General features: G+C 68.9%; 49 protein-coding genes (1 of these 49 running past the window's edge). 13 read left to right on the top strand and 36 right to left on the bottom strand.

Annotation, left to right across the window (positions count from 1 at the left end; all coding sequences use genetic code 11):
* Window positions 1–17: 17 nt before the first annotated feature.
* The 11 genes from AC3WMR_RS08755 to AC3WMR_RS08705 are packed head-to-tail and all read right to left on the bottom strand — an operon-like array spanning window position 18 to window position 11197.
* Window positions 18–1190 carry an acyl-CoA dehydrogenase family protein gene (locus AC3WMR_RS08755; protein ID WP_492263630.1) on the bottom strand — a complete coding sequence of 391 codons (1173 nt, stop codon included), beginning with the start codon at window positions 1188–1190 and terminating at the stop codon, window positions 18–20.
* 47 nt (window positions 1191–1237) lie between these two features.
* Entirely contained in the window at window positions 1238–2224 is a 987-nt protein-coding gene (locus AC3WMR_RS08750; protein WP_492263629.1) for a Bug family tripartite tricarboxylate transporter substrate binding protein, read from the bottom strand.
* Window positions 2225–2258: 34 nt separating this feature from the next.
* On the bottom strand, window positions 2259–3830 hold the full coding sequence (locus tag AC3WMR_RS08745; RefSeq protein WP_492263628.1) for a long-chain-fatty-acid--CoA ligase: 1572 nt from the start codon (window positions 3828–3830) through the stop codon (window positions 2259–2261).
* Entirely contained in the window at window positions 3827–4288 is a 462-nt protein-coding gene (locus AC3WMR_RS08740) for a MaoC/PaaZ C-terminal domain-containing protein (RefSeq protein WP_492263627.1), read from the bottom strand. The genes AC3WMR_RS08745 and AC3WMR_RS08740 overlap by 4 nt, the downstream gene beginning before the upstream one ends.
* Entirely contained in the window at window positions 4285–5400 is a 1116-nt protein-coding gene (locus AC3WMR_RS08735; RefSeq protein ID WP_492263626.1) for a mandelate racemase/muconate lactonizing enzyme family protein, read from the bottom strand. Before AC3WMR_RS08735 ends, AC3WMR_RS08740 begins: the two co-directional genes overlap by 4 nt.
* The gene (locus tag AC3WMR_RS08730) at window positions 5400–6374 is read right to left on the bottom strand and encodes a Bug family tripartite tricarboxylate transporter substrate binding protein (protein ID WP_492263625.1); all 975 of its coding nucleotides are present in this window, start codon (window positions 6372–6374) and stop codon (window positions 5400–5402) included. Before AC3WMR_RS08730 ends, AC3WMR_RS08735 begins: the two co-directional genes overlap by 1 nt.
* A gap of 22 nt (window positions 6375–6396) precedes the next feature.
* Complete coding sequence (locus AC3WMR_RS08725) at window positions 6397–7563, bottom strand: CaiB/BaiF CoA transferase family protein (RefSeq protein WP_492263624.1); 1167 nt, start codon at window positions 7561–7563, stop codon at window positions 6397–6399.
* Window positions 7560–8255, bottom strand: a complete 696-nt coding sequence (locus AC3WMR_RS08720) for a dienelactone hydrolase family protein (protein ID WP_492263623.1) — start codon at window positions 8253–8255, stop codon at window positions 7560–7562. The genes AC3WMR_RS08725 and AC3WMR_RS08720 overlap by 4 nt, the downstream gene beginning before the upstream one ends.
* A gap of 16 nt (window positions 8256–8271) precedes the next feature.
* Window positions 8272–9420 (bottom strand): acyl-CoA dehydrogenase family protein, encoded by a 1149-nt coding sequence (locus AC3WMR_RS08715; RefSeq protein WP_492263622.1) that lies wholly within the window; start codon window positions 9418–9420, stop codon window positions 8272–8274.
* Window positions 9420–10394, bottom strand: a complete 975-nt coding sequence (locus tag AC3WMR_RS08710) for a Bug family tripartite tricarboxylate transporter substrate binding protein (protein ID WP_492263621.1) — start codon at window positions 10392–10394, stop codon at window positions 9420–9422. The genes AC3WMR_RS08715 and AC3WMR_RS08710 overlap by 1 nt, the downstream gene beginning before the upstream one ends.
* On the bottom strand, window positions 10391–11197 hold the full coding sequence (locus AC3WMR_RS08705) for a citryl-CoA lyase (RefSeq protein WP_492263620.1): 807 nt from the start codon (window positions 11195–11197) through the stop codon (window positions 10391–10393). Before AC3WMR_RS08705 ends, AC3WMR_RS08710 begins: the two co-directional genes overlap by 4 nt.
* Window positions 11198–11384: 187 nt before the next feature.
* On the opposite strand from AC3WMR_RS08705, the gene AC3WMR_RS08700 reads away from it, so the two are divergent.
* The 5 genes from AC3WMR_RS08700 to AC3WMR_RS08680 all read left to right on the top strand — a co-directional run bounded on the left by AC3WMR_RS08700 (window position 11385) and on the right by AC3WMR_RS08680 (window position 18063).
* On the top strand, window positions 11385–11783 hold the full coding sequence (locus AC3WMR_RS08700; protein ID WP_492263619.1) for a hypothetical protein: 399 nt from the start codon (window positions 11385–11387) through the stop codon (window positions 11781–11783).
* 97 nt (window positions 11784–11880) lie between these two features.
* Complete coding sequence (locus AC3WMR_RS08695; protein ID WP_492263618.1) at window positions 11881–13173, top strand: TolC family protein; 1293 nt, start codon at window positions 11881–11883, stop codon at window positions 13171–13173.
* An 11-nt stretch (window positions 13174–13184) separates the two neighbouring features.
* Window positions 13185–14456: an efflux RND transporter periplasmic adaptor subunit gene (locus AC3WMR_RS08690; RefSeq protein WP_492263617.1), complete on the top strand. Its 1272-nt coding sequence runs from the start codon at window positions 13185–13187 to the stop codon at window positions 14454–14456.
* Window positions 14453–17683 carry an efflux RND transporter permease subunit gene (locus AC3WMR_RS08685; RefSeq protein ID WP_492263616.1) on the top strand — a complete coding sequence of 1077 codons (3231 nt, stop codon included), beginning with the start codon at window positions 14453–14455 and terminating at the stop codon, window positions 17681–17683. Before AC3WMR_RS08690 ends, AC3WMR_RS08685 begins: the two co-directional genes overlap by 4 nt.
* On the top strand, window positions 17680–18063 hold the full coding sequence (locus tag AC3WMR_RS08680; protein ID WP_492263615.1) for a copper-binding protein: 384 nt from the start codon (window positions 17680–17682) through the stop codon (window positions 18061–18063). Before AC3WMR_RS08685 ends, AC3WMR_RS08680 begins: the two co-directional genes overlap by 4 nt.
* A 98-nt stretch (window positions 18064–18161) precedes the next feature.
* Here the strand turns inward: AC3WMR_RS08680 and AC3WMR_RS08675 are convergent, their stop codons facing one another.
* Window positions 18162–26588: an autotransporter-associated beta strand repeat-containing protein gene (locus AC3WMR_RS08675; protein WP_492263614.1), complete on the bottom strand. Its 8427-nt coding sequence runs from the start codon at window positions 26586–26588 to the stop codon at window positions 18162–18164.
* A gap of 335 nt (window positions 26589–26923) precedes the next feature.
* On the opposite strand from AC3WMR_RS08675, the gene AC3WMR_RS08670 reads away from it, so the two are divergent.
* The 3 genes from AC3WMR_RS08670 (at window position 26924) to AC3WMR_RS08660 (ending at window position 30615) form a co-directional block, all read left to right on the top strand.
* A complete protein-coding gene (locus tag AC3WMR_RS08670; RefSeq protein ID WP_492263613.1) occupies window positions 26924–28150 on the top strand; it encodes an MFS transporter in 1227 nt (408 codons plus the stop codon).
* Window positions 28151–28161: 11 nt separating this feature from the next.
* A complete protein-coding gene (locus tag AC3WMR_RS08665; RefSeq protein ID WP_492263612.1) occupies window positions 28162–29316 on the top strand; it encodes an MFS transporter in 1155 nt (384 codons plus the stop codon).
* Between the two features lie 87 nt (window positions 29317–29403).
* Entirely contained in the window at window positions 29404–30615 is a 1212-nt protein-coding gene (locus AC3WMR_RS08660; protein ID WP_492263611.1) for a hypothetical protein, read from the top strand.
* 101 nt (window positions 30616–30716) lie between these two features.
* Here AC3WMR_RS08660 and AC3WMR_RS08655 read toward each other — a convergent pair whose 3' ends face one another.
* From AC3WMR_RS08655 to AC3WMR_RS08645, 3 genes are all read right to left on the bottom strand, one after another.
* Window positions 30717–31940, bottom strand: coding sequence for a hypothetical protein (locus AC3WMR_RS08655; protein ID WP_492263610.1), 1224 nt, complete (start codon window positions 31938–31940; stop codon window positions 30717–30719).
* A 67-nt stretch (window positions 31941–32007) separates the two neighbouring features.
* A complete protein-coding gene (locus tag AC3WMR_RS08650; RefSeq protein ID WP_492263609.1) occupies window positions 32008–32730 on the bottom strand; it encodes an alpha/beta fold hydrolase in 723 nt (240 codons plus the stop codon).
* Entirely contained in the window at window positions 32721–33905 is a 1185-nt protein-coding gene (locus AC3WMR_RS08645; RefSeq protein ID WP_492263608.1) for a cupin domain-containing protein, read from the bottom strand. The genes AC3WMR_RS08650 and AC3WMR_RS08645 overlap by 10 nt, the downstream gene beginning before the upstream one ends.
* Window positions 33906–34021: 116 nt before the next feature.
* Here AC3WMR_RS08645 and AC3WMR_RS08640 point away from each other — a divergent pair, with 116 nt between their 5' ends.
* Window positions 34022–35050 (top strand): LacI family DNA-binding transcriptional regulator, encoded by a 1029-nt coding sequence (locus AC3WMR_RS08640; protein ID WP_492263607.1) that lies wholly within the window; start codon window positions 34022–34024, stop codon window positions 35048–35050.
* An 18-nt stretch (window positions 35051–35068) separates the two neighbouring features.
* On the opposite strand, the gene AC3WMR_RS08635 is transcribed toward AC3WMR_RS08640, so the two are convergent.
* The 12 genes from AC3WMR_RS08635 to AC3WMR_RS08580 form a co-directional block, all read right to left on the bottom strand.
* Window positions 35069–36124: an ABC transporter ATP-binding protein gene (locus tag AC3WMR_RS08635; RefSeq protein WP_492263606.1), complete on the bottom strand. Its 1056-nt coding sequence runs from the start codon at window positions 36122–36124 to the stop codon at window positions 35069–35071.
* Between the two features lie 9 nt (window positions 36125–36133).
* Complete coding sequence (locus tag AC3WMR_RS08630) at window positions 36134–36988, bottom strand: carbohydrate ABC transporter permease (RefSeq protein ID WP_492263605.1); 855 nt, start codon at window positions 36986–36988, stop codon at window positions 36134–36136.
* Window positions 36985–37860, bottom strand: a complete 876-nt coding sequence (locus AC3WMR_RS08625; RefSeq protein WP_492263604.1) for a carbohydrate ABC transporter permease — start codon at window positions 37858–37860, stop codon at window positions 36985–36987. The genes AC3WMR_RS08630 and AC3WMR_RS08625 overlap by 4 nt, the downstream gene beginning before the upstream one ends.
* Window positions 37861–37864: 4 nt before the next feature.
* Window positions 37865–39190, bottom strand: a complete 1326-nt coding sequence (locus tag AC3WMR_RS08620; RefSeq protein ID WP_492263603.1) for an ABC transporter substrate-binding protein — start codon at window positions 39188–39190, stop codon at window positions 37865–37867.
* Window positions 39191–39304: 114 nt separating this feature from the next.
* Window positions 39305–40090: an HpcH/HpaI aldolase family protein gene (locus AC3WMR_RS08615; RefSeq protein ID WP_492263602.1), complete on the bottom strand. Its 786-nt coding sequence runs from the start codon at window positions 40088–40090 to the stop codon at window positions 39305–39307.
* A 34-nt stretch (window positions 40091–40124) separates the two neighbouring features.
* A complete protein-coding gene (locus AC3WMR_RS08610) occupies window positions 40125–41111 on the bottom strand; it encodes a Bug family tripartite tricarboxylate transporter substrate binding protein (protein WP_492263601.1) in 987 nt (328 codons plus the stop codon).
* A 44-nt stretch (window positions 41112–41155) separates the two neighbouring features.
* Complete coding sequence (locus AC3WMR_RS08605) at window positions 41156–42169, bottom strand: LacI family DNA-binding transcriptional regulator (protein ID WP_492263600.1); 1014 nt, start codon at window positions 42167–42169, stop codon at window positions 41156–41158.
* Complete coding sequence (locus AC3WMR_RS08600) at window positions 42166–42933, bottom strand: SDR family NAD(P)-dependent oxidoreductase (RefSeq protein WP_492263599.1); 768 nt, start codon at window positions 42931–42933, stop codon at window positions 42166–42168. The genes AC3WMR_RS08605 and AC3WMR_RS08600 overlap by 4 nt, the downstream gene beginning before the upstream one ends.
* Window positions 42930–44249: a histidinol dehydrogenase gene (hisD, locus tag AC3WMR_RS08595; protein ID WP_492263598.1), complete on the bottom strand. Its 1320-nt coding sequence runs from the start codon at window positions 44247–44249 to the stop codon at window positions 42930–42932. The genes AC3WMR_RS08600 and hisD overlap by 4 nt, the downstream gene beginning before the upstream one ends.
* 85 nt (window positions 44250–44334) lie before the next feature.
* A complete protein-coding gene (locus AC3WMR_RS08590) occupies window positions 44335–45510 on the bottom strand; it encodes an alpha-hydroxy acid oxidase (protein ID WP_492263597.1) in 1176 nt (391 codons plus the stop codon).
* 16 nt (window positions 45511–45526) lie between these two features.
* Complete coding sequence (locus AC3WMR_RS08585; RefSeq protein WP_492263596.1) at window positions 45527–46507, bottom strand: Bug family tripartite tricarboxylate transporter substrate binding protein; 981 nt, start codon at window positions 46505–46507, stop codon at window positions 45527–45529.
* Between the two features lie 65 nt (window positions 46508–46572).
* A complete protein-coding gene (locus tag AC3WMR_RS08580) occupies window positions 46573–47529 on the bottom strand; it encodes an NAD(P)-dependent oxidoreductase (protein ID WP_492263595.1) in 957 nt (318 codons plus the stop codon).
* A 118-nt stretch (window positions 47530–47647) separates the two neighbouring features.
* Here AC3WMR_RS08580 and AC3WMR_RS08575 point away from each other — a divergent pair, with 118 nt between their 5' ends.
* Window positions 47648–48544: a LysR family transcriptional regulator gene (locus AC3WMR_RS08575; protein ID WP_492263594.1), complete on the top strand. Its 897-nt coding sequence runs from the start codon at window positions 47648–47650 to the stop codon at window positions 48542–48544.
* Between the two features lie 5 nt (window positions 48545–48549).
* Here AC3WMR_RS08575 and AC3WMR_RS08570 read toward each other — a convergent pair whose 3' ends face one another.
* The 4 genes from AC3WMR_RS08570 to AC3WMR_RS08555 all read right to left on the bottom strand — a co-directional run bounded on the left by AC3WMR_RS08570 (window position 48550) and on the right by AC3WMR_RS08555 (window position 51003).
* Window positions 48550–48699 carry a hypothetical protein gene (locus AC3WMR_RS08570; protein WP_492263593.1) on the bottom strand — a complete coding sequence of 50 codons (150 nt, stop codon included), beginning with the start codon at window positions 48697–48699 and terminating at the stop codon, window positions 48550–48552.
* A 73-nt stretch (window positions 48700–48772) separates the two neighbouring features.
* Entirely contained in the window at window positions 48773–50053 is a 1281-nt protein-coding gene (locus AC3WMR_RS08565) for an arsenic transporter (RefSeq protein ID WP_492263592.1), read from the bottom strand.
* Between the two features lie 71 nt (window positions 50054–50124).
* Entirely contained in the window at window positions 50125–50631 is a 507-nt protein-coding gene (locus tag AC3WMR_RS08560; protein WP_025138640.1) for an arsenate reductase ArsC, read from the bottom strand.
* 15 nt (window positions 50632–50646) lie between these two features.
* Window positions 50647–51003: an ArsR/SmtB family transcription factor gene (locus tag AC3WMR_RS08555; protein WP_492263591.1), complete on the bottom strand. Its 357-nt coding sequence runs from the start codon at window positions 51001–51003 to the stop codon at window positions 50647–50649.
* A gap of 71 nt (window positions 51004–51074) precedes the next feature.
* Here AC3WMR_RS08555 and AC3WMR_RS08550 point away from each other — a divergent pair, with 71 nt between their 5' ends.
* The 3 genes from AC3WMR_RS08550 to arsH all read left to right on the top strand — a co-directional run bounded on the left by AC3WMR_RS08550 (window position 51075) and on the right by arsH (window position 53498).
* The gene (locus AC3WMR_RS08550; RefSeq protein ID WP_492263590.1) at window positions 51075–51401 is read left to right on the top strand and encodes an ArsR/SmtB family transcription factor; all 327 of its coding nucleotides are present in this window, start codon (window positions 51075–51077) and stop codon (window positions 51399–51401) included.
* 76 nt (window positions 51402–51477) lie between these two features.
* The gene (locus AC3WMR_RS08545) at window positions 51478–52764 is read left to right on the top strand and encodes an MFS transporter (protein WP_492263589.1); all 1287 of its coding nucleotides are present in this window, start codon (window positions 51478–51480) and stop codon (window positions 52762–52764) included.
* A complete protein-coding gene (gene arsH / locus AC3WMR_RS08540) occupies window positions 52761–53498 on the top strand; it encodes an arsenical resistance protein ArsH (protein WP_492263588.1) in 738 nt (245 codons plus the stop codon). Before AC3WMR_RS08545 ends, arsH begins: the two co-directional genes overlap by 4 nt.
* Window positions 53499–53504: 6 nt before the next feature.
* On the opposite strand, the gene AC3WMR_RS08535 is transcribed toward arsH, so the two are convergent.
* From AC3WMR_RS08535 to AC3WMR_RS08515, 5 genes are all read right to left on the bottom strand, one after another.
* A complete protein-coding gene (locus tag AC3WMR_RS08535; RefSeq protein WP_492263652.1) occupies window positions 53505–54461 on the bottom strand; it encodes a Bug family tripartite tricarboxylate transporter substrate binding protein in 957 nt (318 codons plus the stop codon).
* A gap of 171 nt (window positions 54462–54632) precedes the next feature.
* Window positions 54633–55058, bottom strand: a complete 426-nt coding sequence (locus tag AC3WMR_RS08530; RefSeq protein ID WP_492263587.1) for a nuclear transport factor 2 family protein — start codon at window positions 55056–55058, stop codon at window positions 54633–54635.
* A 5-nt stretch (window positions 55059–55063) separates the two neighbouring features.
* Window positions 55064–56293: an NAD(P)/FAD-dependent oxidoreductase gene (locus AC3WMR_RS08525; protein WP_492263586.1), complete on the bottom strand. Its 1230-nt coding sequence runs from the start codon at window positions 56291–56293 to the stop codon at window positions 55064–55066.
* A complete protein-coding gene (locus tag AC3WMR_RS08520) occupies window positions 56290–56610 on the bottom strand; it encodes a non-heme iron oxygenase ferredoxin subunit (protein ID WP_492263585.1) in 321 nt (106 codons plus the stop codon). Before AC3WMR_RS08520 ends, AC3WMR_RS08525 begins: the two co-directional genes overlap by 4 nt.
* Before the next feature lie 2 nt (window positions 56611–56612).
* On the bottom strand, window positions 56613–56913 hold the 3' end of the coding sequence (locus tag AC3WMR_RS08515) for an aromatic ring-hydroxylating dioxygenase subunit alpha (protein ID WP_492263584.1). The gene runs 968 nt beyond the window's last position; 301 of the gene's 1269 nt are visible here — the last part of the coding sequence; its start codon lies off the right edge, out of view — the gene reads right to left on this strand; it ends in the stop codon at window positions 56613–56615.

The following is a 56913-nucleotide window of genomic DNA, read 5'->3' as shown; positions in this document are numbered from 1 at the left end:
CGGGCGGGTCGGAGGGGTCAGGTATCGAAGCGGTCCACCCTTTCCCGCCCGGACAGCACGCCCGTCGCAATGATGGTGCGCTGCATTTCGGACGAGCCTTCGGTGATGGTCCGGCTGCGTGCGTCGCGAAACATCAGTTCCAGCGGCAGTTCGCGCGACAGGCCCACGCCGCCGTGGATCTGGATCGCCCGATCCACCACCCTGACCAGCATGTCGTCGGCAAAGAGCTTCACGGCGGACGCTTCGAGATGATAGTTCAAGCCCTGCTCGGCCTTCCAGGCCGCGTGATGGACCAGCGTGCGCGCGGCATGCAGTTCGACGGTGGAATCCGCGATCATCCATTGGATCGCCTGGCGCTGGGCCAGCGGCTGGCCAAAGGTGTGGCGGGTATTGGCGTAGGCGATGGCCAGATCCAGCGCACGCTGGGCGCGGCCGATGGCCTTGGGGCCATGGGACAGGCGGCCGGCGTCCAGGAATTCCCGGGCCAGTTGCCAGCCCTGGCCGACGCCGCCGACGACCTGGCTGGCCGGAACGCGCACGTTCTCGAACAGCAGTTCCCAGGGCTTGTCGGGCGACATCAGGTCGAATGACTGGCCCAGCCGCATGCCCGGCGTGCCCCGGTCGACCAGAAAACACGACACGCCCAGGTCTTTGCCATCGGCCCGCGTGCGGGCAAACAGCTGCACGAAATCGGCCTTGTCGGCGCCGGTGATGAAGATCTTGGCGCCGTTGATGACGAAATCGCCGCCGTCGGCCACGGCAGTGGTTTTCATGCCGGCGGGGTCCGAGCCGGCTTCGGCCTCGGTCAGCGCAAAGCAGGTGCGCATGTCGCCGCGAACGACCGGCATCAGGTACTGCGCCTGCTGATGGGCGTCGCCGTGGAACAGCACCGGGCCAAGGTAAGGCGTGAAAACGGTCGGCGCCCGGAAGGCGGGCACGTTGCAGCGGGCCAGTTCTTCGAACACCACGCACCGGCCCACGGCGCCGATGCCGCCGCCGCCCACGGATTCGGGCAGGTCGAAGGCCCAGAACCCCAGCGCCTTGGCCTGGTCCTGCAAGCCGCGGCGCACGTCATCGGGAATGTCGGGCTCGTTGGCGTAGCGGGCCTCCAGCGGCATCAGCGCTTCGGCGACGAAACGGCGGGTGGAATCGCGCAGCTGGCGCAATTCGGATGGCAGTTCGAAATCCATGGGGCCTCCCGGGGGGTTGGGCCTGGGTATCAATGAAAGTCGCGTCCCTAGTCCAGCTTGACGTTCAGGCCGTGAATGACGTGTTCGTATTCCTGGCGGTCGCGTTCCAGAAAGCGCGCAAACGCGTCCGGCCCCAGGTCCAGCGGCTCCAGCCCCACACTGGTGATGGTCTTTTCCTGGAACGCGGGCTGGGCGATCACCTGGCGCACGGCCGCCGCGATGTCGGCCACCACGGCCGGCGGCGTGCCCGCGGGCGCGACCAGGCCGAACCAAGACTGCGACACCATCTGGGGAAAGCCCAGCTCGGCGAACGTGGGCGTATCGGGAAACGCCGCGATCCGCTGCGGCGCGGCGACGGCCAACAGGCGCACCTTGCCGCCCTTGACCATGGGAATGGACGGCGGCACGCCCACCATGGCCAGGTTGATCTGCCCGCCCGCCAGCGCCGTCATCACGTCGGCCACGCCCTTGTAGGGCACATGGTTCAGTTCGATGCCCGCCTGGGCGGAAAACGCCGCGGCGTCCAGGTGGGCCTTGCTGCCCTGGCCATAGGATCCGTAGGTCACGTGGCCGGGCCGGGCCTTGGCCTGGGCCACCAGGTCGGCCACGCTTTGAACGGGAAAGTCCTTGGCGACCAGCAGGATTTCGCGGGTCTGCGCCACCCCCGCCACCGGCGTGAAGCTCTTGACCGGGTCGTAGGGCAGCTTGCGGTACAGGTACTGGTTGGACGACAGCGTCGGGTCGTTGGCCATCAGCAAGGTGTAGCCATCCGGCTGCGAGCGCGCCACGTATTCCGCTGCAATGATCGTGTTGGCGCCCGGCCGGTTCTCGATGATGACGGGCTGCGACCAGCGTACGCCCAATTCCTGCGCCAGGCCGCGGGCCAGTACGTCGGCCAGCCCGCCGGCCGTGAACGGCACCACGATGCGCACCATCTTCGTCGGAAACGCCTCGCCCGGCGCCGCCTGTGCCGCCTGCCCCGCGCTCAGCGCCAAAGCGGCCATGCCCGCCGCCCACATCCAGTAGCTGCCCATGTCTGTCTCCTCGTTGGTCTTTTCGGGATGGCCGTCAGGCCACCTGTCTGCCGGCGCGGTCCCAGTACGGAGCCCGCAAGGCTTTCTTGTCCACTTTGCTGGTGCTGACCATGCGCGGCAACGCGTCCACGAATTCGACGCTGCGCGGCTTCTTGTAGCTGGCGATGTGGTCGCGGCAATGCTGGATGAGGCCGGCTTCGTCGACGTCGGCGCCCGGCTGGCGCACCACGAAGGCCTTGACCGATTCGCCCCATTTCTCGTCGGGCACGCCGATGACGGCGGCCTCGCGCACGGCCGGATGCCGCATCAGCGTCTCTTCGACCTCGCGGGAATAGATGTTTTCGCCGCCCGAGATGATCATGTCTTTCTTGCGGTCGACGATGAACAGGTAGCCATCCGGATCGACATAGCCGACGTCGCCTGTCTTCATCCAGCCATCGACCAGCGCCGCGGCCGTTTCGCGGGGTTTGCGCCAATAACCCTGCATGATCGCGGCCGAACGCATCTGAATCTCGCCCACTTGGCCGTCGGCCAGCACGGCGCCGGCGTCATCGACGATGCGCAGGTCCACGCCCAGGATCGGCTGGCCGGCCGACGCCATGCGCGCCGCCTCGGCGGTTGAGCCGTCGGGCAGGTGCTGGTGCTTCTGCAGCACGGTGCCCGGGCCGTGTTCGGTCATGCCATAGGTCTGCATGAAGATCGGCCCAAAGGTCGCGCGCGCCAGCCGCGACAAGGCTACCGACATGGGCGCCGACGCATAGCAGACCACCCGCAGGCTGGACACGTCGACGGGCGACTCGGACTGCGCATCGACCAGCGCCTGGATCATGACGGGCGCGAAATGCGCCGCCGTCACCCGGTGGGCCGCGATGCTGGCGAGGATGTCGCGGGCGTCGAAGCGGCGATGCAGCACGATGGTCGCGCCGCCGATCAGGTAGCTGAGCAGTTCCGTGGTGCCGCCGATGTGATACAGCGGCATCACGATCAGCATGCGGTCGTCCTGCCCGCTGGCATGGGTCAGCGCCAGCATGCGGGCTTGCTCGACCTGCGCGCCGTTGGCCAGCATGACGCCCTTGGGCACGCCCGTGGTGCCGCTGGTGTAGATCAGCAGCAGGGTGTCGTCGGCCTCGGCCCGCCAGGGCGGCGGCTGCGTGCTGGCGGCGGCCAGGGCGGCTTCGTAGCGGTCGGCGCCTTGGCCAGCGTCACTCCCCTGCCCGGCCCCCAGGCACAGCACCTGGGCCTGCACCGGCAGCGCGGGGCGCAAGGCCGCCACGGTCTCGGCATACTCGGGCTCATAAACCAGCAGTGCGGGTTCGCAGTCGCGCAGAATGGCGGCCTGGTCGGCCACGCCCAGCCGGTAATTGATGCCCACGGCGATGAAGCCGCCCATGCCCGCCGCGGCATAAAGCTCCAGGTATTCGGGGCAGTTCTGCGCCAGGATGGCGATGCGGCTGCCGCGTTGCAGCCCTCGCGCGATCAGGGCATTGCACAGGCGCCGCACGCGTTCGGCGAATTCGCCATGGGTGATGCGGCGGCCCTGGAACAGAAAGGCCGGATGGTCGCGATAGCAGCGCGCGTTGCGCTCGATGATGTCGCCCAGAATCATGGTGTGTCTTCTCCGTTGGCCAGGCGCAGCAGCGTGCTGCCGTAGCCCTCTTGAACGATGCGCGACTGGGAATCCAGCAGCGCGAAATGCCGCTCGACGACGGCGCGCCCGCCACCGGACACCACCCGCGCGGCGCTGATGGACGTGCGCACCCGCACGGTGTCGCCGGCCACCAGGGGACGCCGGTAGCGCCAGTCGCGCAGGCCCAGGGCGCCGATCACCGGCTCGGCGAATTCCGGCAGGCGGGTCGACATGCCCATCGCCAGCAGGATGCCGTAGGGCCCGTGGAACATCGGGCCTTCGATGCCGTGTTCGCGGCAATAATCGGCATCGGCGTGAATCGGATGCCAGTCACCCGTCAACATGCACGACAGAGACAGGTCGGCCTGTGTCAGCGTGCGGGCGGTGCTGGTGTAGGTGGACCCCACGGTCAGTTCCAGGAATGGCACCGGATTCATCGCGTCACCTCGGCATCGGCCATCGCCGGCCAGTCGATGCGTTCGCACACGGACGGCCAATCGGGCATGGCGATCGCGCCTTGCACCACGACAGGCACGTCGGCCAGCATCTGTTCGCGCATCGCCAGGAACCAGGTCAATTCGGCCGGCACGGTCGCGGGCGGCAAGGCGGCGGCGAACTGCAGGCCCGCCCAGGTGCCCAGCGCGCTTTCGCCCATCAGTCCAGCCACCGCCGTGGCGTTCGCGGCCTGCGCCAGTTGCCGCATGTGCAGCGCGTCCGACAGGCCGAACCTCCCCGGCTTGAGGCTCAAGGCCCGGGCGCCCCGTTCCAGGAACAAATGCGCATCGCGCACCCCGGTCATGCCGAAGTCGACCAGCAGCGGCACATTCACCGATTGCTGCAAGGCCGTGAAGCCCTGGTCTGGTACGAAAGCGCAAGGGTCTTCGACCATCACCGCGCCGGCCCGGCTCAGGGCGGTGGCGTACCCCGCGGCGTCGGCCGCCGGATACGCGCCGTTGGCATCCACGTACAGGGCGACGCCATCGCCCACCGCCTGCCGCACGGCGTCCAGGCAGGCCAGGTCCAGCGCCATCCCCTGCCCGCCCTTGATTTTCAGCGTGCGAAAGCCGTGGCGCGCGACCATGTCGGCCGCCTCGCGCGCCATCGCGGCGGGCGGCTGCCGGGTCACCGCCCACGACACGGGCACCTGCGCCCGCCCCTGCATCCGGCGCCACAGCGGCATGCCGGTACGGGCACCCAGCCAGTCCCAGCAGGCGTTGTCGATCAGCGTCTTGGCCGGCTGGTTGCCAGGAATGGCGTCCAGCACGGTGCGCAGCTGGCGCGGATCGGACAGGTTGTGGCCGCGCACCAGCGGTTCGAACATCTCGGCCAGCACGCAGACCAGGCTGGCGGCCGTGGCGCCCACCCAGGTCGGTTTGACCGCCACTTCGGCCGCGCCCGCGCAGCCCGAGGCCGTTTCGATGCGCAGCACCACGAACGTGGCCGCCGTCTCGGTCAGGTCGCTCCAGTGCACCGCGCGTTCATAGGCCAGGCGGCGCACGAAGACGCGCCAGCCGGTGATGGGTTCGGCGTCGGGAAAATGGCGATTCATCAGTCCTGCTCCGCGCCAAAGGTATCGATCAAGGCCTTCCACCTGGGCGATTCCACCGCCACGAACGCCTTCACCTGCTCGGCGTCCAGGTAGTGCGGTTCGGTGCCCAGCTGGGTCAGCCGTGCCCGCATGTCGGGCTGCTGCACGATGCGGCCGATCTCGGCGCTCAACCGCGCCACCACGTCGGGCGGGGTGTCCTTGGGGGCGAACAGCCCGTACCAGGCCAGCGCTTCGAAATCGGGATAGCCCGCCTCGGCCACCGTCGGCACCGACGGCGCCAGCGGGGTCCGCGAGCGCGAGGTGACCGCCAGCGCCCGCAGCTTGCCCGCCTGCACCTGGGGCAGCACCCCGGGCAGCGTGAAGAACGTCATGGACACGTTGCCCGCCATGACCGCCGTCACGGCCTCCGGCCCGGCGTTGTAGGGCACGTGCTTGATCTTGATATGCGCCAGGCTGGCCAGCATGGCGCCCGCCAGATGGCCCGACGTGCCTCGGCCGGCGGACGAATAGGTCAGCTCATCGGGCTTTTGCCGGGCCAGGGCCACCAGGTCCGCCACGGACTTGGCCGGCACGTCAGGCCCCACCACCAGCAGGTTGGGCGCCACGGCCACCATGGCCACCGGCGGCACGTCGCGCATGGGGTCGTAGGTCAGGTTCTTGTACAGGTGCGGCCCGACTGAATGCGTCGGGCTGCCGCTGACCAGGAACACATAGCCATCCGCTCGCGACCGCGCCACCTGCGATGCGCCCAGGTGGCCGCCGGCGCCAGGCTTGTTTTCCACGACAAAGGCCTGGCCCAGCGATGTCGTCAGCTTCTCGGCCAGGGCCCGCGCCAGGATGTCGGCCGTGCCGCCCGCACCCGACGAGACCACCAGCCGCACCGGCTTGTCGGGCCACGCCGCCAAAGCGAGCGCGCAAGGAAACCCCAGCGCCAGCGCGGCCAGGCCGCGCGCGCATTGCATTCGAGTGAACATGAAAGCCTCTCTTGGTTGCGGGTCAGACCACCCCGGCCTGCTGCAGAATGTCCAGGTCCTGCGCCGACAAGCCCGCCTCGCGCAGGACCTCGGCGGTGTGTTCGCCCAGGTCCGGCGGTGGCCGGAAATCGCTGCGGTTGTCGCCGTCGTAGCGCACCGGCCGATGCGCCGCGCGCAAGGCGCCGTGGCGCGGATGAACCTGCTCGTAGAACACGCCCTGGTGCTGCACCTGCGGGTCGTCCGCCAGTTCGTCCAGCCGGCGCTCGGGCATGAACGGCACGTCGTGGCGTTCCAGCCGCGGTTCCCAGTAATCGCGGTCTTGCCCGGCAAACACCTCGGCCAGGGTCGCGGCCAGCGCCGGGTAACGTTCGACCCGTTCGGCGCGCGTGGGATACGCCGCCAGCAGATCGGGCCGTTCGATGGCGGCCGCGAGACCACGCCAGAATTTTTCGGGCGACGACAGGTGCAGGCCGATGCGGCGCTGGTCGCGGCAGGTCACCACGTACGATTGCGACATGGCTGCCCGGCCGTACAGCGAGGGTGCCTGCCCGGTTGCCATCATCGCGGCCAGCGGTTCACAGGCCATGGCGATCATGGCCTCGAGCATGCTGACTTCCACCTTGCGCCCGCGTCCGGTCTGCGCGCGTTCGACCAGCGCGCCCAGCACGCCCAGCGCGGCATACAGGCCGGCCACCGCGTCCGACACCGCCGGGCCGGCCACCTTGGGGTCCGCGCCGGCATGAAACATGGATAGCCAGCCCGACGCCGCCTGCCCCACGTTGTCGTAGGCCGGCCGCGACGCGTACGGCCCGCTGGCGCCGAAGCCCGTGATCGAACACACCACCAGGCGCGGGTTCAGCGCCTGCAGGCGCTCGGCACCCAGCCCCAGCTTGTCTTCGACGCCGGGACGCATGTTCAGGATGATGGCGTCGGCCTGCGCCACCAGCCGGTCCAGCACGGCCAGCCCTTCTGGCCGGGTGTAGTCCAGCGACAGGCTGCGCTTGTTGCGGTTGTGCGCCTGGAACTGCGTGCTGTACAGGCCGCCCTTGAACGCGCGAAACGGGTCGCCCGTGCCCGGCCGTTCGATCTTGATGACATCGGCGCCCAGCTCGCCCAGCAACATGCCGGCCAGCGGCGCCGTAATGAAATTGCCCAGGTCCAGGACCCGCAGGCCGCGCAGCACGCTCATGATGCGGCTCCCAGCGCCTGTTGCAGGAAACGCTGCGTGCGTTCGTGCGCAATGTCGGCGTCCATGCCCCCGCCACGCGTGTAGAAGCCATGATCGGCCTCGGGATAGCGGTGCAGCACGGCCAGCGGCGCGGGCGGCAGCGCGGCTTCGATCTGGTCCACGGCGGCGGGCGGCGCGTAGCGGTCGCGGCCGCCATAGTGCAGCATCAGCGGGCAGGCCAGCCGGTCGGCTTCGTCCAGATGCGCCTCCACCCCGACGCCGTAGAACGTCACGGCGGCATCGATGTCCAGCGTGGCCGCCGCCCGATACGCCAGCTTGCCGCCCAGGCACAGCCCCAGCACCGCCACCTTGCCCGCGAAGGCCGGCCTGGCGCGCACCTGCGCCACGGTGCGGCCGATATCGTCGATGCCGGTGTCTTCGTCGAACCGTTCCAGGTATTCGAAGGCCTTGGCCACGCCGGCCTTGTCGTGCGGCAGTTCCACGCCAGGTTCCAGGCGCCAGAACAGGTCGGGCGCCAGCGCCAGATAGCCCTCGGCGGCGTAGCGGTCCGCCAGCGCGCGGATCGTGTCGGTCACGCCGAAGATTTCCTGAAGAATGATCACCGCATGGCCGTTGGCGTGCGCCGGTTCGGCCACGTAGGCGGAAAACGTGCGGCCGTCGCCGGCTGCGATAGGTTCGTATCGGGAATGCATGGAATCCTCGTTGGCGTCAGGCCAGGTAATTGCCTTTCAGTATTTCGCGCGCGATCACATTGCGATGGATCTCGGTCGTGCCGTAGCCGATGGACATGCCGCGCGCATCGCGGAAGTAGCGTTCGAACGGATACTCTTCGGACAGGCCGAAGGCCCCGGCCAGCTGCATGGCCTGGTTGGTGACCCGTACCGCCATCTCATTGGCACAGGTCTTGGCGATGGACACCTGCGCGACCGAATGCTGGCCGCGGTCCAGGCTGGCGGCCGCCGCGTACACCAGCGCCCGCGCCGCCTCCAGGTCGATCGCCATGTCGGCCAGCTTCCATTGCAGGCCCTGGTTGTCGGCCAGCGGCCGGCCGAACTGCACCCGGTCTTTCAGGTGCTGCGCCGCCTGCGCCAGTGCGGCGTGCGCCAGGCCCAGGCAAATGGGCGGGTTGCCGATGATGCGGTCGGCGTCGAACACCTGCAGCAGATCCTTCATCCGGCCCGGCGGCAGCAACAGATTGCCGGCCGGCACCGGGCAGTCCTGAAACACCAGCTCGGCCATGCCCGTGCCGCGCAGGCCCAGCAGGTCCAGGTGCCGCCCCACCGAAAAACCCGGCGCGCCGCGCTCGACCAGCAAGGCCCCTACCCCTTTCATGCCGGGTTCGTCCGACAGGCGCACCAGCACCAGGAAGACGTCGGCCACCTGGGCGCCGCTGCACCACAGCTTGCTGCCATTGACCACATAGTGGTCGCCGCGCAAGACCGCGCGGGTCTGCACGTTGCCCACGTCCGACCCGGCATTCGCTTCCGACATGCTCCAGGCCGCGTAGCGTTCCGCCCGGGCAAAGGCCGGCAGGTAACGGCGCCGGATGTCGTCGGACCCGATGTGCAGGATGGCGCGCGGGGTGGCGCCGTCGGTGCATGAAAACAGCATCGCGGTGTTGGCGCAGGAACGCGCCAGTTGCTCGACGATCAGCACCGTTTCCAGCAAGCCCAGGCCGGCGCCGCCGTAGGTTTCGGGCAGGAACACACCCGTGTAGCCATGCTCGGCCAGCACCTTCAGGTTCTCGATCGGCGGCCGGTATTCCTTGTCGGCGCTGGCCGCGGCCGGCGCGAACCGCGCCTGCGCCAACGCACCTACCGTGTCGCGGATGAGCCGCTGCTCTTCAGTCAGTTCCACTATTCGCCCTTTGCGCCCGTCAGTTTGATGATCTGTTCGTACCTGGCCGACTCGTCGTCCATGAAGCGTGCGAACGCCGCGGGGTCGGACGGCGCCGCCTCGACGCCCAATTGATCCAGCTGTTCGCGCAGCGCCGGGTCCTGCATCGCCCGGCGCAGCTCGGCGCTCAGGCGTTGCACCCGCTCGGGCGGCGTGGCGGCCGGCGCCACCACCCCGTACCAGGTCATGAAGGCGAAATTCGGCAGGCCCGACTCGGCCACCGTGGGAATGTCGGGCGCAATCGGCGAACGCTTCGGCCCGGACACCGCCAGCGCCGTCAGCCGGCCATTGCGCACCTGCGGCAGGCCCGTGGACATGCCGGTGTACATCACGTCCACCTGGCCGCCCAGCAGATCGGCCAGCGCCGGCGCCACGCCCTTGTACGGCACATGCACCAGGTCGACGCCGGCCATCGCGCGGGTCAATTCCATCGCCAGGTAATGCGGCGTGCCATTGCCGATCGACGCATAGGTGATCTTGCCTGGCCGTGCCCGCGCGGCATCCAGCAACTGCTTGACGCTGGTCCAGCCCGTCTTGGGATTGGCCACCAGGATGAACGGCACCGACACCAGTTGGCCGACGGGCGCGAAGTCCTTGTGCGTGTCATAGGGCTGGCGCTGCGGGTAGAACAGCGGATTGAGCACATGCGAATCGGTGACCAGCCCGATGGTGTAGCCGTCGGGCTCGGCCCGCGCCACGGCGTCCGTGCCGATGATGGTGCTGGCCCCGGGCCGGTTCTCGACGATGACGGGCTGGCCCAGGCTTTCCGACAGCCGCTTGCCCACGGCCCGCGCCACGATGTCGGTGCCGCCGCCCGGCGGATAAGGCACGATGAAACGGATGGGCTTTTCCGGCCAGGCCGCGCTTGCCGCCTGGGCGCCCAGCAACATGCCGCAAGCGGCTGCCAACACGGCCGCATGTTTCCTGAGGGTCATGGCGCCTCCCGGTGGCCGTTGCCGGCAATGGGGTCGTCCTGGCGGCTGGCCTCGGCTTCGGTGCGCTGCCAGATCTCGCGCGCGATGGGGTTGCCCTGCTCTTCCGCCAGGTGCCCCACCAGCCCCACCGCCCGCCCGATCACCGCGATGCCGCGCGCGGCTTTCCAGGAAATGCCCAGTTCACAGCACAGCGCGCCGATGGCGCCCGTGGCATTGATGGGCAACGGCTTGCTCAGCCCCGCCTGGGCATGGGTGCCGATTGCCAGCATCAGTTCGACATAGCGGCCGGCATGGCCTTCCTGTTCGGCGATCGTGAACAGCCGCGCGGTGCGCGGATCTTGCGGCTTGTGCAGGTTGTGGCCCAGGCCGGGAATGGACTGCCCGCGGGCGCGAAAATCCGCCACGATCCGGCGGGCCAGCGTGTCCGCATCCTGGTCACCAGGCGCTTCCCAGGCGTCGTGCAGCATGCGCGCGGCGCCTTCGGCGGTGCCGGCGAACGTCGTGCCCATGCCGCACAGCCCTGCCGCCACCGCCGCCTGCAACGATTCCGGCGCGCCCAGGTAGACCAGCCGCGACACGATCGCCATGGGCGTCATGCCATGTTCGACCAGCGTCACCAGAATGGCGTTGAACACACGCGACTGGCGGCTGTCGGGCAGCCGGCCGGTCATTTCCAGGTACGCCATGTCCCCCAGGTTCAGGGTGCCGATGACGTCCTCGACCAGGTCGAACCCCTGGACGAAAATGCGGTCGGGCGTGCTGCGGCCCATGCCGCTGCGGATGGGCTTGCGGTCGTGATCCATGCTGTCTCCTGCACCGTTTTGCTGGCGCTTGTTCTATGGGCGGCATCGGCCACCTCTTGGAGACGAAAGATAGGCCTTGGCGTCAGGCGCTGTCCAATAGATGGACGCCATTGGCGGTATGCGGGAAACGCATAGTCCTTCGAAAAGGCCTCAACCTTCCCATGTGGGAACCGATATACTGGCGCGCATGGATTTCCTGCGTCGGCTTTTCGTCGTGTTGCTGTGCCTGATGCTGCCACTGACCGGGATGGCAGCCAGCGGGCTGGCGGGCGCCTACGCCATGCCGATGCCGGCCGCGATGGCGGACGGTCCCGACTGCGCCCCGATGGCCGACATGCCCGATTGCGCCACGATGGCCCAGGCCCCCTCCCAGGCTTCACTCCAGGCCCCGTCCCACTCCGACGGCCACGGCCATTCCGCCTGCAAGATGACCACCCAATGCCAATTGGGTAGCCTGTACCACCCCACCCCGGCGCCCGCCGCCTACCGCCACGTCGGACTCGCCAGCCCCGTGAGGTTCCACTACGCCCAGCCCCTGATCGTCCAGCGCCTGGATGATTTCTGGCGGCCTCCCCGCGTCAATTAACTCCATCGTTCCCAGACGCCCCATCACGGGGTGATGTCGTCCGCTTGTCGGACGCGTGCCTGCGCGTTGGCGCAGCGCTTCTCCATGGAGTCGAAAGATGCTTTCGATATTTTCCTCGCCGCATGCGCGGCGCGGCGGCCTGCGCCTGACCGGATGGTTGGCCAGCCTGATCCTCGGCCATGGGCTTGCCTACGGCCAAAGCTCCGGTGTCACGCTCGACGAGGCGGTGCGCCTTGCGACCGTTGAATCCCCGGCCATCGAGGCCGCCCAAGCCTCGGTCAATGCCAGTTCGCAAGCGGCCGTGAAGGCCGGGCAACTGCCCAACCCGATGCTGACCGCCGGCATCGACAACCTGCCGATCAACGGCCCCGACCGCTACACCGCCACCCAGGACATGCTCAGCATGCGCCGCGTCGGCGTCGAGCAGGAATGGGTATCGGGTGAAAAGCGACGCTTGCAGTCCGCCTTGGCCCAAGCCATGACCGACCACGAAAAGACGGCCTACCTGGCGCAGTGGGCCAGCGTGCGCCAGCAGACCGCCCAGGCCTGGCTGGACGCGGCCTACGCCAAGAAGACCCTGGCGCTGCAACGCGACTGGGTCGACCAGATACGCCGCGAGGCGACCGGGGCCAATGCCACGTTGCGCGGCGGCCGGTCCGGTGCCACCGACGCCGCCCGGGCGCAGGCCCTGCTCGCCCAGGCGCAGGACCAATTGCTGGCGGCCGAGCAGCAATGGCGCACGTCCTTGATCCGCCTGTCTCGCTGGACGGCAAGCCCGATCACGGACGTTTCCGGGGACCCGCCTGCGCCGCGATCCGCCGTGGAATCGTTCACCCTGGATCAATTGCGCCAGGTGCAACCCGCGTTGATCGATGCCGCCCATGCCATCAAGGTCGCCGACACCGATACCGCGCTGGCCGACCGCAACCGCGCACCCAACTGGACCTGGAACGTCTCGTACCTGCAAGGCAGTCGCGATTCACGCTACGTATCGCTGGGCGTCAGCATCCCCCTGACGTTCAACCACGCCAACGTGGAAGACCGGGACGTGGCCCAGAAGGCCGAACTGGGTAACCAGGCGCGCTATGCCTCGCTGGACGCCGAGCGGCGCGTGCTGGCACAAACCCGGGCGCTGGCCGAAAACCTGGCCAGCGGCAGGCAGCGTATCGACAACCTCAACCACACCCTGCTGCCGGCGGCGGACCGGGCCGCCCAGTTGGCCCTGGCCGCCTACCAGGGCGCCACCGGCACGTTGGCCGACGTCTACGTCACCCGGCGTGCCCGGCTGGACGCCCGTCTGCAGGTGCTGGCGCTGCAACGCGACGTATCCATGACCTGGGCGCAGCTCGACTACCAGGTCGTGCCGCCCGCCATGGCCATGCATCCCTGAAGGAAACCCCAATGAGAACCCCCCTTTTTACCCGTACGCTGCTGGCCCTGGCGCTGGGCGGCACCTTGCTGCTCATCGGCTACCTTGCCGGCAACCGGCATCCGGCCACCCCCGCGGTCTCGCAGGATGTGGCCGACAAGCACGGCGCGCCGACCGATCGCAAGGTGCTGTATTGGCACGACCCGATGGTGCCAGCCCAGCATTTCGACAAGCCAGGCAAGTCGCCCTTCATGGACATGGCCCTGCAACCGGTCTACGCCGACGACGCCCCAAGCGCGGGCATTGCGGTCAGCGGCGCCTTGCAGCAGAGCCTGGGCATACGCTATGCCCGCGTGCGCCGCGCCGACGTGGCGCAGGCGTTCGACGAGATCGGCGCCACGCAGTTCGATGAGTCCGCGACCGACGTGCTGCAATCGCGAACCCCTGGCTATATCGAACAGCTGTACGCCAACGCGCCCTTGCAGCGCATCGAACAAGGCGCGCCGGTGGCCTCGCTGTTCGTGCCCGACTGGCTGGGCCCGCAGGAAGAGTACCTGGCCGTGAAGCGGTCTGGCGACGGCCCCCTGCTGGCGGCGGCGCGGGCGCGACTGCGGGCGCTGTCCGTGCCCGCCGCCCTGGTGTCTGCGCTGGATCGTACCGGCCAGGTGCAGACGCACCTGACGCTGACCGCGCCGCGTTCGGGCGTGATGACGGAACTGAACGTGCGCAACGGCGCCATGGTCTCGCCGGGCCAGACGATTGCCCGATTCGCCGGCCTGTCGACCTTGTGGCTGATCATCGACATCCCCGAAGCGCAGGCGTCGCGGGTGCAAGCCGGCATGACGGTCGATGCAAGCCCGGCGGCCGACCCCGCCATCCACTACACCGGCCGCATCCAGGAAATCCTGCCCGGCATCCGGCCGGACAGCCGCAGTTTGCAGGCGCGGCTGCAGATCGCCAATCCGGACCTGCGGCTGACACCCGGCCTCTTGATGCGCGTGCGGCTGGAATCGCCCGCGCGGGTATCCCGTCTGCTGGTGCCGTCCGAGGCGCTCATCACGACCGGCAAGCGCACCGTGGTCATTGCCCGGGGTGACGATGGCGCGCTGCGCCCGGTCAACGTCACGACCGGCATCGAGCAGGACGGCGACACCGAAATCCTCAGCGGACTGGCCGACGGGCAGCAGGTCGTCGCGTCGGGCCAATTCCTGATCGATTCCGAGGCCAGCCTGAAAGCGGTGCTGCCCACGCTGGCAGGCGCCGCCACCCCGGCAGACCGCGCCGGCCAGGGAGACGCCCCATGATCGCCCGCCTCATTCATTGGTCCATCCGCAATCGCTTCCTGGTGCTGCTGGCAACGGTTTTCATTGCCGCCTGGGGCGTGTATTCCCTGAAGGAAACGCCGCTGGATGCCCTGCCCGACCTGTCGGACACGCAGGTCATCATCAAGGCGTCCTACCCCGGCAAGGCCGCCCAGGTCATCGAAGACCAGGTCACCTATCCTCTTACCACCACCTTGCTGGGAGTGCCCGGCGCCAAGACGATCCGCGCGTACTCGTCGTTCGGCGACGCCTTCGTCTACGTGCTGTTCGACGACAAGACCGACCCCTACTGGGCGCGTTCCCGAGTGCTGGAATACCTGAACCAGGTGCAAAGCCGGCTGCCTTCCGGTGCAACCGTCACGCTGGGCCCGGATGCAACGGGGGTGGGCTGGGTCTATTCGTACGCGCTGGTGGACCGCACGGGCAAGCAGGACCTGGGCCAGTTGCGCGCCTTGAACGACTGGTTCCTGAAGTTCGAACTGAAGTCCGTGCCTGACGTCTCGGAAGTCGCCTCGATCGGCGGCATGGTCCGGCAATACCAGGTGGTGCTCGACCCCGACCGCCTGCGCGCCTATGGCCTGACGCAGGCCGATATCGCTCAGGCGTTGCGGCGCTCGAACCAGGAATCGGGCGGCTCGGTGCTGGAGCTGGGCGAATCGGAATACATGGTTCGGGCCTCGGGCTACCTGCGGTCACTGGAGGACTTTCGCCAGGTGGTGCTGCGCGCCAACGAAGCCGGCACGCCGGTGCTGCTGGGCGACGTCGCCCGCATCCAGATCGGCCCCGAGGCACGGCGCGGCATCGCCGAACTCAACGGCGAAGGCGAAGTGGCCGGCGGCGTCATCGTGATGCGCTCGGGCAAGAACGCCCTGGCCACCATCGATGCCGTCAAGGCGCGCCTGGCCAGCCTGAAGCAATCGCTGCCGCCCGGGGTCGAGGTCGTGACCACCTATGATCGCTCGCAGCTGATCGATCGCGCCATCGACAACCTGCGGGACAAGCTGATCGAGGAATTCATCATCGTCGGCATCGTCTGCGCGGTCTTCCTGTTTCATCTGCGCAGTGCGCTGGTCGCCATCCTGTCACTGCCGCTGGGAGTGCTGACGGCCTTCATCGTGATGCGCTACCAGGGGGTGAATGCCAACCTGATGTCATTGGGCGGCATCGCCATCGCCATCGGCGCCATGATCGACGCGGCGATCGTGATGATCGAGAATGCCCACAAGCACCTGGAAGCCCATGAACTGGCGTACCCTGGCCAGCCGATCACCGCCGCCCGGCGCTGGGACCTGATCGCGCGTTCGGCGGCCGAAGTCGGGCCGGCGCTGTTCTTTTCGCTGCTGATCATCACGCTGTCGTTCATTCCGGTGTTCTCGCTGCAAGGGCAGGAAGGCAAGCTGTTCGCGCCGCTGGCCTTCACCAAGACCTACACCATCGCGGCGGCGGCCGGCCTGTCCGTCACCCTGGTTCCCGTGCTGATGGGCTACCTGGTGCGGGGCCGGATTCCGCATGAGTCCCGCAATCCGATCAACCGGGCGCTCACGCGGCTGTACCGGCCCTTGCTGGAGGCCACCCTGCGCCGCCCGTGGGCGGCCCTGGGCCTGGCGGCCGTGGCGCTGCTGCTGACCGCCTTGCCGCTCTCGCGGCTGGGCGGCGAATTCTTGCCCCGCATCGATGAAGGCGATCTGCTGTACATGCCCACCGCCTTGCCGGGCATCTCGGCCGCCAAGGCGGCGCAACTGCTGCAGCAGACCGACCGCCTGATCAAGACCGTGCCCGAGGTGGCGACCGTGTTCGGCAAATCCGGCCGCGCCGACACGGCCACCGATTCGGCGCCGTTCGAGATGTTCGAAACCACCATCCAGTTCAAGCCGCGCAGCCAATGGCGGCCCGGCATGACGCCGGACAAGCTGGTGGCCGAAATGGATCAGCGGGTCCGCATTCCGGGACTGTCCAACGTCTGGGTGCCGCCGATCCGCAATCGGCTGGACATGCTGTCCACCGGCATCAAGACGCCGGTCGGGGTGAAGATTGCCGGCACGGACCTGGCCGGCATCGACCGCATCGCGGCCCAGGTCGAGGCGGTGGTAAAGACCGTGCCCGGCGTGTCGTCCGCACTGGCCGAACGCATCAACGGCGGCCACTATGTCGACGTCGACGTCAATCGCCTGGCGGCAGCGCGCTATGGGATGTCGGTGGCCGACGTCCAGGACATCGTCTCGTCGGCCGTGGGCGGCGACAACATCGGCGAAGTCATCGCCGGGCGCGAGCGCTTTCCCATCAACCTGCGCTATCCGCGCGAGGTGCGCGATTCGGTGGAAAACCTGCGGCGCCTGCCCGTCGTCACCCCGCAGGGCGCGCGGATCACGCTGGGCGACCTGGCGGCCCTGTCGGTGGCCGACGGCCCGCCGATGATACGCAGCGAAAACGCCCGCCTGACCGGCTATGTGTATGTCGATATCCGCGATACCGACCTGCAATCGGCCGTCAGCGCCATGCGCCAGGCCGTGGCGCGGCAGGTGGCGCTGCCTGCCGGCTATTCCATCACCTGGTCCGGCCAGTTCGAGTACCTGGAACGCGCCTCGGCAACCCTGCGCACCGTCGTTCCCGTCACCCTGGCCATCATCTTCCTGTTGCTGTACCTGACCTTCAGGTCGGCCGAGGACGCCGCCTTGCTGATGACCACGGTGCCGTTTGCGCTGATCGGCGGCTTCTGGCTGATCTGGCTGATGGGGCATGCCGTCTCGGTGGCAACGGCCGTCGGCTTCATCGCGCTGGCAGGCGTGGCCGCGGAATTCGGCGTGGTGATGCTGCTGTATCTGAAGGGCGCGCTGCAACGTCGGCTGGATGCCGGCGAGCCGCTGACCCCGGCCTTGCTGGTCGAGGCCGTCCGCGAAGGCGCCGTGCTGCGCGTACGGCCCAAGGCGATGACGGTGGCCGTCGTGCTGGCCGGTCTGCTGCCCGTGATGCTGGGCCACGGCGCGGGTTCCGAGGTCATGCAGCGCATCGCCGCGCCCATGGTCGGCGGCATGGTCACCGCCCCGCTGCTCTCGATGTTCATCATTCCGGCCGCCTGGCTGTTGCTGCAACGGCGCCGCCTGGCGCGGGCAACGGCCTTGCCTGCCGACACCCCGGGCCGGCAGGACGCCGACCCGGTCATTCCCCCTGGCACGACCGTGCCACCCCTACCCTCTGGAGAACAACCATGAAGCAAACGACGAAGATTCTTGTGGCCGCCCTCGGTGCATTGAGCACCCTGGGCCTGGCCGGCGGCGCCTTGGCGGCGGACGGCATGGCCGGCATGGCGGGCATGGACATGAAAGCCATGCCGATGCAGGACGGCGCGTCATCCCCCCACGGCGCCGACCAGGCGTTGAGCGATGCCGTGGTCAAGCAGGTCGATGCCTCGACCGGCATGGTCACGCTGCAGCACGGGGCCCTGGCCAACATCGGCATGCCCGCCATGACCATGGCCTACAAGACGGCTACGCCCGCCTTGCTGGATGCGGCCAAAGCCGGCGCGCATGTCAAAGTGCGGGTGGAGAACCTCCAAGGCAACCCGACCATCGTGACGCTGCTGCCGCAGTAGCGCGCCAGGCGCAGGCCGGGGAATGGAGCGACACGCCACGGCGCGTCGCGCCTCCGTAGATCCCTGGCCTGCCCCGCCCTACCTGCGCCGGTCCGCCATCACCAGCGGATCCGCACGCCCACGTTGCCCTGCACCAGGTCGCGCCGCTCGCCGCCCAGGTTGAAGCCGTAGCCCGCGGACGCATACACGCTGACGCGTTCGCTGGCCTTGACCGACATGCCGACCCCCAGCCGGGCCTGCGTGCCGCCCATGGCCGATTGCGTCGTGGTGTCTTCGCCGAAGCGCACGCGGTCGTTGCCGCCCAAGGTATGCAACAGGTCGGCCCGCACATAGGGCTTCCAGGTGGCCCCGCCAGCCTGATACTCGCCTTGCAGCCGCGCCCCTACCCGCCCGATCAGCGCATTCCTGGGCGCGAAACCGACGTCCGATGCCGAATCGCGAACCGTGTCGATGCGCGTGTTCTGGTAGATCACCTGGGCCTGCGGCTCAAGGGTCAGGGTGGGATTCAACGTGATCGGCAGCCCCGCCTCGACCGACGCCGTAACGGCCCGGCCGTTGGTGGATGACGTGTCGCCCGCGCCGGAATTGGGCTTGACCTTCAGGTGGCTGCCCATGATGACGGTATCGGTGTACCAGCCGCCGGGGCCGACGTGCGTCCAGTAGCCGCCCAGGCTGTAGGAATCGATGGCCAGCTTGCCGGCGCGGTAGTCGTCCTGGCCCATCGCGAAGCCGCGCACGTTGCCATCGGCGCGCGCATAGCCCAGGAACACGCCGAAACGGTCCTGGTGGCCGCTGTCCGTGCGGCGGGCATAAAGATCCTGTCCCACCTGCAGGCCGAACAGATTGCCGCTGAACGACTGGCGCACCGTGCCGTCGCGCCGTTCGGAAAAATGGTCGCCCCAGGTGCGCGCCCAGCCCGCCGGCAGGCGCCCTTCGCCCGTCAGCAGGTCCTGGTTGCCCTGACGGTCGTGGAAGGTACCGATCTGCTGCACCGCCAGTTCGCGCGCCAGCGAAGGCACCTCGGTGTAGATCGGCACGCCCGGCCGGTAGGTCGGCACGCTGGGCGGGTCGATGCCCCGGGTGCCGGGATTGGGGTTGGAACCGGCCAGCTCGGAACGCAGGTACCAGTTCTGCTCATTGCCGGCTGCGAGGCCGCCGCGGAACAGCTGGTAGGAATACGCGCCGGCGTAGACGCCCGCCCCGGTGGCGAAGGCGCCGGGCGCCGTGGTCGCGCCGTTCAGCGCCTGCACCACCTGGATGCCGTCGCCGGTGGTCTTGGCGCCCAGGCCGCCCCGGTTGGTGATGCGCAGCGTGGTGCTGCCGGTGGCCGCGCCGCCGCTGATGACCAATTTGTCGGTCGGGGAATTGTCGGCCCCCAGAACAGTGCTCAGCGCCACCACGCCCGCTTGCCCCTGGTAGTTGCCGGTGACGATCAGCCGGTTGCCCGGCGCGGCACCCGCCAGGTCGACCACGCCGCTGTTGATGAGATTGCCGCGGATGGCGAAGCTGCCCGCGCCACCGCCCAGCCCGGGAAAGGCATCGGCCACCGACAGCGTGCCGGCGTTGGTGACATTGCCCGTGACGCTGCCGTAGCCGCCGAAGCGGGCGCCGCTCTGCACCGCCACCGCACCGCCGCTGTTGATGGCCGCGCCCGGGTTCGCTGCGTCGCCCACGGCCAGCCCACCGGCCGCCACCGTGGTGCCGCCGGAATAGCCGTTGATGGCATTGAACACGGTGGTGCCGCTGCCCTGCTGGATCACCTGGCCGCTGCCGTTGATCGGGTCGGCCTGCACGTAGCGGTCCGACCGGTTGAAGGCCAGCACGCCGTCATTGCTGACCAGGCCCATGATGTTGCCGCGGGTGCCGCCATCGCCGACCTGCAGCGTGCCGGCCTTGATGACGGTGACGCCGTCCTTGACGACGCTGGCGCTGCCATAGCTGTTGTCGCCCGTCAGAATGGCGGTGCCGTCGCCCAGCTTGGTCAGCGACCCGGCGCCGCCGATGTCGCTGGCCACGACCAGCGTGGTGCCGGCCATGGGTTCCAAGCTGCCGCCCATGGCGCCCAGGGTGATCGGGCGCGATTGCGTCTGGCTCTGCGTGGTGCGCAGCGTGCCGCCGTTCATGGCCAGCGCGCCGCCGGCCGCGCCCAGCGCCGCGTCGTTGGCGATTTGCACGGTGCCGTCGTTGATCTCGGTGCCGCCGGTATAGGTGTTGGCGGCGTCCAGGACCAAGGTGCCCAGGTCGCTCTTGACCAGCCGCGACGCCCCGGTCAGCACCGAATCGATCGTGGTGATGTACGCCGTGCCCAGGCTGCTGCCATCGCCCACCCGGATCGTCGTGCCGCCGCCGCTGTCGGGCACCAGTTCGATCGCCCCGCCCGTCAGCCGGTAGCCATTGCTGGCGAACTGCATGCCGCCGCTGCGCACCTGGCCCAGGCTGTTGTCGACCGTGACGGTGCCGGGCGCCGCCATGAAGATGGCGAAGGTGGCGTCGGCATACGGCGCATTGGGCACGCCCAGCGAATTGGTCCAGTTGTCGTTGCCGGCGGCGTTCTGCCAGAAGCCGTTGCCGCCATCGACCGTGCCGTTGTTCTTGCCCGCGGCCAGCGCGCCATCCCAGAAATTCAAGGTGAGGCCGGCGGTATTGACCAGGTTCACCTGCTTGGCCACGGCGGTCTGCACCGAGAACGACGGCGACGGAATGGTGCCGATGGTCAGGCCGCTGCCCGTCAACGTGCCGTCGTAGCTGATGACGCGGTAGACGCCCGGGTCGAAGCTGCCGCCCGGCGCGGTGGCCACGTTGAGCGTGCCATTGAGCGCCAGATTGCCCTTGACGATGGTCAGGTCATTGAGCGGCCCGCCCACCGTGCCGGCCTGGCCGAAGTTGTAGGCCAGCGTGGCGGCGTTGTCCAGGGTGAGATCGCCAGTGATCGTCAAGGTGCCCGGTGCGCCGGTCAGGTCGCCGGGCGACAGCGTGCCGGCCACGAAGGTGTTGCCGCCGATGATGCCGGTGCCGCCCAGGGTACTGCCGGCGGTCGCGAAGGCGTCGCCGGTGGCCGCGCTCTGGTCGCCGTTCACGAACAGCGAACCCGCCATCGCCACCGTCATGCCGGCGTAGCTGTTCTTGCCCGTCAGCACCGTCTGGCCGCTGCCGTTCTGCACGACGGCGCCGCTGCCCGAAATCACGCCGTCCAGCATCACCTGGTCGCTGCGAACCACCACCAGGATCCCGTTGTTGACGACGTCGCCCCGGATTCCGCCACTGGTGCCGCCACTGCCCAGTTGCAGCGTGCCCGATGTGATGGTGGTGCCGCCGGTGTAGGTGTTGTTGGCGGTCAGGATGGTGGTGCCGGTGCCCCTCTGATTGACGCCTCCCCCCCCGCTGATGAGGCCGCCGAAAAGATAGCCGTCGCTGCGATTGAACGCCAGCGTGCCGTTGTTGGACACATTGCCGACGATGCTGCCTGCGGGCAAGCCCGCGCCCAGCTGCAAGGTGCCTGCCGTGATCGTGGTGCCGCCGGTATAGGTGTTGGCACCGATCAGCACCGTCGTGCCGCTGCCGATCTGGCTGACGCTGCCCCCGCCGCTGACCTGCCCGCCGAAGGTATAGGTGTCGCTGCGATTGAACACCAGCGCGCCGTTGTTGGCCACGTCGCCGACGATGCCGCCCGTGGCGCCGCCCGCGCCCAGCTGCAGGGTGCCTGCCGTAATCGAGGTGCCGCCGGTGTAGGCATTGTTGGCGGTCAGCACCGTCGTGCCACTGCCGTTCTGGCTGACCGTGCCGCCACCGCTGACAAGACCGCCGAAGGTGTAGGTATCGCTGCGGTTGAACACCAGCGCGCCATTGTTGGCCACGTCGCCGACCAGGCTGCCGGTGGCGCCGCCCGCGCCCAGTTGCAGCGTGCCCGCCGAGATCGTGGTGCCGCCGGTATAGGTGTTCGTGCCGGTCAGCACCGTGCTGCCGGAGCCCTGCTGCACGACGCTGCCGGACCCGCTGACGACGCCCGCGTAGGTGTACGCATTGCTGCGATTGAACGCCAGCGTGCCGTTGTTGGCCACGTCACCCAGCAGGCTGCCGGTGGCCGAGCCGCCCGCGCCAGAACCCAGCTGCAACGTGCCGGCCGTGATGGTGGTGCCGCCGGTATAGCCGTTGTCCGCGGCCAGCGTCAGGGTGCCGGTGCCCAGCTTGCCCAGCGCGCCGCTGCCCATGACCGCGCTGGTCAGCGTCAACGCGTTGGCGCCGGTGACCTCGAAGCGGCCCCCGCCGGCGCCCAGCGTGGTGGCGCGCCCCGTGGCGAAGCTGCCGGCGGCGCGCAGCGTGCCGCCATCCAGCGACAACGCACCGCTGGCCGCGCCCAGGTTGTTGTCCTGCGTGACCTGCAATGCGCCGCCATTGATGGCGGTGCCGCCGGTGTAGGTGTTGGCGCCGGCCAGCACCAGCGTGCCCAGGTCGGTCTTGACCAGCTTGGCCGCGCCGTCCAGCACCGCCGTGATCGCGGCCGCGTAGGTGGCGCCGTCGGCCGACCCGGCGCCCACTCGGATGATCGCCTCGTTGGGGCCGCCGCCGGCCACGGGCGCCCCGACCAGCGTCAGCGCGTCGCTGCCGGTGTTGCCTTGCAGCACATAGCCGTCGGTGGCGAACTGCATGCCTTGCACATTGATCGGGTTGGTGGTGCTGTCCACCAGCACCGTGCCGCTCTGGCCGGTGAAGATCGCGAACGCGCCCTGGCTCCAGGGGGCATTGACGGCGCCGCCCGCGTCGGTCCAGTTGTCGTTGATGCCGTTGGGGGCCACCCAGGTGCCCGAGCCCCCATTGACCTGACCGTTGTTCTTGGGCCCCGCGTCGCCGTCCCAGTAGTTCAGCGTCAGGCCGTTGGTGTTGACCAGGTTGACCTGCCTGTCCACCGACGTCTGCACGAAATAATCGGCCGGGTTGGATCCCGCGGGCAGTGTCCCCACCGTCAGGCCCCCAGGGTTGGACAGCGTGCCGCCGTAGTTGATGATGCGGTAGATGCCCGGGTCGAAGCGGCCCCCGGGCGACAGCGACACGTTGAGTTTGCCGCCCAGGCTGACGTTGCCGCCCACATTGGTCAGGTCGTTGAACGGGCCGCCTGCCACGTTGGCCTGGCCGAATGCGTAATTGAGCGAGGTGCCGCTGCCCAGCGTCAGGTTGCCGCGGATGGTCAGCGTGCCGGGCGCCGTGCTGTTGTCGCCCGGGGACAGGATGCTGTTGCCCGTCAACGTCACATCGCCGCCGATGATGCCCTTGCCCCCCAGCGTCGCCGCGTTGTTGACGGTGGTGGCGCCCAGGGCCGTAGTCTGGTCGCCGTTGATGAACAGGCCGCCGGCGTTGACCGTGGTGGCGCCGGCATAGCTGTTGCTGGCGCTGAGCACGGTGGTGCCCGCGCCCTGCTGCGTCACCGTGCCGGCGCCGCTGATCGCGCCGCCAAAGGCATAGTCATTGCCCCGGTTGAACACCAGGCCGCCGTTGTTGAGGACGTTGCCGACCAGGCTGCCGGTAGTCCCGCCCGCGCCCAGCTGCAAGGTCCCCGCCGAGATCGTGGTGCCGCCCGTATAGGTATTGTCGGCAGTCAGCGTGGTCGTGCCCGAGCCGATCTGCGTCACCCCGCCCGTGCCGCTGATCGTGCCGCCGAAGGTGTAGGCATTGTTGCGATTGAACGCCAGCGTACCGCTATTGGCCACGTTGCCCAGGATGCTGCCCGTGGCCGACCCGCCCACGCCCGTGCCCAGCTGCAACGTGCCGCTGGAAACGGTGGTGCCCCCGGCATAGGTCGCATCGCCGGCCAGGGCCAGCGTCCCGGTGCCCAGCAGCGTCAGCGCGCCCGCGCCGGTCACCAGGCTGGTCAGCGTCAGCGTGGACCCGCCCGCCATGTCGAAGCGTCCGCCCGCCGCGCGCAGGTCGGTCGCTCGGTTCGACGCAAAGCTGCCCGCGGCGCGCAGCGTGCCCCCGTCCAGCGTCAGGCCCGTGCCCGCCGCGCCCAGGTTGCTGTCCTGGCTGACCTGCAGCACGCCGCCATTGATGGCGGTGCCGCCGGTATAGGTATTGACGCCCGACAGCACCAGCGTGCCCAGGTCGGTCTTGACCAGCTTGGCCGCGCCGGCCAACGTGGCCGCGAGCGTGGCCGTGTAGCCGGCGCCCTCGGCCACGCCATTGCCCACGCGGATCACGGCCTCGTTGGGCCCGCCGCCCGTGACTGCAACGCCCACCAGCGTCAACGCGTCGGCCGCCAGGTTGTTGACCAGCGTGTAGCCGTCGGCGGCAAACTGCATCCCCTGTGTGAGGATGGCGCCGCGGGTCGAGCTGTCGACCCGGACGGTATCGCCCTGCCCCATGAATACGGCAAAGGCGCTCTGGCTCCACGGCGCGTTCAGGGTGCCGTTCATGCCCGTCCAGTTGTCATTGGCCAGCGGCCCGTCGGCCATCCAGATGCCCGGTCCGCCATCGACGGAATTGTTGTTCTTGTTCAGCGGATTGGCGCCGTCCCAGTAGTTCAACGTCAGGCCATTGGTGTTGACCAGGTTGACCTGCTTGTCCACCGAGGTCTGGATGAAATAGTTGCCCGGCGTGGGCACCGTGCCCAGCGCCAGCGTGCCCCTGCGCGTACCGGCGTAGTTGATGACCCGATAGACACCCGGGTCGAACGAACCGCCCGCCGAGGTCTGCACATTGAGCGTGCCGCCCAGGGCCAGGTTGCCGCCCACGTTGGTCAAGTCGTTGAAGGGGCCGCCCACGACGCCGGCCTGGCCGAACGAATACGCCAGCGCCGAGCCGCTTTGCAGCGTCAGGTCGCCGCCGATTGTAAGCGTGCCCGGCGCGGCGCCGACGTTGCCCGGCGCCAAGGTGCCGCCGGTCTGCACGGTGACGTTGCCCCCCAGCGCGCCCGTGCCGCCCAACGTGGCGCCGCTGCCCACGGTGGCCGCGCCGGTGCCCGTCTGCGTGCCGTTGACGTACAGCGCGCCCGCCGTCACCGCCGTGGGGCCGGCGTAGCTGTTGTTCGCGGTCAGGATCGTGCTGCCCGAACCGCTTTGGCGAATGCCGCCGCTGCCCGTGATCAGGTTGCCGAAGGTGAACAGGTCGCTGCGATTAAAGGCCAGCGTGCCGTTGTTGGTGATGGCGGTGCCGCTCGGCAGGTTGCCCGACGCGCCGCCATTGCCCAGCTGCAGCGTGCCGGCCGCGATCGTGGTGGCGCCCGCCCAGCTGTTGGCATTGCTGGTCAGCACGACGGTGCCCGCGCCATCCTTGGTCAAGCTGCCCGCGCCGGTGATGGCTTGGGTCAGCGTGCCGGTCACCCCGGCGTTGGCGGCGAGCGTGCCGTTGTTGGCGGTGATGGTGACGCTGCGGCTGCCGGACACGCTGAAGCTGTTGGTGAACGCCAGTCCGCCGCCGTCCAGCGTAATGCCGCCGCCCGTGCCGCCCAGCGCATTGTCCGCGCCCACGGCCACCGTGCCGCCCTGAATTCTCGTGCCGCCCTGGTAGGTGTTGGCGCCCGTCAGCGTCAGGACGCCCGCCGCGATCTTGCGGATGGCGCCGGTGCCGCTGATCGTGCCGGCATAGGTGCCGTTGTCCGGCTGATTGAACAGGACCAGGCCATTGTTGGCCACGCTGGGCGGCAGGCTCTGCGCACGCGCTTCCAGCGTGCCCGCCGCGTCGACGAGCACCGAGCCGTTGAAGCTGGTGTTGTCGCCCGTCAGGGCCAGCGTGCCGCCCTGCACCTCCACTGCCAGCGGCGTGCCGCCGCCATTGCCGCCGACCGTGCCCGACAGTGTCCATTTGCCGTCGCCCGTCTTGGTCAGCGACTGGAAATTGCGGATGGCGCCGGGCAAGGTATCGCTGGACCCGGCCTCGCCGGCCAGAAGCAGGCTGTTGGTGCCGCCGCCGCCATTGAAGCCCCCCGTGATGACCGACCCCGGATACAGCGTCAGCGAATCATTGCCGCTGGCGAACGTCAGGCTGCCATTGACCACGGCCCCGCTGCGATTGATGAAGTTGACATTGCCGCTGCCGCTGTTGCCGATCACATTGCTGCTGGTGCCGTTGCCCGCCTGGATCGTGCCGTAGTTGTCGACGGTATTGGCCGCGCCCAGCGTGCGGTCTTCGAACCAGATGGCGGCCGCATTGCCGCCGGAGATCACGCCGCGGTTGATGATGGCGTTACCAGCGCCCATGACGTTGATGGCTTCGGCATTTGCCTGCGTGCCCAGCGCCTGGATCTTGCCGCCCTGGGCAATGTTCAGCGTGCCGTTCGAGCCGAATTCGACCGTGTTGTTGCCGGTGCTCCACAGGCCCGCGCCCGACGTGGCGTTATTGGAAATGACGGTGCCGGCGTTCACGGTGATCTGGGCGTTGTCCCCCAGGCTGACGGCGTTGGTGTTGGTCACTTCCAGCCGCGCATTGGGCTGCAGCGTCACCGCCGCGCCGCTGGCGGTGGTGGGGCCTTGCCCGATCGGCGTCGTGGCGGGATTGGGCGCGTTGGCATTGCAGGTGGTGGAGGAACCGCTGGTCACGCAAGCGGCCTGCACGCCCGTTGCGGGCCACCCCCCACACAAGGCCGCGCCGACAAGCACGGTAAGGGGACGAGGGACGAGCTTGAACGACTTGGCTCTTTGCATCGCATGCTCCACGCCGATCGACGATATTAATTTTTCGGATTAATACTTTTGGCCTGACCTTGCGCGGCGATTATTTATGATTTTTTCCTCGTTTTCGGCTTTGGCCGATTTCTTCCGATATTCGAATTAATGCCCCCACCAGGCTTTGAACGAATACTGTGATATTCAAAACAATGACGCGAAGATGAGCGACAATCTGCCATCGTCACCCCCTTGCGATGGCCACTGTCTTGACTGCCCCTTCGTCTGCCTCGCGTCCGTTGGACTGGCTCAATTTCTTCGTTGCCGATGTGCGCGACGGCCTGGGGCCCTATCTGGCCATCTACCTGCTGGCCGTGCACCATTGGCGGCCCGACAGCATCGGCCTGGTGATGACCTTGTCCGGCCTGGCGGCGCTGGCCGCGCAGACCCCGGCCGGCGCGCTGGTCGACCGCACGCCGAACAAGCGCGCCTTGCTGATGGCCGCCGCCATCCTGGTGACGCTGGCCTGCATGGCCGTGCTGGTCAACGCCAGCTTTGCCTGGGTCACGTTCACGCAGTCGCTGGCCGGCGTAGCGTCATCGGTCTTTGCGCCGCTGATCGCCGCCATCACGCTGGGGCTCAGCGCCCGCGGCGCCTTCACCGCGCGCATCGCGCGCAACGAGTCCTATAACCACGCCGGCAACGCCGTGGCCGCGATTCTGGCGGGCGTGCTGGCGTATTTCTGGGGCCCGGTGGCCGTGTTCTATCTGATGGCCGCGATGGCCCTGGCCAGCGTTGCCGCCGCCTTGCGCATTCCCGCAGACATCGACCTGGACCGGGCGCGCGGCTTGGCGCACGACGACCCGGCGGCCGCGCCGCAACCCGTCCCGCTGCGCCAACTGCTTGATAACCGCCCGCTGGTGCTGCTGGCCGTCAGCTGCGCGCTGTTCCACCTGGCCAATGCCGCCATGCTGCCGCTGGTCAGCCAGAAACTGGCGCTGGCCAATCCGGCGCTGGCCACGCCCCTGACGTCTGCCTGCATCGTGGCGGCGCAGTTCGTGATGATTCCCGCCGCCATGGCCGTGGGCCGTTATGCCGACCGCGTGGGCCGCAAGCCGCTCTTGCTGATCGGGTTCGCGATCCTGCCGTTGCGCGGGCTGCTCTACACCTTGTCGGACGACATGGCGTGGCTGGTCGCCGTGCAGCTGCTCGATGGCATCGGCGCCGGCATCTTCGGCGCCGTGTTGCCGCTGATGGTGCTGGACCTGACGCACGGCACCGGCCGCTTCAACGCCAGCCTGGGCGCCGTCACGACGGTGTTCGGCATCGGCGCCTCGCTCAGCAACGGCCTGGCGGGACTGATCGTGCAGCACGCGGGCTACCGCGCGGCGTTTCTGGCGTTGGCGGGTATTGCCGGCCTGGCCTGCGCCGCCTTGCTGGCGCTACGCGAAACACGGCTGGTCGAGCCCACCCCCACGACGCCGGCCTCAGCCTGATTTCCCCAACCATGCCGCGCCACCTGCCGGTCCTGATCCTGCTGGCCGTGACCCAGATCATCGGCTGGGGCGTGGTGGGCGTACTGCCCGTGATTGCCGCGCCCGTGGCGGCCGACCTGGGCGCCTCGGCGGCTTCGGTCTTCCTGGGCACCTCGGTCATGTATGTGGCCATGGGCCTGGCCGCGCCCTGGGCGGGCCGCGCCTTCCGCGTCCATGGCACGCGCCAGGCCATGGCGGCCGGCGCCGGGCTGATCGGGCTGGGCCTGGTCGTGCTGGCGCTGTCGCGCAACCTGTGGGTGTACTGGGGCGCCTGGGCGCTGATCGGCCTGGCCGGCGCCCTCTTCCTGACAACGGCCGCCTACGCCTACATCGCGGAATACGCCGAAGACCAGGCCCGCAGCCTGATGGGCACCCTGATGCTGGCAACGGGCCTGGCCGGCAGCGTGTTCCTGCCAGTCACCGCCCTGCTCGACCACGGGATCGGCTGGCGCGCGGCCATGTACGCCTATGCCGCCGTGATGCTGCTTGGCGTGTGCCCGCTGGTGGGCTTCGGCCTGCCCGCGCCCCTGGCCGCGCCGCCCAAGGCCGCGCGCACATCCGGCGGCAGGCACGGCAAGGTCTTTGCGCTGATCGTGGCCGCCATCGCCCTGAACAGCTTCGTCACCTTCGGCATCCAGGCCGTGGGCGTGCAGCTGATGCAGGCCCTGGGCATGGACCTGGTCTATGCCGTGGGCATCGCGTCGCTGCTGGGCGTGTTCAAGGTGGGCGGCCGGGTGGTCGACCTGCTGGGCGGACGGCGCTGGGACGGCCTGTCGACCGGCATCGTGGCGGGCGCGATGATTCCGCTGGGCCTGGCCGCGATGTGGCTGGGCGGCGCCGGCTGGGTGCCGGTGGCAGGCTACCTGCTGCTGTTCGGCGTGGGCAGCGGCGCCTTTGCCGTGGCCCGCGCCACCCTGCCGCTGGTGTTCTTCCAGAAAGCCGACTACACCGCGGCCATGGCGAAGATCGCCCTGCCGATGAACCTGATCAACGCCCTGGCGCCACCGGCCATCGCCGCGCTGATGACCCGCGCCGGCGCCCCGGCCACCTTCGCCACGCTGGGCGGGCTGAGCCTGGCGGCCCTGGCCGTGCTGCTGCAACTGTGCCGGATGCGGGACTTGCCTTGACCCGCGCACGGGGTCCCCGCGCGCCCCATCGGCCACGACACGGGGCGGCTATGATGCTGCGCTGACGCAAGACCAGGGAGAACAGTTTTGTCCGATTGGAAGACGGTGCTGCACGACACCGATTGGGGCCGCCTGTTTCACGCCTATGGCGTGGCCGACGACACACCCGGCCACCTGCGCAACCTGGCCAGCCCGCAAGTCGCCGAGCGCCAGGCGGCGCTGACGCATCTGCACAGCGCGATCCTGCACCAGGGCACGATCTATTCCGCCACGCCCGCCGCGGTCGGTGTCATCACGACGCTGCTGCGAGAGGCCACTGCGCGCGCCGCCCTCGACGCGGACACGCTTGCCGCGCTGGTCGCCTTCCTGGGCCAGGTCGGCAGCAGCCTGAACGAGATCGAACCGCCGCAGGCCGACCCCTGCCCCAGCGACGCGGAACTCGACACGCTGATTCTGCATCTGCGCGACGATGAAGACGGCGAAGACGAGGAAGGCTGGCGCTCGCCGTTGATCTCGACCTTGATGTGCCATGCCTTCCTGGCGCTGCGTGCCATGACAGGAGACGTGCTGGATGCGCTGGCGGCCTATCTGTCGGACGACAACGATGAGATCCGCCGGGAAACCGTCAACGCCGCCGCGCAATGGGGCGTGATGGCCCCCGACAGCGCTGCGGCCCACGCCGTCGCTGCCCGCATCCAGGCGCGCCTGGATGCGGGCAGCGGGCGCGATGCACGGGATGACCGCGCCGGCCTCGTCCTGGCCTTGGGCCAGCTGGGCCACGACGTATCCCGCTGGCTGGACGATGCCGACGACGCCATCCGCGCCTGCGCCGCCTTGTTCGTGCCCGATGCGCGCGCCACGGCGATCCTGGTCACGGCCCTGACCCGCCCGGAAGAGGTCGACGCCTGGTTCACGCAACGGCCGCCGTACTTTCCCACGCACACGCGCCTGACCTTGCTGGGCGCGCTGATCGAACGCCAGGTGCCCCTTGCGCAACTGCTGCCCGCGGCGCTGGCCCTGATCGCCCGGACACAGGGCGGCCTGCTCGCCATCAGCGAATGGGGCCGCATCCTGACCTTGGCCTTTCCCGACCAGGCAGCAGCCTTTCGGCCGGGCCAGCGCCCGCCGTTGCCGGCGCAGTTGTCGCCCGCGCAGCATGCCGTCTTGCTGGCCCTGCATGCGAACCCGGATCTCTGGAATCCTCGCGACGGCAATGCCGGACTGGCCCGGATGACGGTCGGCCTGCCGGATACGCGCGACGCGCTGGCAACATATTTGGCTGCCACGCCGATGCGCTAGAGTTGGCCACGTATTTGACCACCACGCCGATGCGCTAGGGTTGGCCGTCACGGCTTGCACCCGGCGCCATCCGGCGTATGCATGCACGGCCACGGCCCCGCCTAATCCGCCAGCAGCTTCACCGTCTGCGAGTTGTAATTGGCGTACGCACCGCCGCACATCGTATGCGCCTTGGCTGCCTGCGGCACGCCAGTGGTGCGCAACGCCAGATCGCCGCCACGCGTGCGGATCTCCCGGTAGCGCTCGGCGGCGATCGAACCGTCTGGCAGCACATACAAGCGCACCTGCGGCAACGACGGCTTACCGGCGTCCGCCTTGCTGGCCGCGCCGAACGGCGGCACCGCCACCTTCGCCTCGTGCCAGGCCGGGGCGTCCTCGCGCGTCTGCCACCGCACCGTCAGCGGCGCGTCCAGGTCCGCCACGGCGGGGCTGCTCCCGCGGGGCGGATCGCAACGCATGCCGGCCAGGCTGCGGGCCGGCCCCTGAAGATCCAGCGTCTGGCCATTGATTTCCACGCGCATCAGCGTCTCTCGCGTGTAGTTTTCCAGGCTGAAGAGCGTCAGCCCCGGGATGGCGGCCGCGCCCATCGTGTCTTCGGTCGTGCCGGCAAATCGCGCCAGGCCGGGCGCCACCTCGACGTGGTCGGCATAGTGAAAATACTGGTGCACCAGCAGCGCCGCCTCGCCATAGGCGAACGCGGCAACCAGCCTGGAGAGGTCCGGATACGGCAGGCGCTGCAACGGCAGATCGACCCCGGTGGGGGTGCCGTCGAAGTTGAAATACGCGTAGCGGGTGGCGCCGGCTTTCAGGCGATCACCGTCATAGGGAAACGTGCCGGCGGCTACGACATCCGGGCTGGGATAGCGCCGCAAGCTGGTAAAACCGGTCTGGGCGGCTGAAACCGGTTCCAGCCATTGCGAGCCGCCCGATGACGACGAGGCCTGGCGAAAATCCAGCCCCAACGGCTGGCCGGCAAGATTGACGTGCGTCTCGGCGATGGCCGGATTGCCTTGCCGGAAGCGATCCGCCCGCCCTTGCCGGATGGAATCGTCAACGGGCACGATCAACACGGCCAACAGCGTCGGCAGGAACATCAAGGCATGGACGCGCGCCGGCACATTGCCCCGATCCCGCACCAGGTACACGACCCAGGTCACGACCAGCACGATGGCCGCCGGCCCGCCGAACATCACCGCGTAGCTCAACAGGGCTACCACGCCCCAGCCCAGGTTGTCGGCAGTGACGGCCACGATGCCCAGGAAGGCCAGAAAGCCCGCCAATGCAAAGGAAACGATGATGCCAAAGAGGTAGTTTCTGGTCTTCAATCGGGACGCCCGTCGGATGATCCAACCCTGATGATACCGATCCCGCATCCCGAGCGGGCCGGCCCGCCTACGGCACGGCCGTCTGCAACCAGGCGCGCAACACGCCATGCAGGCCCAGCGGCGCTTCCAGCGGCACGAAATGGCCGACGTGCGGCAGGTTGACCCAACGCCCCTGCCGCAACCGGTCGTGCATCTCGCGCTGGCGGTCTTCGGGGTTGATGGCGTCTGCGGCCCCGCTGACCACCAACGCCGGCCCCCGCCACGCCGCCAGGCGCGCCAGGCCGTCGACACGCGTGGCGGCAACGGCGGCCTGACGTCGCAGCACCGCCAGGCCCTGGCGGTCGGCCATGGCAGCGATCATGTCCTGCAACGCGCCGTCGGCCAGCCGCTGCGGCGCCACATACGCCGGCCAGAGATGCCGCCGGATGGCGCCGCCCGGTCCCAGTTCGTCCGCCAGGTCCGCGACGCGCTGACGCGCCTGGGCGCCCGTCGGCGTGTCGGCGCGCGCGTTGGTGGCGATCAGCGCCAGCCCGGCCAGCCTTTCGGGCGCCTGCGCCGCCATTTCCTGGGCCACGAAGCCGCCCAGGGAAAAGCCTGCCGGCACCAGGCGACCCGGATGCCGTTGCAGCAGATCGGCCGCCGCGGCGGCGGCCGATTCGTGGGCCCGGTAATCCGCCACCTGAACACACCCGGCCAACGGCGGCGCCAGCGCCCGCAGCGGCGCCCACAAGGCCTCGTCGCACAGCGTGCCGCCGATCAGCAGCAAGGTGGGCGCCATGGTCAGAAGCACGCCTCGCCGACGCCGACGGCGCTGTCGGGCAGCAGGCTGCGGCGCGCCAGATAGCCGTCGGGATCCAGCGCCACATCGCTCGCGGCGGCCTCGGCCCGCGTGTCCGCCGGCCATTCGATGCGCTTGCGCTGGTCGCCCGCGCACACCGAGATCACCGTGGCGGGTTGCCCCCCCACGCAGCGCAACTCGCGCCAGGCTCCGCCCGGGACCGAGTAGACAGCCTGCTCGCGCAGCGGCACCGCCACTTCCTGGCCTGGGCCATTGAGCACCAGCTCGACTTCGCCTTGCATCACGATCAGCACCTGTTTTTCGCGCAGCCGCAGACGACCCGTGGTGCCTGGGCCAGCGACGCCGCCTTGCGCCCCGCCGGCGTCCGCAACCCCGGCCGGCGCCAGGCGCAGCCAATCCACCGAAAAACCGTGCGGGTTGGCGATGGGCGCGGCCTGAGTCCGGTCTTCGCTCATGCCGTAGCCGATCACCGGGGCCAATTCGCAGCCCCTGGCGCCGAGCAAGGCACGGGGCGACCAGCCACGGTCCTGCGCGGCGACGGCACGCTGGCGCATCTGCGCCGGCGTATAGCGCGGCAATGCCGCCAGGTCCGCCGCACTCAAGGGCTCGATCAGCTCGGCGGCGGGCGGCTGGCCCGGCGCACCCTGCAGCAAGGTGTTGTCGCGGCCCAGGAACAGGCCGTGGCCGGCCGCCGAGGCCAGTACATCGGGATGCCAGATGATGCCGCCGGTGTCGTCGCCGCCCAGGGCGGTAAAGATCCAGCCGTGGTCGTCGCCGACATTGGAAAAGCCGCGAAAGATCCAGGTCGGAATGCTGAGCACGTCGCCGGGGCCGCCCTCCAGTTCGCCGGCGCCCTGGCCCGAGCCCCAGCGAAAGCGCCAGCGGCCCGAATGAATGAAGAACACCTCGGCGCTGAAGTGCAGGTGCAGGTTGTTGGTCACGCCCGCCGGCATCGCGGCGGCGCCGATATTGAATCCGTGGGGCTCACGCAGGTTCACCACCTGCTCATCGGACTGCGTCACGCCCGGCCCGATCATGGAGTAGTTCTCCTTCAGGTCCGATCCGGGCAGCTTGCAATCGATGAAGGCCAGCCGGCAGGCCACCATGTCCTCGCGGGCGATGGCGCGGGCCTGGGCGGCGGCGTAGTCCAGGACGACGTCGTTCATTGCTTGACTCCTGTAGCGGCGCGCTCGGGCGCCAGAAAGGGAAAATGCGGGAAACCAAAAGGCGTTTGGACGCGGGCGCATTCGAATGCATAATCAGACGGAAAAAACCGCCCTCCATGACCATGCCCCCGACCTCCCGCCTCCGCACCGCCCGCGCCACCTCGTACGACGTGGCCCAGGCGGCCGGCGTTGCCCAGTCCACCGTGTCGCGCTGCTTCCAGCCGGGCAGCCATATATCGGACGACACCCGCGAACACGTGCTGGCCGTCGCAGCCAGCCTGGGCTATGCGCCCAATGCGCTGGCGCGTTCGCTCATCACGCGCCGCTCGCACGCGGTGGGGGTATTGATCACCCGCTACACGCTGCGCAGCGCACCCGCCCTGCTCTATTCGCTGGGCGATGCCCTGGCACGCGCGGGCCAGCACATGATCCTGCTGGCCGTGGACGACGATGCCTCCGTCAAGCCGGTGCTGCTGGGCCTGCGCGGCTATCCGCTCGATGGCCTGATCGCCTGCGCCACGCTGGACAACGACGATGTGCAAGGCTTCACGGCCCACGGCGTGCCGGTGCTGTTCTTTAACCGCAGCCCCGGCCAGAGCGGTGCGGACGAGGTGTCCACCGACCACGCGGCAGGCGCCCGGGCCCTGGCCGACGGCCTTTTGGCCGCCGGCCGGCGGCGTTTCCTGTGCCTGGGCGGTCCAGCCACGGCGCCGGTGGGGCGGCTGCGCATCGATGGCTTCCAGGCGGGCCTGCGCGCGGCGGGTCTGCCCCAGGCCACGGTGCTGGACGGCGGCTTTTCCTACGACCAGGCCCACGCGGCCTTCCTGGCCGCTGCGGCCCGGGACGTGCGGCCAGACGCCGTGTTCTGCGCCAATGACCAGATGGCCATGGGCGTCATCGATGCCTGCCGCCATGTGCTGGGCTGGCGCATTCCCGACGACGTGATGGTGGCCGGCTTTGACGACGTGCCGGAAGGGGCGCGCGCGCCGTACGGCCTGACAACGGTGCGCCAGCCCATCGATGCCATGGCGCGCGAGGCCGTGGAAGGCCTGCGCCAGCGCCGCGCCCAGCCCGAGCGGCGTGCACGCCGTCAGCATCTGCCCGGCGAAATCATCATGCGGTCGTCGGCCACCTGGCCGGTGTGATCGAGCGGCAATCATGATTCAGGCCGCCAAGCGCGCTTCGGTCGCCGCGTCGAACAGGTGGCAGTGCTCACGCGGCAGACGCAGCCCGACGCGGTCGCCGATGGCGTAGCGCAGATGGCGGTCGCCGCGCACGCACAGCCGCGAGCCGCCGACATCCAGCGTGACCAGCACCGCGTCGCCCGTCAGTTCGAACATATAGACCACGCCGTCCAGGTCGCCCTCGCCCGCCCCGGCCAGCGCCACGTCTTCGGGGCGCACGCCCAGCACCAGGGCGGTGTCGCGCGGCCCCGCAAAGCCCGCGAGCCGCGCGCCTTCGACCTCCAGCCCGCTTTGCCCCATGCGCGCCGGCAGCAGATTCATCGACGGCGATCCCACGAAGCCCGCCACGAACAGATTGGCCGGCCGGTTGTAAACGTCGGCCGGCGTGCCGACCTGCTGGATCAGGCCGCCGCGCATGACCACCACGCGGTCGGCCAGCGTCATGGCCTCGATCTGGTCGTGCGTGACGTAGATCGTGGTCACGCGCAGCTCGCATTGCAGACGGCGGATTTCGGCGCGCATGCTGACGCGCAGCTTGGCGTCCAGGTTGGACAGCGGTTCGTCCATCAGGAAAACCTGCGGGCGGCGTACGATGGCGCGCGCCAGGGCCACGCGCTGGCGCTGGCCGCCGGACAGGTCGCGCGGACGGCGATCCAGCAGATGAGCCAGCTCGACCTTCTCGGCCACGGCGCGGGCGCGCTCGCGCCGCTCGGCCGGCGCCACGCCGCGCACCTTGAGCGGATAGGCGATGTTCTCGCCCACCGTCATGTGCGGGTACAGGCCATAGTTCTGGAACACCATCGCCACGTCCCGATCTTTGGGCAAGGCATCGGTGACGTCCTGCCCGCCGATCCAGATCTCGCCCGCACTGGGCGCTTCCAGCCCGGCCACCATGCGCATGGTGGTGGTCTTGCCGCAACCCGACGGGCCGAGGAAGACGACGAATTCGCCGTCGGCGATCTCCAGCGACTGGCGGGCCACGCCCACCACCCCGCCCCAGCGTTTCTCGATATCGATCAGTCTTACGGATGCCATTTCTTTTCCTCAGCGAATCGCGCCTGCGACCAGGCCCTTGACAAAATAGCGCTGCACGAAGCGCGAGATCAGCAACATGGGCGCGATGATGAACAGGCCCATGCTGGCCATGATTTCCCAGGCGTCGCCCTGTTCGGTGCGCGCGCTCATCAGCGCCACCGGCAGCGTCACCGCCTGATCCCGCGTGAGCACCAGCGCGTAGAAGAATTCGTTCCACGACACCACGAACGAGAAGATGGCCGCGGTGGCGATGCCCGGCAGTGCCACCGGCACCACCACTTCCCACAGCGCCCGCAGCCGCGAGGCGCCGTCGATCTGGGCGGCCTCTTCCATGTCGGGCGGCAAGGCGTCGAAGAAGGCCTTGATCATCCAGGTGGCATAGGGCACCACGAACGACAGGTTGGCCACCATCAGCGCCCAGCGCGTATCCAGCAGGCCCAGGTTGCGAAACACCACAAACAGCGGAATCACGATGATGACGGGCGGCAGGAATTGCGTGGCCAGCAACAGCAGTGGCCCCAGTTGCCCGCCGGGAAAGCGAAAGCGTGAAAACGCGTAGGCCGCCAGCGTCGCCACGGGAATGGCCATCAGCAAGGTGCCCGCGGTGACGAACACGCTGTTGAGCAGGCGCTCGCCCAGCAGGTAGGGCGAACCAAACGCCGCCACGATGCTGTCCACCGTGGGTCGGAACCACAGCGCCAGGCTGTATACGTCGAACCTGGGCTTGAACGCCGTGGCGACGATCCAGGCGACGGGCGCGAACCAGGCCAGCGTCACCAGGCAAATGACCAGGCGGCGCGCCAGGCTCCGGGAGCGTCGGCGGCGCGGGGCAGCGGCAGGATTGAGAATGGCGGTCTGGGTCATGATGGGCGTCCCATGGCAAAGCGGGAATAGATCAGCGCCAGGCCCATCATCACGACGGCCAGCAGCCAGGCCATGGCCGAGGCGTAGCCGATGTCGTAGAAGCGAAAGGCGGTGCTGTAGATGGCGTGGGGCAGCGTGTCGGTGGCGGCGCCGGGGCCGCCGGCCGTCATCGTCACGACCTGGTCCAGCGCCTTGAGCGAGAAGATGGTCTTGAGCAGAATGGCGATGGTCAGAACCGGACGCAGTTGCGGCAGCACGATCTCGAAGAAGATGCGGCCCCGTCCCGCGCCGTCGACCTGGGCGGCATCCAGCGTGTCCTGCGGCAACGCGGCCAGGGCGCCGATGAAGGTCAACATGAAATAAGGCGCCCAATGCCAGACGTCCACCAGGATCAGCGCCGCCATGGCCAGCACCGGATCAGCCAGCACGGGCGCCCCGCTCCAGCCGGGCACCAGCGCCTTGAGCAGCGCATCGACTACCCCGAATTCCGGATTCAGCATGAAGCGCCAGGAAATCCCGATCAGGGCCGGCGACATGGCAAAAGGAATCACCAGCAGCGTACGCGCATTGACCTGCAAGCGGCCATCGCCGGCCAGCAGCACGGCCAACCCCAGCGCCACGGCCATCGTCAGCACCACCGACGGCACGGTGAACACCAGCGTGACCCAGGCACTGTCCAGAAAGACCGGATCGTGCCAGAGCAGGTCGGCGTAGTTCAGCCAGCCCACATAGCCTTCGGGCGAAGCCGAACGCCCCAGGTTCCAATCGTGCAGCGAATACCAGAGCGACTGGCACAGCGGATACAGCAGGGTTGCCGCACAGATGGCCAGCGCCGGCGCCAGCAGTGCGTATTTCAGGGTACGGTCTTTCATGGCCTTACCCTCGTGCGCGCGCGCCGGCACGGCGGTTCATGCGGGCCACCTGCGCGGCCGCGTCGTCCAGCGCCGCCTGCACCGGCTTGCCGCTGGAGATGATTTCGGACACCGCCGCCTCCAGCGCCGTGGCGATCTGCGGCCAGTTCGCCAGTTGCGGCACGGTGCGCGCGCCTTGCAGGCTGGCGAGCGCGGCGCGGTGCAGGCCGTGATTGACCTGGTTGACCTCGTCGTCCAGATAGGTCGCCGTGTGGGTGGCGACGATATCCGCGCTCTGCGGGTCGCGCTTGTCGCAGACGACGGCCTTTTCCAGCGCCGGGCTGGATACCCATTTCAGGAACTCCCAGGCCGCATCCTGCTGGCGCGACTGCTTGGCGATGCCGAACGGCATGACGATGGCCAGGGTCGGCGATTGCGCCGATCCCACCCGCAGCATGGGCGCAAAGCCCACCTGTTCGGGCTTCAGGCGCGACCGTTCCCCGGTCAGCACGGAATAGGTCCACCACCACACCATCATGGTGGCGCCGTTGCCTTGCGCCATGGCGTTGACCATGTCGTATTCGTTGAACTGGCTGGAACCCGGGTTGGCGATGCGGTGCTTGAGCAGCACGTCCACATAGGCCTGCGTGGCCTGCACGCCCGCCGGCAGCTGGAAGGCCGGCTTGCCGTCGGCATCCAGCACGTCGGCGCCGTGGCCCCACAGGCAATTCAGCCAGATCCACAGGTTCTGGAAACCGCTGCCCTTGACATAGCCCATCACCACGCCCGGCACGCCGCTGGCGGCCTGCACGGCGGCGGCCGCCGTCAGCATCTGGTCCCACGTCTGCGGCGGCGCGACGCCGGCCTGTTCATACAGGTCGCGGCGATAGAACAGCAACTGGGGATGGGCCCGCACCGGCAGGCCATACGTGGCGCCGCCATATTGGCAGGCCTTGCGGTAGACCTCGGGATACCGCGCCAGATCCACCGTGCCGTCGCCCAGCCGCCCGTCCAGCGGGCTCAGGTAACCGGACAGCGAGGCCAGCCAGCTGTCCTGATAGGCCATCAGGTCATAGGCGTTGCCACCGCCTACGGCCTCGGTCGTCAGCTTTTCCAGCAGCTGGCCATAAGGCACGTACTGGTAGGCGACCTTGATACCCGTGGCCGCCTCGAATTCGCCCAGGCGCTTTTCCTGCGCCCGGAACTGGGACGACGGCGGCAGCATGATCGCCAGCCGCGTGCCGGCATAAGGTTTGCCCGGCTTCAGGTCGGGCGCGCCCTGGGCCCAGGACGGCATGGCGCGCCACCCGGAGCAGGCGGCCGCGGCCGCCAGGAAGTGTCTTCTTTTCATGCTTGTCTCCTCTTGCGGCGTGCCGGATGGTGGCCGTCGCTATCTGTGCATTCGAATGCATGAACCGGCGATGATAACCGGGCCTCCCTCGCGGGGGCCCGGTGTGGCAACGCTTCAATAACGCAGCCGCGTATCCCGTCCCGCGGCGGCGGCCTGGGCCAGCGCACGCGTGATGATGCTGGTGGACACGTTGGCGAAATAGCGCGCGCCCCAGGCGCCGTATTTCTCCTCGTCGGCCGGCGTCAGCCCCACGATGCCGGCGCACTTGCCGGCGGCGACGATGGCTTTGAGGCCTTGCTCGATGGCCTGCTGTACCGGCGCGGCATTCCAGTCGCTGCCATGGCCCATGGCGTGCGCCAGGTCGTTGGGGCCGATGAACACCACGTCCACGCCCTCCACGGCGGCGATCTCGCCGGCGGCGGCGACCGCCTGGGGCGTCTCGATCATGGCGATCAGCGCCACGCCGTCATTGCTGCGCTGCGTGTGCCCTGCCCCGCCAAACGCGCCGTAGCCGGCCGCCCGGGTGCTGAAGGCGCTGCCGCGCCGCCCCAACGGCGGGTAGCGCACCAGGTCGGCCAGGCGCCGCGCCTGGGTGGCGCTTTCCACCATCGGCACCTGCACGGCGCTGGCGCCCATGTCCAGGATGCGCGGCAGGTCATGCTCGAAGCAGCGCACCACCGGAGCGATACCGGCCGCGCGGGCGGCGCGCAGCATGTGCTCGGTCGTGTCGAAATCGGCGCTGCCGTGCTCGTTGTCCAGAATGATGAAATCAAAGCCGGCGTAGGCGCACATCTCGACCACGGCCGGGCTGGGCAGACCGTTGAACAGGCCGCGCACCGGGCCGTCGCCGCGCAGCATGGCGGGCAAGTTGCCATTGAGGGGATAGCAGGGTTCGTTCATGGAGTGTCTTCTCTGTGGGTTCTCGGGGTGGATGTCAGTCGGCCTGGATGCCGGCGTCCTTGATGACCTTGCCCCATTTGTCGATTTCGCTGCGTTGGAACTGCGCGAACGCCGCGGGACCGCGGCCGTCGGGCGCCACGCCCAGCATCAGCAGCTTGGTCCGCACGTCGGGGCTTTGCAGGGCCGCGTCGATCTCGCGGGCCAGCCGTTCGACGATCGGCGCCGGGGTGCCGGCCGGGGCAAAAATGCCTTGCCAGGACTGCATCTCGAAGCCCGGCAGCCCCAGTTCGGCCAGCGGCCTGGCGCCCGGCAGGTCGGCCAGCGGCGCCGCGGCGGTCACGCCCAGCACCTTCACGCGTTTGGAATCGATCATGGGTCGGGCCGCCGCCACCGTTTCGAACACCATGTCGATCTGGCCGCCAATCAAGTCCACCATCGACTGCGAGCCGCCCTTGTAGATGATCTGGCGCAAGCGGGTGCCCGAGATAGACTGGAACAGCTGGCCCGACAGGTGCTGCGAGGTGCCGGCGCCCGCGGTGCCGTAGGTCAGACCATCCGGCTGAGCGCGGGCCGCGTCGATGACCTGCTGCACCGAATTGAAGGGGCTGTCGGCGCGCACGACCAGCGCATTGCTGACCATGCCAACCAGCGCCACCGGCGCGAAGTCCTTGACCGGGTCGTAGCCCAGCGACTTGATGAAGAACGGATTGACCGCGTGCGTGGTGATGGTGCCGCCGACCACGGTGTAGCCGTCCGGTTCGGCCCGGGCCACCCATTGCGTGCCGACCACGCCGGACACGCCCGGCCTGTTCTCGACGATGACCGTCTGGCCCAGGCGCGAGCTCAGTTGCTCGGCCATCAGGCGGGCCACGCCATCGGACACGCCGCCGGGCGAGAACGGCACGATGTAGCGGATGGGCTTGGCCGGCCAGGCCGCCCCGCCCTGGGCGTGGGCCGGCAGCGCCGCGCAGGCCAGAGCCCAGGCGGTCGCCAGCGTGCGAAACAAGGAAGTACTGCGCATGAATAGGTCTCCTGTCAGGGGCGGCTTGCGCCGCTCTTTAATCGTCATGTTGCCGGTCGCACGGTGCCTCGTTCGACCAGCTCGACCGGCACGACGATGTCGCGCGGCCGCAATTCGGCATGCATCTGCTCGCGCAGCAGCGCCACGGTGGCCTCGACCATGGGATCGACGCACTGGCGCACGGTGGTCAGGTCGTAGGCGCCCCAGGCCGCCTGCGGCACGTCGTCAAACCCCACCACCGCGACGTCCTGCGGCACGCGCAGCCCCAGTTCCTGGCGCAGTACGTCCAGGCTGGCGATGGCCATATGGTCGTTGGCGGCGAACAGCGCGTCCGGCGGGTCTTGGACGAACATGGCCCGCACGGCCGCCTTGGCGCGTTCAAAGTCGTAATGGCCCACCGCGCGCACGTGCAGCGCGTGCCCGTCCGCCTGCAGCGCATCGCGAAAGCCGCGTTCGCGCTCCAGGCTGGTGGATGAATCCTCCAGGCCCGCCAGGAAGCCGAACCGGCGGTAGCCGCGTCCGGCCAGCAGCCGCGCCACCGCCTGGCCGCCGGCATGGTTGTCCGACGTGACCGAGCTGCTGGCATGGCGCGCCAGGCCACCCAGTGCCGACACGCGGTTGAACTGCAACACCGGGACGCCAACCTCGGCGCAACTGCGCGCCAGCGTGGGCGACAGCATGGCCGAAGCCATCACGATGCCGTCCACCTGGTATTCCAGGATCTCGGCCAGCACGCCGTCGGCGGCCTCGCCCACCTCGGCGATGAACATCAGCACGTGGTAACCCTGTTGCTGCAGGCGTTGCGACAACCGTTCGATCACCAGTGGATAGAACTGGTTTTCGAGATAGCTCATCACCAGCGCCACGATGCGGCTGCGGCGCGTGATCAGGCTGCGCGCCAACGCATTGGGCCGATAGCCCAGCCGCTGCGCGGCCGCCAGCACCTTGCGCCGGGTGGCTTCCGACACGCTGGCACCGGGCGTGAAGGTGCGGCTGACGGCCGACTGCGACACCTCGGCCAGGTCGGCCACGTCCTGGGCGCGCGGAGCGGTTCTCATGCGGCCGTCCAACCCGCGTCCAGCATCAGCGCGCTGCCCGTCACCAGGCTGGCGGCATCGCTGGCCAGGAACACCACCGCGCCCATGACTTCGTGCAGCTGGCCCACGCGCCCCAGCGCGTTGCGGGCGCAGACCCAGTCGCGAAAGCCCGGCTCGGCCAGCATGCCGGCCGTCATCGGCGTTTCGATGAAGGTCGGGCACAGCGTGTTGACGCGTATCCCGTCCGGCCCCAGCTCCCAGGCCAGCGCGCGGGTGAAGCCTTCCAGCGCGTGCTTGCTGGCGCAATACAGCGTGCGCCGGGGGCTGCCCACGTGGCCCATCTGCGACGACACATTGATCAGCGACCCCGGCCGCCCCGCGGCCTGCAAGCGCCGCGCCACCGCGCGGCTGACATAGAACGCCGCCTTCACGTTCAGGTCCAGCACCGCGTCGATGTCTTCGTCAGATTGATCGACCAGGGGCCGCGGGCGGTTCATGCCGGCGTTGTTGACCAGGATGTCGAACACCTCGCCCTGCCCCAGCGCCGCATCGACCGCCCGCGCGTCGGTGACATCGAGCACCAGCGCGTCGCAGCCGATGGCCTCGGCGCGCAGGGCCTCGCAGACGCTGGCCAGCTCGGCCTCGCGGCGGGCCGCCAAGGTGACGTGGGCGCCGGCCCGGCCCAGCGCGGCCGCCGCCGCCAGGCCAATGCCGCCGCTGCCGCCCGTGACCAGGGCGCGCCGGTCGTGCAGCCGGAAATCGGGCCCCTGGGGCAGCGTGATCATGCCTGGGCCTCGACCGGCTGGTACCAGGGCAGATCCGGCCGGTTGCCGTAGCGGCGCACGCGGATGTTGGCCTGTTCGCCATGGCCGGCGAAGTTCTCCATGTGGCACAGGCGCGAGCAGTATTCGCCCATGGTCGCGCTGGCCGCGTCGGTCAGTACGCGCTGGTAGGTACACGTCTTGAGGAACTTGCCGACCCACAGGCCGCCGGTATAACGCGCCGCGCGGTTGGTGGGCAGCGTGTGGTTGGTGCCAATGACCTTGTCGCCGAAGCTGACGTTAGTGCGCGGGCCCAGGAACAGCGCGCCGAAATTGCTCAGGTTCTTCAGGAAGTAGTCCGGGTCTCGCGTCATCACCTGCACGTGCTCGAAAGCCAGGTCGTCGGCCACGGCCAGCATTTCCGCCTCGCTGTCGCAGACGATGACTTCGCCGCAATCGGCCCAGGCCTGCGCCGCGATGCCGGCGGTAGGCAGCAGGCCCAGTTGCCGCTCGATCTCGGCCAGCGTGTCGCGCGCCAGCGTTTCGCTGGTGGTCAGCAGCACCGCGGGCGACGTGGGGCCGTGTTCGGCCTGGCCCAGCAGGTCCACGGCGCACAATTCCCCATCCACGCTGTCGTCGGCGATGACCAGCGTTTCGGTCGGGCCGGCGAACAGATCGATGCCCACGCGGCCATAGAGCTGCCGCTTGGCTTCGGCCACGAACATGTTGCCCGGCCCCACCAGCATGTCGACCGGGTCGACGCTGGCCGTGCCCACCGCCATCGCCACCACGGCCTGCACGCCACCCAGCACCAGGATCTCGTCGGCGCCGGCCATGTCCATGGCGGTGACGATGGCCGGGTGCGGCTTGCCCTGGTACGGCGGCGCGGTCGAGACGATGCGCTTGACGCCGGCCACCTTGGCCGTCAGCACGCTCATGTGCGCCGAGGCCAGCAAGGGATACTTGCCGCCCGGGATGTAGCAGCCCACGGCATTCATCGGCACATGACGATGGCCCAGCACCACGCCCGGATAGGTCTCGACTTCCACCTCGCGCATCGAGTCGCGCTGTATCTGGGCGAAGTTGCGCACCTGCGTCTGGGCAAAGGCGATGTCTTCGATCTCGCGGTTCGACAGTTGCTTGCGCGCGGCCTCGATCTCGGCGCGGGACAGGCGGAAGTCGGCCGGATCCCAGTTGTCGAACTTGCGGCTGTAGTCGCGCACGGCGTCATCGCCTCGGGTTTCGATGTCGCGGATGATGTCCTCGACGGTGGCGCGCACCTTGGCGTCGGCGTCGGTCTTGACCGCGGCGCTGCGGCCGCGCTTGAGATAGCGAATCATGCGTTCAGGTCCTGAAGAAGGAAGAAAGAAAGAAAGGCAGTGACGACACTTTTCGGTCCATGCATACGTATGCAAATAAGGGTTTTCACTGATTCGTGGTGACAGGCACGGGGCCCGCCATCAAGTGGGGTCCCAGGTCGCCCACGGCGCGGCAGCCCAGCAAGGCCAGGTCGCGGTCCAGCTCGGTGCGAAGGATCTCCAGCACATGGCGCACGCCGGCCTCACCCGCCACCGCCGCGCCGTACAACGTGGGCCGGCCGACGAAGACGAACCGCGCGCCCAGCGCCAGGGCCTTGATGATGTCGGTGCCGCGCCGAAAGCCGCTGTCGACCATCAAGGCCACGCCCGGCGGCAGCGCAGGCGCGATGGCGGCCAGCGCCTGCAATGACGAGGCCGCTCCGTCCAGCTGGCGCCCGCCATGGTTGGACACGATGATGCCGTCGGCGCCCACCGCGGCGGCACGCCGCGCATCGTCCGGGTGCATCAGGCCCTTGATCACCAGCCGGCCGCGCCAGCGCTCGCGCAGCCAGGCCAGGTCGTCCCAGTCCAGGCGGTCGCGGCCGGTGCGAAAGCCGTGCGGCGGTTCCCGCGTGACCGGCGGGCCGATTTCTTCGTATAGATTGGCAAAGCGCGGCACGCCGCCGGCCAGCAGCGTGCGCAGCAGCACGCCCAGGGTCCAGCGCGGGCGCGCCATGCCTTGCCGCAGCAAGCGTGGTGTCAGGCGGAACGGAATGGTGAAATCGCAACGCGCGTTGTTCTCGCGATTGGCCGCCACGCAGGTATCGGCCGTGACCACCAGGGTGCCCACGCCGGCGCTCTCCAGCCGCGTGAGAATGCGGGCAATGCGGGCTCGGTCTCCCGGGAAATAGGCCTGGTACCAGGTATCCGGCGCATCACGCAGCACCCGCTCCAGCGGTACGTTGGACGACCCGCTCAAGATGAAGGGCACCTGTGCCTGGCGCGCGCCGCCCGCCAACGCCAGATCGCACTCGTGGCGCACCATGCCCGCCAGCCCCGTGGGCGCCACGCCGACCGGCATCGCATGCGTCGTGCCGAACAGCGCCGTGCGCAGGCTGCGATCCGCCACGTTGTTCAGCCCGCGCGGCAGCAGCCGGTAGTCGCCGAAGGCGCGCCGGTTCTCGGCCAGCGTGGCCTCGTCTTCGGTGCCTCCGCGCACGAATTCGTACACGCTGCGCGGCAGGCGCCGGCGCGCGGCGCGTTCCACGTCGGCCACCGACAGCAGCCGTTTCAATCCCGTCATGGATGCGCTCCCCGCCTCAGTTCTCAGGCTTCAGGTCCATGCGCTGGATCAGCGCGCCCCACTTGGCCTCGTCCTCGCGCATGCGGCGCACCACCGCCGGGCCGTCCGACACATGCAGGCTGACGCCCAGTTCCTGCAGGCGCCCGGCCAAGGGCGCATCGTCGCCCAGAGCGCGCATGGCCGTGTTCAGGCGTTCGGACACCTCGGGCGGCAGGCCTTTGGGCGCCATCAACGCCAGCCAGAACACGGCCTCGAAATCGGTCAGCCCCGCGGCTTCGTTCATGGTCGGCACCTGAGGCAGCAATTGCAGGCGCTGCGCGGTGGTCACGGCCAACGCCCGCGTGCGTCCGCCCTGCACCAGCGGCGCGGCCTCGTTGGCGGCCGAGAACATCATCTGGATCTGGTTACCCACCAGGTCCTGCGACGCCGGGCCGCCGCCCTTGTAGTGCACCACCGTCATCTTCAAGCCGAAGCGGCTCATGAAGTACTCAGCCGCCAGGTGATTGATGGACCCCACACCCGACGTGCCGATGGCATAGTGGTCCGGCCGCTGCCGGATCAAGGCGATCAGTTCCTCGACGCTGTTGGCCGGCAGGTGTTTGTTGACCTGCAGCACGAACGGCGATTCGATCATCATCGAAATCGGCTCGAAGCTGTCATAGGGCCGATAGCCCACCTTGCCCTGGATCAGCGGGTTGAGCACCAGCGACACCGGCGCGGCATACAAGGTGTAGCCGTCGGGCTTTTGCTGGGTCATCCAGTTGCTGGCGACGGTCGACGCCGCGCCCGGCTTGTTTTCGACCACGATGGTGCCCTGGAGCTTGCGCGCGAGTTCGGCCATCACGGTGCGGCCCGACACGTCCGTCATGCCGCCGGCCGGGTAAGGCATGACCAGCTTGATGGGTTGTTCGGGATAGGCTGCGCCCGCAGCGGGGGCCAGGGCCGCCGCCAGCAGCAGCGCGCCCGCCGCGCGGGCGGCTCGAATGATGATACGCATGGGTAGGTCTCCTGGTTGACGGGGGCCGCTCGTGGTCGGCCCCTCTGTCGGGTCGTGCCGGCGCGCTACAGGGCGAGACCGGCCTGGTTGACGATGCTGTCCCGGGGGGGACGGCCCGCGAAGAAATCAATGATGTTGGCGGCGCATTCGGTGGCCATGCGTTCGATCGACGCGTCGGTCAGCGACGCGGCATGCGGCGACAGCACGACATCGGCGCGTTGCAGCAGCGCGTCGGCGACGCCGGGAGGCTCGGGGTCGAATACGTCCAGCCCGGCGCCGGTCAGGTGGCCGCTTTCCAGCGCGGTCAGCAGACGGGCCGGATCCAGCAGGCCGCCGCGCGCGGTGTTGACCACGATGGCGCCGCGCTTGAGCGCCAGCGGATCGACCAGGCCGCGGGTGGCGTCGGTCAGCGGCAGGTGCAGGCTCACCACATCAGCCTCGGCCAGGGCGGCGGGCAGGTCCGCCCGCAACGCGATGCCGGGCGGCAGCGCGGCCTGGGACGGCAGGAACGGGTCGTAGGCCTGCACGCGCATGCCGAAGGCCAGCAGGCGCTCGGCGGTGGCGCGGCCGATGCGGCCGGCGCCCACGATCAGCGCGGTCTTGCCCGCCAGCTCGAACATCGGGCCGCGCAACGCCGCCTGCCACAGGCCGGCGCGCACGCCCGAATCGTGCGCGACGATGCGCCGCGCCACCGCCAGCAGCAGCGCCAGCGCATGTTCGGCCACGCCGATGGCATTGGCCCGAGGCGTGATCGCCAGCGGTATGCCCCGTTCGGTCAGCGCCGCGACATCCACCGCGTCATAGCCCACGCCATGGCGGGCCACGAAACGCAGCTGGCCGGCTGCCTCGATGTCCTGCCGCGACAAGGCCTGGAACCGCAGGATGACCGCGTCGGCGCGGGCCAGCCGGGCCCGGAATTCGGCCGGCGCCGGTCGCTCGACCAGGTCCAGTTCGTGGCCCGCGTCCTTCAGCCGCTGCAGGCCGGCGGCGGCGATCGGCATCGTGATCAATACCCTGGACATGTCTCCCTCGTTATCGTTGTGTTTGCTATGAGGGAAATTCTGGAGGGCGCAGACTTAGTCGTCCAATATATTATTCAACTCGAATTGAGTCGATATTCATATTACAGAGCCCCCCCTCATGAAGATGGATCTACGCCAGCTGCGCTATTTCGTGGCGGTGGCCGAAGAACTGCACTTTGGCCGCGCCGCGGCGCGCATGCATATCTCGCAGCCGCCGCTGTCGCAGCAGATCCGCCTGCTCGAAGAATCCCTGGGTACGCAGCTGTTTCGCCGCAACCAGCGCAATGTGCGCCTGACGCACGAAGGTGAAGTGCTGCTGGCCCATATCAAGCCCCTGCTGGCGCGCTGGGACGAAACGCCGGGCATCGTGGCGGCGGCCAAGCGCGGCGATGCCGGCTTCCTGCGGGTCGGTTTCACCGCGGCCAGCGCCTACTACCTGATTCCGACCGCGATCGGGTCCTTCACGCAGCGCTTTCCGGCCGTGGAACTGGCGCTGCACGAAATGATCTCCAATGATCAGGTCAGCGGCCTGCTCGAGAACCGGCTGGATGTCGGCCTGATGCGGCCGCACGCCCGGCACCCCGACCTGATGAGCGAAAAGCTGCTGGACGAGCCGCTGATGGCGGTGCTGCCGGCGCAGCACCCCCTGGCCGCGCGCTCGGCCATTGACCTGCCCAGCCTGCGCGGGTTGCCGCTGATCAGTTTCACGCCAGCCAACTCGCCCTACCTGCGCGACATGGTCGAAGGCCTGCTCAGCCGCGACGGCCACACACCGCTGGTGGTGCAGCGCGCCACCCAGCCTCACACGCTGGTATCGCTGGTGGCCGCCGGCCTGGGCGTGGCCCTGGTGCCCGAACTGACCTCGCGCAACCGGCTCGACGGCGTGGTGTACCGGCCGCTGGCGGTGCAGGATCCGCCGGTGGCCGAAATGTACGTATGCTGGCGCAAGCAGGCCACCTCGACCTTGCTGGAAAACTTCCTGGCCAGCCTGGCCGACGCGGCCCGCAGCCGCTGAACGCCTTATTCGATGCGGATGCCGGCCGTCTGGATCACCTGGCGCCAGCGTTCGCCGTCCGTGCGCACCAGGTCCGGATACCCCGCCTCGCCGATAGTGGGCAACGCCGGGAACTGCGCCAGGGCGCTCGTGCCGAAAGGCACGATGATGCGCACGGGTTTGGAAGGGAAAGCCGGATCGGCCGCCAACGCGGGCGCGTTGCCGCCGAACAGGCAGGTTGCCGCGGCCTTACCCCAGCCGCCACGCCAGCGCCGCCAGGGTCGCCGCCAGCACCGGCAAGGTCAGGGCGATGCCCACCTTGAAGTAATACGCCCAGGAAATCGTCGTGCCCTTGCGCGCCAGCACGTGCAGCCACAGCAGCGTGGCCAGGCTGCCGATGGGCGTGATCTTCGGGCCCAGGTCGCTGCCGATGACGTTGGCGTAGACCATGGCTTCCTTGACCACGCCGCTGGCCTGACTGGCGTCGATCGACAGCGCGCCCACCAGCACCGTCGGCATATTGTTCATCACCGACGACAGGAAAGCCGATATCAGGCCGGTGCCGAACGTGGCCGCCCACAGGCCCTGCCCCGCCAGCGCATTGAGCACGTCGGCCAGCAGCTGCGTCAGCCCGGCATTGCGCAGGCCATAGACAACCAGGTACATGCCCAGCGAAAACACCACGATCTGCCAGGGCGCCTCGCGCAGCACCTTACGGGTGCTGATGACGCGCCCGCGGCCCGCCACCGCCAGCAGGATGGCCGCGCCCGCGGCCGCCACCGCGCTGACCGGCACGCCCAGCGGTTCCAGCCCGAAGAACCCCACCAGCAGCAGCGCCAGCACCAGCCAGCCCGCACGGAACGTGGCGGCATCGCGTATGGCCGCGGACGGCGCCTTGAGCGAAGCGGCGTCATAGCGCGCCGGGATGTCCCGCCGGAAATACAGCCACAGGACCCCCAGCGTCGCCGCCACCGCCACGACGTTCACCGGCGCCATCACCGCGGCATAGCGGCCAAAGCCGATGCCGAAGAAATCGGCTGACACGATGTTGACCAGGTTCGACACGATCAGCGGCAGGCTGGCCGTATCGGCAATGAAGCCGGCGGCCATCACGAAAGCCAGCGTGGCCGCGGGGCTGAACCCCAGCGCCACCAGCATCGCCATGACGATGGGCGTCAGGATCAGCGCCGCGCCGTCGTTGGCGAACAGCGCCGCCACCGCCGCGCCCAGCAGCACGATCAGGGCAAACAGCGCATGCCCCCGGCCTCGGCCCCAACGCGCCACGTGCAGCGCGGCCCATTCGAACAAGCCCGCTTCGTCCAGCAGCAGGCTGATGATGATGACGGCGATGAAGGTGGCCGTGGCGTTCCAGACGATCTGCCACACCACCGCGATGTCGGCCAGGTGCACGGCGCCCAAGGCCAGCGCCAGCGCCGCGCCCAGGCTGGCGCTCCAGCCGATGCCCAGCCCGCGCGGCTGCCAGATGACCAGGACCAGGGTGAACACGAAGATGGCGATGGCGGTAAGCATGAATACGTCTGTCGAAGCTGAAAAAAAGGCGCGGCCGCGGCCGGCCGGCGCCCTGTGGCGGCATGCGTGCGTCAGGCGGCCGGCGGTTCGGCGCCGATCTGCTTGAGTTCGCGGTGGATCGCGGCCTTGTCCAGCGCGGCCAGCGGCAGGTTGGCGAAGATATTGATGCGCGCCGAGATCTGGCGGAACACCTTTTCGAACACCCGGCGCTTGTCGTCGTCGGACCCTTGCGCGGCGGCGGGGTCTTCAAAGCCCCAGTGCGCCGAGATTGGCTGGCCCGGCCAGATGGGGCAGACCTCGCCCGCCGCGTTGTCGCAGACGGTGATGATGAAATCCATCTGCGGTGCGCCCGGCACCGCGAATTCGTCCCAGCTCTTGCTGCGCAGGCGGTCCAGCGGGTAGTCCAGCACGCGCACCTTTTCGATGGCGAACGGGTTGACGGCGCCGCCCGGGTGGCTGCCGGCGCTGTAGGCCTGGAAGCGGCCCTTGCCCAGTGTGTTGAGCAGCGCTTCGGCCATGATGCTGCGGGCGGAATTGCCGGTGCACAGAAAGAGTACGTGGTAGACCTTGTCAGCCATGATGAGAAAGAAGAATCAGAGGGGATCGGCGCGCCCCGCATCGGCGGGGGCTGGGGTACACGCCACCTGCGGCAGCACCGCGCAAGGCGCGCCGCCACAGCAGTTGTCGGTGAGATAAGCCAGCAGGTCGGCCATCGATTCGAAGCGGGCTTCGTAGATGACGAACCGCCCTTCCTGGCGGGATTGCAACAGGCCGGCGTGCACCAGTTCCTTCAGGTGGAACGACAGCGACGACGGCGGAATGCCCGCTTTCTCGGCCAACTGGCCAGCGGGCAAACCGGCCGACCCGGCTTGCACCAGCACGCGGAACACGGTCAGGCGCGATTCGTGGGCGATCGCGGCCAGGGCTTTCACGGCATCTTTCATTTCCATAATTCGACTTTAGTGGAAATATCAAAAAGAGTAAAGTTTTAATTATTCAACAATAGTTGTAGTATTGCCGCATGGACAAAAACACCGCCGTCATCGTCTTCGAATCGCTCGCCTCCGGCGTGCGGCTGGACATCTTCCGCCTGCTGGTACGCGCCGCACCCGCCGGCTGCGTGGCCGGCCAGATCGCCGCCGAACTCCAGCTGCCGCCCACCAATCTGTCGTTTCACCTGAAAGCGCTGACCCAGGCCGGCCTGCTGACGGTCGAGCAGGAAGGCCGCTACATGCGCTACCGCGCCAACACCGACCTGATGTTCGGTCTGGTCGACTACCTGACGGCGGAATGCTGCAGCGGCGTGGCCTGCAGCCCGCTGCCGGCCGATCCGGACCCGGCGACATGACCACCCACCCCGCCCGCCGCGCCGGCGTCGCCCCCCTTTCCGTCAGCCTCTGCCGCTGACCGCCATGACTGCGCCCATGACCTCCCGCCCCGCAGACCCAAGCGCTCGCGCCGCACCCCCGCCGCCCGACAAGGCCCGCGGCCTGATCACGGCGCTGGGCATCGGCCAGATCTGTTCATGGGGATCGCTGTACTACAGCTTCCCGCTGATCGCCGAAGCCATGGGCGCCGAACTCGGATGGAGCAAGCCGGACCTGTACGGCGCCGCCACGCTGGGGCTGGTCCTGGCCGCGCTGGCCGCGTTTCCGGTCGGCGTGGCCGTCGATCGCGGCCATGGCCGCTGGGTAATGGGACTGTCGTCGCTGCTGGCCGGGGGGCTGCTCCTGCTGTGGTCGCAGGTAACGTCGCTGGCCGCGTTTTACGTGCTGGTCGCGGGCATCGGCGCATTGCAGGCAGCCACGCTGTACGAGCCGGCTTTTGCCGTCGTCGCGCGCCGCGTCGGCCCGGCCCATTCCCGCGCCGGCATCACGTCGCTGACGCTATGGGGCGGCTTCGCCAGCACGATGTTCATTCCGCTGGTGCAGGGGCTGCTGAATCATTGGGGTTGGCGCGAGGCCCTGATGGTGCTGGCCGCCGTGAACGCGCTGGTGTGCGCCGGCGCCTACCTGCTGTTCATCGACCCGGCGCGCGACCTGCCGCCCGCCGCGGGCGCCACCGCCCAGGCGCAGCGCGAGCACAACCGCCTGGCCGTCCGGCAGGCGCTGCGCCGGCCCGTGTTCTGGGCGCTGCTGGTATCGCTGACCGCCTACGCGGGGGCTTTTTCCGCCTTCACCTTCCATATGTATCCGCTGCTGCGCGAACGCGGGCTGGACACGGCATCGGTCGTGCAGGCCATTGCCTTGATCGGACCGGCCCAGGTCGCCGGCCGCATCGTGGTGAGTCTGTTCGCGGCGCAGGCGTCGATGCGCGCCGTCGGCGCGGCCGTCGTCACGGTGTTCCCGCTGGCGTTTGGCGCGCTGGCATTTCTCGGCGCCGATTTCCCCACCGTTGCCGCGATCTGCGTCGTCTACGGCGGCGCCAACGGCATATTCACCATCGTGCGCGGCATGGTCGTGCCCGAAATGCTCAGCCGCCATGCCTACGGCGCGATCAACGGCCTGCTGACGGTGCCCATGACCCTGGCGCGCGCCGCGGCGCCCGTCGGGGCCGCCGTCCTGTGGTCGGTCGGCGCGTCCTACGGCACTGTATTGAGCGCCATCGTCGTCGTGGCCCTGGTGCTGGCGGGCAGCTTCTGGCTGGCCGCCTGGTTCAGCCGCCCCACCGCGATTCCCTCTTGTCCATCTCCCCACCCCCCGACACCGTGACACACGCCGCTACTCTCACAGACCTGACCCTGCCCAGCCTGGACGACACCCTGCTCGATACCCCCGACCATGCCCACCTGGCGCTGCACGGCGGCGCCACGCATCCGCCGCGCATCCTGCTGCTGTACGGCTCGCTGCGCGAGCGTTCGTACAGCCGGCTGCTCACGGAAGAAGCCGCCCGCATCCTGACCCGGCTGGGCGCCGAAACGCGCATCTTCGACCCCCATGGCCTGCCGCTGCCGGACGGCGCGCCCGCCGACCATTCCAAGGTGGCCGAGCTGCGTGCGCTGTCGCTGTGGTCCGAAGGCCAGGTGTGGTGCAGCCCCGAACGGCATGGCACGCTCACCGGCGTCTTCAAGAGCCAGATCGATTGGCTGCCGCTGGAAACCGGCAGCGTCCGCCCCACCCAGGGCCGTACCCTGGCCGTCATGCAGGTATCCGGGGGATCGCAGTCGTTCAACGCCGTCAATGCGCTGCGGGTGCTGGGCCGCTGGATGCGGATGGTGACCATCCCGAACCAGTCATCCGTGGCCAAGGCCTTCCAGGAATTCGACGACGCCGGCCGGATGAAGCCGTCGCCCTATTACGACCGGGTCGTCGATGTGATGGAAGAACTGATCAAGTTCACGCTGCTGGTGCGCGACCGCAGCGACTACCTGACCGACCGCTACAGCGAACGCAAAGGCGTGGCGCAGGAAGTCGCGCGGCTGGCGCGCGAGGCGATGGCGCCCTGAAACCGGTCAGTCGATGGCGGCGCCCGCGGTTTTCACGACCTTGCCCAGGCGGGTGTATTCCTCGGCGCCGAATTCCGCCAGGGACTGACGCGAGGTGGGCGCTGGAATCGCCCCGCGCGATTCCAGCGCCTTTTTCACCTCGGGCTGCTGCAGCGCCTTGTTGACGGCGGCGTTCAGCTTGTCCAGCACGGCAACCGGCGTGCCCTTGGGCGCATACAGGCCGTCCCAGGCGAAGAACTCGTAGCCCTTCACGCCGGCCTCGCTCATGGTGGGAATGTCGGGGTTCGAGGCCACGCGTTCCGGCGTGGTCACGGCCAGCGCGCGCAGCTTGCCCGCGGCGATCTGGCCCGACACGTTGGGCATCACGTCGATCAGGAAGGAAATCCGCCCGCCCATCAGGTCCGTCATGGCGGCGCCGCCGCCCTTGTACGGAATGTGCATGACCTTCAGCCCAGCCATCTGGTTCAGCAATTCACAGGCCAGGTGCGACGACGTGCCGTTGCCGGCCGAACCACAGGTCAGCTCGCCAGGGTGCGACTTGGCGTAGTCCACCAGCTGCGCCAAGGTCTTGAAGCGCTCGTCGGCGCCATTGACCACCAGCGCCGCCGCAATCACGGTAAAGCGCGAGATCGGCTCGAAATCATTGGGTTTGTAGCCGGGCGACTTGTACAGCCAGTGATTGGTAGCCTGGGTGCCGTTGGTGCCGTACGACAGCGTGTAGCCGTCGGGGTTGGCGCGCGCGGCGATGGACGTGCCGATGTTGCCGCCCGCGCCGGGACGGTTCTCGACGATGATGGACTGGCCCAGCTCGCGCGACAGCGGTTCGGCCACCAGCCGCGCCAGCGTGTCGCCGCCGCCGCCGGCCGCGAACGGCACGACCAGCGTGATGGCGTGGGTGGGCCAGGCGGCCTGTTGCGCCGAGGCGGGGGCCGTCATCAGCCACGCGCCTGCGGCGGCCGTCATACAGATCAATATCTTGGGGGTATTCACGAGGTTGTCTCCTTTGGGATGCTGTTGCGCGCGCCCGCGGCGTTTTAGGTGTATCGGGCACGCTCTTGTGATGCGAAATAATGGGTTCCGTCACTCTCCTGGGTTCGGCTGTTGCGGCGGTGATTGCAGCGGCTCTTGCAGCAGCTATTCCGGCGGCAGGTGCCGGCGGCTGCTCTTGTCGGCCAGGCGCCAGCCATCGGCCGTGTCCACCAGCACATCGCGGCATTCCCGAATGGCGGCCAGCCGCGGCGCCCCGCCCTGCGCTTGTGGCACGCTGTCGTAGGCGATCAGGAAGTAGCCCACGGTGGCGCCGCGCTCGCCATGCTCAAGCAGGCGCAGGTTGGTGATGACGTGGCAGGTGCTGCGGTCCGGCGCCCGGGCATTGAGCGCGTCCAGCACTTCCTGGGGCCCGCATAACCGCTGGCCTTGCCGCAGCCATACGCCGTCGGCGGCCATCAAGGCGGCGGCGGCGTCGTGGCGGCGGGTGTCCAGCGCGTGGAAAAACGTCAGCACGACGGCTTCGCAGGCGGCCTTGACCGCGTGGGCTGGCTGGGAGGTGAGATCCATCATTCTCGTCATCCGATCTGGGCGCTGGCCAACGGCACGTCTGGCCGCTGTACCAACGCCGGGTCCAAGACTGCGCCCTGTGCAATCCATTTGCGCAGCTGGCGCAATTCCCGCGGGGCATCCACCGCCACGCCGGCCACGGCGCGGCCGGCGGCATCCAGCGATACCGACAGCAGCATCCGGCGATCGGCTTGCGGACGCAGCACTTCGCATTGCGCCAGCGCCGCAAACCCCACGATCTGCACCATGGCGCCGTACTGCTCCGACCAGACCGCGCCAGTCGGCGCATACGGGGCGGACTCGCCCAGCGCCGCCAAGGCCGCCGCCATGCCCTGGTCCTGGGCGTTCTGCCACGATTCCAGGCGCATGGCGTCACCCGTGGCGGGATGCGTCGACACGGCGACGTCGCCGGCCGCATAGACATCCGGCGCCGACGTGCGGCAATGCGCATCGACCCACACGCCCCGGTCGCAGGCAATGCCGGCCTCGCGCGCCAGCGCATCGTTGGCGGCCAACCCGACCCCCAGCACCACGGCATCAGCCGTCAGCCGGGTGCCGTCGGCCAGCTCGGCGACCGGCCGGCCGTCGGGCAGCGTATGGATGGCCAACAGGCTGGCACCCAGCCGCAGGTCGACCCCATGCGCCCCATGCAAGGTGGCCAGATGGGCGGACACGCCGGGTTGCACGCTGCGGGCACACAGGCGCGGCGCCTGTTCCAGCACCGTCACCCCGCTGCCGGCCTGGCGCGCCGTGGCGGCCACTTCCAGCCCGATCCACCCGCCGCCCACGATGACGACATGCCGGTCCGGCCCCAGCCGCGCCCGCAGCCGCAACGCATCGTCGCGGGTGCGCAGCACGTGTACGCCCGGGCTATCCACGCCGGGCAGCGGCGGCACCACGGGCCGGCCGCCCATGCACAGGATCAGCTTGGCATAGCTGATCGAGGCGCCGTCTGACGTCTCCACCCGCTTGTCCGCCAGCCGCAGCCGCGTCGCGGCGATACCGGGATGAAACGCGATGTCCAGTTCCGCCAGGCGCTGCGCCGAAAACAGTTCGGTGCTCTCGGCAGGCGCCTGTCCGCCCAGCACCGCCTTGCTCAGCGGTGGCCGCTCATAGGGCGCATGCGGTTCGTCGCCCAGCAGCACCACCCGGCCGCCAAAGCCGCGGCCGCGCAGCGTGGTCGCGGCCCAGCCGCCCGCCTGGCCGGCGCCGACGATGACGATGGCGTCCGCGCTCACGTTGCTTGCGCCTTCAGGTAGACCGTATCGGCCTCGACGCGCACGTCGTAGCGGCGCAGGTCGGCCGTGACCGGCGGGCACTGCGGCTTGCCCGAGCGGATGTCGAACACGCCCTGGTGCAGCGGGCATTCGATCTTGCCGTCCTCGAGGTAGCCGTCGGCCAGGCTGGCATTGCCGTGCGGGCAGCGATCCTGGGTGGCGCAGATCTCGCCATGCAGGTCGTACAGGCAGACCGCCTCGCCCTCGTGCACCACGCGCAGGGTGCCCGTGTCCGGCGAGATCTCCGCCAGCCGGGCGACAGGTTTCCAGATATCCATGGTCACAGCCCCATTGCCTTGCGGTAGTAGTCGTAGAAAGACCGGATCAGCACCTCGGTCACCATGTAGTCCGCCGGTTCCGTGTCGCGGCCGCCCATTTCGACGATGCCGCGCGCCTCGGGATAGCCGGTCACGCCGATCTGCACCTGGTTCAGCATCTCGCTGTCGTCCATCGACACGAACCCGGCCGGCCCCAGCAGGTTGGCGTGCTTGAGCCGCAAGCGGGTCATTTCCTCATCGTCGTCCTCGTAGCCGTAATAGGTGAACACCAGTTCGTGTTCGGTGGGGCTGCGGGGAATGACG

The organism is Achromobacter sp. FW305-C-28 (assembly GCF_058783235.1).
The sequence above is the reverse complement of the archived record's forward strand: the minus strand, read 5'-3'. Positions and strand labels throughout refer to the sequence as shown.

What these genes read in the sequence shown, in the direction of transcription:
- AC3WMR_RS08755 (WP_492263630.1), bottom strand. Translation starts at nt 1,190, where the DNA reads ATGGATTTCGAACTGCCATCCGAATTGCGCCAGCTGCGCGATTCCACC.
- AC3WMR_RS08750 (WP_492263629.1), bottom strand. Translation starts at nt 2,224, where the DNA reads ATGGGCAGCTACTGGATGTGGGCGGCGGGCATGGCCGCTTTGGCGCTG.
- AC3WMR_RS08745 (WP_492263628.1), bottom strand. Translation starts at nt 3,830, where the DNA reads ATGATTCTGGGCGACATCATCGAGCGCAACGCGCGCTGCTATCGCGAC.
- AC3WMR_RS08740 (WP_492263627.1), bottom strand. Translation starts at nt 4,288, where the DNA reads ATGAATCCGGTGCCATTCCTGGAACTGACCGTGGGGTCCACCTACACC.
- AC3WMR_RS08735 (WP_492263626.1), bottom strand. Translation starts at nt 5,400, where the DNA reads ATGAATCGCCATTTTCCCGACGCCGAACCCATCACCGGCTGGCGCGTC.
- AC3WMR_RS08730 (WP_492263625.1), bottom strand. Translation starts at nt 6,374, where the DNA reads ATGTTCACTCGAATGCAATGCGCGCGCGGCCTGGCCGCGCTGGCGCTG.
- AC3WMR_RS08725 (WP_492263624.1), bottom strand. Translation starts at nt 7,563, where the DNA reads ATGAGCGTGCTGCGCGGCCTGCGGGTCCTGGACCTGGGCAATTTCATT.
- AC3WMR_RS08720 (WP_492263623.1), bottom strand. Translation starts at nt 8,255, where the DNA reads ATGCATTCCCGATACGAACCTATCGCAGCCGGCGACGGCCGCACGTTT.
- AC3WMR_RS08710 (WP_492263621.1), bottom strand. Translation starts at nt 10,394, where the DNA reads ATGACCCTCAGGAAACATGCGGCCGTGTTGGCAGCCGCTTGCGGCATG.
- AC3WMR_RS08705 (WP_492263620.1), bottom strand. Translation starts at nt 11,197, where the DNA reads ATGGATCACGACCGCAAGCCCATCCGCAGCGGCATGGGCCGCAGCACG.
- AC3WMR_RS08700 (WP_492263619.1), top strand. Translation starts at nt 11,385, where the DNA reads ATGGATTTCCTGCGTCGGCTTTTCGTCGTGTTGCTGTGCCTGATGCTG.
- AC3WMR_RS08695 (WP_492263618.1), top strand. Translation starts at nt 11,881, where the DNA reads ATGCTTTCGATATTTTCCTCGCCGCATGCGCGGCGCGGCGGCCTGCGC.
- AC3WMR_RS08690 (WP_492263617.1), top strand. Translation starts at nt 13,185, where the DNA reads ATGAGAACCCCCCTTTTTACCCGTACGCTGCTGGCCCTGGCGCTGGGC.
- AC3WMR_RS08685 (WP_492263616.1), top strand. Translation starts at nt 14,453, where the DNA reads ATGATCGCCCGCCTCATTCATTGGTCCATCCGCAATCGCTTCCTGGTG.
- AC3WMR_RS08680 (WP_492263615.1), top strand. Translation starts at nt 17,680, where the DNA reads ATGAAGCAAACGACGAAGATTCTTGTGGCCGCCCTCGGTGCATTGAGC.
- AC3WMR_RS08665 (WP_492263612.1), top strand. Translation starts at nt 28,162, where the DNA reads ATGCCGCGCCACCTGCCGGTCCTGATCCTGCTGGCCGTGACCCAGATC.
- AC3WMR_RS08645 (WP_492263608.1), bottom strand. Translation starts at nt 33,905, where the DNA reads ATGAACGACGTCGTCCTGGACTACGCCGCCGCCCAGGCCCGCGCCATC.
- AC3WMR_RS08640 (WP_492263607.1), top strand. Translation starts at nt 34,022, where the DNA reads ATGACCATGCCCCCGACCTCCCGCCTCCGCACCGCCCGCGCCACCTCG.
- AC3WMR_RS08635 (WP_492263606.1), bottom strand. Translation starts at nt 36,124, where the DNA reads ATGGCATCCGTAAGACTGATCGATATCGAGAAACGCTGGGGCGGGGTG.
- AC3WMR_RS08630 (WP_492263605.1), bottom strand. Translation starts at nt 36,988, where the DNA reads ATGACCCAGACCGCCATTCTCAATCCTGCCGCTGCCCCGCGCCGCCGA.
- AC3WMR_RS08625 (WP_492263604.1), bottom strand. Translation starts at nt 37,860, where the DNA reads ATGAAAGACCGTACCCTGAAATACGCACTGCTGGCGCCGGCGCTGGCC.
- AC3WMR_RS08620 (WP_492263603.1), bottom strand. Translation starts at nt 39,190, where the DNA reads ATGAAAAGAAGACACTTCCTGGCGGCCGCGGCCGCCTGCTCCGGGTGG.
- AC3WMR_RS08615 (WP_492263602.1), bottom strand. Translation starts at nt 40,090, where the DNA reads ATGAACGAACCCTGCTATCCCCTCAATGGCAACTTGCCCGCCATGCTG.
- AC3WMR_RS08610 (WP_492263601.1), bottom strand. Translation starts at nt 41,111, where the DNA reads ATGCGCAGTACTTCCTTGTTTCGCACGCTGGCGACCGCCTGGGCTCTG.
- AC3WMR_RS08605 (WP_492263600.1), bottom strand. Translation starts at nt 42,169, where the DNA reads ATGAGAACCGCTCCGCGCGCCCAGGACGTGGCCGACCTGGCCGAGGTG.
- AC3WMR_RS08600 (WP_492263599.1), bottom strand. Translation starts at nt 42,933, where the DNA reads ATGATCACGCTGCCCCAGGGGCCCGATTTCCGGCTGCACGACCGGCGC.
- hisD (WP_492263598.1), bottom strand. Translation starts at nt 44,249, where the DNA reads ATGATTCGCTATCTCAAGCGCGGCCGCAGCGCCGCGGTCAAGACCGAC.
- AC3WMR_RS08590 (WP_492263597.1), bottom strand. Translation starts at nt 45,510, where the DNA reads ATGACGGGATTGAAACGGCTGCTGTCGGTGGCCGACGTGGAACGCGCC.
- AC3WMR_RS08585 (WP_492263596.1), bottom strand. Translation starts at nt 46,507, where the DNA reads ATGCGTATCATCATTCGAGCCGCCCGCGCGGCGGGCGCGCTGCTGCTG.
- AC3WMR_RS08580 (WP_492263595.1), bottom strand. Translation starts at nt 47,529, where the DNA reads ATGTCCAGGGTATTGATCACGATGCCGATCGCCGCCGCCGGCCTGCAG.
- AC3WMR_RS08575 (WP_492263594.1), top strand. Translation starts at nt 47,648, where the DNA reads ATGAAGATGGATCTACGCCAGCTGCGCTATTTCGTGGCGGTGGCCGAA.
- AC3WMR_RS08565 (WP_492263592.1), bottom strand. Translation starts at nt 50,053, where the DNA reads ATGCTTACCGCCATCGCCATCTTCGTGTTCACCCTGGTCCTGGTCATC.
- AC3WMR_RS08560 (WP_025138640.1), bottom strand. Translation starts at nt 50,631, where the DNA reads ATGGCTGACAAGGTCTACCACGTACTCTTTCTGTGCACCGGCAATTCC.
- AC3WMR_RS08555 (WP_492263591.1), bottom strand. Translation starts at nt 51,003, where the DNA reads ATGGAAATGAAAGATGCCGTGAAAGCCCTGGCCGCGATCGCCCACGAA.
- AC3WMR_RS08550 (WP_492263590.1), top strand. Translation starts at nt 51,075, where the DNA reads ATGGACAAAAACACCGCCGTCATCGTCTTCGAATCGCTCGCCTCCGGC.
- AC3WMR_RS08545 (WP_492263589.1), top strand. Translation starts at nt 51,478, where the DNA reads ATGACCTCCCGCCCCGCAGACCCAAGCGCTCGCGCCGCACCCCCGCCG.
- AC3WMR_RS08535 (WP_492263652.1), bottom strand. Translation starts at nt 54,461, where the DNA reads ATGACGGCCGCCGCAGGCGCGTGGCTGATGACGGCCCCCGCCTCGGCG.
- AC3WMR_RS08530 (WP_492263587.1), bottom strand. Translation starts at nt 55,058, where the DNA reads ATGATGGATCTCACCTCCCAGCCAGCCCACGCGGTCAAGGCCGCCTGC.
- AC3WMR_RS08520 (WP_492263585.1), bottom strand. Translation starts at nt 56,610, where the DNA reads ATGGATATCTGGAAACCTGTCGCCCGGCTGGCGGAGATCTCGCCGGAC.